The sequence below is a fragment of the Aeribacillus sp. FSL K6-2848 genome, assembly GCF_038004325.1.
Taxonomy (GTDB): Bacteria; Bacillota; Bacilli; order Bacillales; family Aeribacillaceae; genus Aeribacillus; species Aeribacillus composti.
Genome location: NZ_JBBOQQ010000001.1, coordinates 1461201 through 1518871 on the forward strand (window position 1 = coordinate 1461201; position 57671 = coordinate 1518871).

Annotated in this window: 48 protein-coding genes, 4 pseudogenes and 1 riboswitch (1 of these 53 only partly in view); of the genes and pseudogenes, 33 read left to right on the forward strand and 19 right to left on the reverse strand. The window is 39.0% G+C overall.

All coding sequences use genetic code 11. The features are described 5' to 3' along the window. Positions 1-970: 970 nt before the first annotated feature. The 3 genes from NSS70_RS07245 to NSS70_RS07255 are packed head-to-tail and all read left to right on the forward strand — an operon-like array spanning position 971 to position 1941. Positions 971-1138, forward strand: coding sequence for a hypothetical protein (locus tag NSS70_RS07245; RefSeq protein WP_340881156.1), 168 nt, complete (start codon positions 971-973; stop codon positions 1136-1138). Next, on the forward strand, positions 1123-1551 hold the full coding sequence (locus tag NSS70_RS07250) for an SRPBCC domain-containing protein (RefSeq protein WP_340881158.1): 429 nt from the start codon (positions 1123-1125) through the stop codon (positions 1549-1551). Before NSS70_RS07245 ends, NSS70_RS07250 begins: the two co-directional genes overlap by 16 nt. Before the next feature lie 9 nt (positions 1552-1560). Then, positions 1561-1941, forward strand: a complete 381-nt coding sequence (locus tag NSS70_RS07255) for a VOC family protein (RefSeq protein ID WP_340881161.1) — start codon at positions 1561-1563, stop codon at positions 1939-1941. A gap of 64 nt (positions 1942-2005) precedes the next feature. On the opposite strand, the gene NSS70_RS07260 is transcribed toward NSS70_RS07255, so the two are convergent. Then, the gene (locus tag NSS70_RS07260; RefSeq protein WP_340881163.1) at positions 2006-3049 is read right to left on the reverse strand and encodes an LLM class flavin-dependent oxidoreductase; all 1044 of its coding nucleotides are present in this window, start codon (positions 3047-3049) and stop codon (positions 2006-2008) included. Between the two features lie 578 nt (positions 3050-3627). On the opposite strand from NSS70_RS07260, the gene NSS70_RS07265 reads away from it, so the two are divergent. Then, positions 3628-3822, forward strand: coding sequence for a hypothetical protein (locus NSS70_RS07265; RefSeq protein ID WP_340881165.1), 195 nt, complete (start codon positions 3628-3630; stop codon positions 3820-3822). An 85-nt stretch (positions 3823-3907) separates the two neighbouring features. Here NSS70_RS07265 and NSS70_RS20820 read toward each other — a convergent pair. Further along, positions 3908-4024 (reverse strand): annotated as a pseudogene (locus NSS70_RS20820) (ATP-binding cassette domain-containing protein); the annotation flags it as partial. An 850-nt stretch (positions 4025-4874) separates the two neighbouring features. Then, a riboswitch (cyclic di-GMP riboswitch) is annotated at positions 4875-4964 on the forward strand. A gap of 512 nt (positions 4965-5476) precedes the next feature. On the opposite strand from NSS70_RS20820, the gene NSS70_RS07270 reads away from it, so the two are divergent. From NSS70_RS07270 to NSS70_RS07290, 5 genes are all read left to right on the forward strand, one after another. Further along, a complete protein-coding gene (locus tag NSS70_RS07270; protein ID WP_340881168.1) occupies positions 5477-6748 on the forward strand; it encodes a methyl-accepting chemotaxis protein in 1272 nt (423 codons plus the stop codon). A 426-nt stretch (positions 6749-7174) separates the two neighbouring features. Further along, entirely contained in the window at positions 7175-7465 is a 291-nt protein-coding gene (locus NSS70_RS07275) for a hypothetical protein (protein WP_063386407.1), read from the forward strand. Between the two features lie 66 nt (positions 7466-7531). Further along, entirely contained in the window at positions 7532-7840 is a 309-nt protein-coding gene (locus tag NSS70_RS07280) for a hypothetical protein (RefSeq protein ID WP_063386406.1), read from the forward strand. 616 nt (positions 7841-8456) lie between these two features. Next, the gene (locus tag NSS70_RS07285) at positions 8457-10034 is read left to right on the forward strand and encodes a type I restriction-modification system subunit M (protein ID WP_130156735.1); all 1578 of its coding nucleotides are present in this window, start codon (positions 8457-8459) and stop codon (positions 10032-10034) included. Between the two features lie 244 nt (positions 10035-10278). After that, positions 10279-11043: a hypothetical protein gene (locus NSS70_RS07290; protein WP_339199374.1), complete on the forward strand. Its 765-nt coding sequence runs from the start codon at positions 10279-10281 to the stop codon at positions 11041-11043. A gap of 132 nt (positions 11044-11175) precedes the next feature. On the opposite strand, the gene NSS70_RS07295 is transcribed toward NSS70_RS07290, so the two are convergent. Together NSS70_RS07295 and NSS70_RS07300 are read right to left on the reverse strand one after the other, a co-directional pair. After that, entirely contained in the window at positions 11176-11469 is a 294-nt protein-coding gene (locus NSS70_RS07295; RefSeq protein ID WP_063386402.1) for a YxcD family protein, read from the reverse strand. Continuing rightward, entirely contained in the window at positions 11457-11891 is a 435-nt protein-coding gene (locus NSS70_RS07300; protein ID WP_063386401.1) for a hypothetical protein, read from the reverse strand. Before NSS70_RS07300 ends, NSS70_RS07295 begins: the two co-directional genes overlap by 13 nt. A 349-nt stretch (positions 11892-12240) precedes the next feature. On the opposite strand from NSS70_RS07300, the gene cydD reads away from it, so the two are divergent. Then, on the forward strand, positions 12241-13974 hold the full coding sequence (gene cydD, locus NSS70_RS07305; protein WP_340881171.1) for a thiol reductant ABC exporter subunit CydD: 1734 nt from the start codon (positions 12241-12243) through the stop codon (positions 13972-13974). Further along, entirely contained in the window at positions 13971-15692 is a 1722-nt protein-coding gene (gene cydC, locus NSS70_RS07310) for a thiol reductant ABC exporter subunit CydC (protein WP_340881173.1), read from the forward strand. Before cydD ends, cydC begins: the two co-directional genes overlap by 4 nt. 64 nt (positions 15693-15756) lie before the next feature. On the opposite strand, the gene cydS is transcribed toward cydC, so the two are convergent. The 4 genes from cydS to NSS70_RS07325 form a co-directional block, all read right to left on the reverse strand. Continuing rightward, positions 15757-15864: a cytochrome bd oxidase small subunit CydS gene (gene cydS, locus NSS70_RS20825; protein WP_412675449.1), complete on the reverse strand. Its 108-nt coding sequence runs from the start codon at positions 15862-15864 to the stop codon at positions 15757-15759. Between the two features lie 13 nt (positions 15865-15877). Next, positions 15878-16897, reverse strand: coding sequence for a cytochrome d ubiquinol oxidase subunit II (locus NSS70_RS07315; RefSeq protein ID WP_063386398.1), 1020 nt, complete (start codon positions 16895-16897; stop codon positions 15878-15880). After that, positions 16894-18201, reverse strand: a complete 1308-nt coding sequence (locus NSS70_RS07320; RefSeq protein ID WP_430732317.1) for a cytochrome ubiquinol oxidase subunit I — start codon at positions 18199-18201, stop codon at positions 16894-16896. Before NSS70_RS07320 ends, NSS70_RS07315 begins: the two co-directional genes overlap by 4 nt. 404 nt (positions 18202-18605) lie before the next feature. Then, positions 18606-18800, reverse strand: a complete 195-nt coding sequence (locus NSS70_RS07325; RefSeq protein WP_340881177.1) for a hypothetical protein — start codon at positions 18798-18800, stop codon at positions 18606-18608. A gap of 901 nt (positions 18801-19701) precedes the next feature. On the opposite strand from NSS70_RS07325, the pseudogene NSS70_RS07330 reads away from it, so the two are divergent. The 10 genes and pseudogenes from NSS70_RS07330 to NSS70_RS07375 form a co-directional block, all read left to right on the forward strand. Then, a pseudogene (locus tag NSS70_RS07330) lies at positions 19702-19890 on the forward strand (DUF3219 family protein); the annotation flags it as partial. A gap of 57 nt (positions 19891-19947) precedes the next feature. Beyond that, positions 19948-20928, forward strand: a complete 981-nt coding sequence (locus NSS70_RS07335; RefSeq protein WP_340881179.1) for an ABC transporter ATP-binding protein — start codon at positions 19948-19950, stop codon at positions 20926-20928. Next, the gene (locus NSS70_RS07340) at positions 20918-21694 is read left to right on the forward strand and encodes an ABC transporter permease (protein ID WP_340881180.1); all 777 of its coding nucleotides are present in this window, start codon (positions 20918-20920) and stop codon (positions 21692-21694) included. The genes NSS70_RS07335 and NSS70_RS07340 overlap by 11 nt, the downstream gene beginning before the upstream one ends. A 1-nt stretch (position 21695) precedes the next feature. Beyond that, positions 21696-22484: an ABC transporter permease gene (locus NSS70_RS07345; protein ID WP_063386393.1), complete on the forward strand. Its 789-nt coding sequence runs from the start codon at positions 21696-21698 to the stop codon at positions 22482-22484. A gap of 402 nt (positions 22485-22886) precedes the next feature. Continuing rightward, positions 22887-23675 carry a formate dehydrogenase accessory sulfurtransferase FdhD gene (gene fdhD, locus NSS70_RS07350; RefSeq protein ID WP_339194869.1) on the forward strand — a complete coding sequence of 263 codons (789 nt, stop codon included), beginning with the start codon at positions 22887-22889 and terminating at the stop codon, positions 23673-23675. Between the two features lie 12 nt (positions 23676-23687). Continuing rightward, positions 23688-26633 carry a formate dehydrogenase subunit alpha gene (fdhF, locus tag NSS70_RS07355; protein ID WP_094245451.1) on the forward strand — a complete coding sequence of 982 codons (2946 nt, stop codon included), beginning with the start codon at positions 23688-23690 and terminating at the stop codon, positions 26631-26633. After that, positions 26626-27096, forward strand: a complete 471-nt coding sequence (locus tag NSS70_RS07360; RefSeq protein WP_063386390.1) for a DUF1641 domain-containing protein — start codon at positions 26626-26628, stop codon at positions 27094-27096. The genes fdhF and NSS70_RS07360 overlap by 8 nt, the downstream gene beginning before the upstream one ends. Before the next feature lie 304 nt (positions 27097-27400). Next, positions 27401-29275, forward strand: a complete 1875-nt coding sequence (gene htpG, locus NSS70_RS07365) for a molecular chaperone HtpG (RefSeq protein WP_339194874.1) — start codon at positions 27401-27403, stop codon at positions 29273-29275. A gap of 399 nt (positions 29276-29674) precedes the next feature. Continuing rightward, positions 29675-30490, forward strand: coding sequence for a metallophosphoesterase (locus NSS70_RS07370; RefSeq protein WP_340881182.1), 816 nt, complete (start codon positions 29675-29677; stop codon positions 30488-30490). 759 nt (positions 30491-31249) lie between these two features. Next, positions 31250-31744, forward strand: coding sequence for a hypothetical protein (locus tag NSS70_RS07375; protein ID WP_063386387.1), 495 nt, complete (start codon positions 31250-31252; stop codon positions 31742-31744). A gap of 130 nt (positions 31745-31874) precedes the next feature. Here the strand turns inward: NSS70_RS07375 and NSS70_RS07380 are convergent, their stop codons facing one another. Then, positions 31875-33095, reverse strand: coding sequence for an MFS transporter (locus NSS70_RS07380; RefSeq protein ID WP_340881185.1), 1221 nt, complete (start codon positions 33093-33095; stop codon positions 31875-31877). A gap of 337 nt (positions 33096-33432) precedes the next feature. Between NSS70_RS07380 and NSS70_RS07385 the strand changes: the two genes are divergently transcribed. The 3 genes from NSS70_RS07385 to NSS70_RS07395 all read left to right on the forward strand — a co-directional run bounded on the left by NSS70_RS07385 (position 33433) and on the right by NSS70_RS07395 (position 37739). Next, a complete protein-coding gene (locus NSS70_RS07385; protein WP_340789351.1) occupies positions 33433-34794 on the forward strand; it encodes an IS4 family transposase in 1362 nt (453 codons plus the stop codon). A gap of 934 nt (positions 34795-35728) precedes the next feature. After that, on the forward strand, positions 35729-36844 hold the full coding sequence (locus NSS70_RS07390; RefSeq protein ID WP_066251654.1) for a cupin domain-containing protein: 1116 nt from the start codon (positions 35729-35731) through the stop codon (positions 36842-36844). A 46-nt stretch (positions 36845-36890) separates the two neighbouring features. Beyond that, on the forward strand, positions 36891-37739 hold the full coding sequence (locus NSS70_RS07395) for a fumarylacetoacetate hydrolase family protein (protein ID WP_066251651.1): 849 nt from the start codon (positions 36891-36893) through the stop codon (positions 37737-37739). Positions 37740-37844: 105 nt separating this feature from the next. Here the strand turns inward: NSS70_RS07395 and NSS70_RS07400 are convergent, their stop codons facing one another. Next, positions 37845-39089, reverse strand: coding sequence for an IS110 family transposase (locus NSS70_RS07400; protein WP_340733413.1), 1245 nt, complete (start codon positions 39087-39089; stop codon positions 37845-37847). Positions 39090-39393: 304 nt separating this feature from the next. On the opposite strand from NSS70_RS07400, the gene NSS70_RS07405 reads away from it, so the two are divergent. Both NSS70_RS07405 and NSS70_RS07410 read left to right on the forward strand, forming a co-directional pair. Then, positions 39394-39795, forward strand: a complete 402-nt coding sequence (locus tag NSS70_RS07405; protein WP_340881187.1) for an acyl-CoA thioesterase — start codon at positions 39394-39396, stop codon at positions 39793-39795. A gap of 102 nt (positions 39796-39897) precedes the next feature. Next, positions 39898-41487 (forward strand): class I adenylate-forming enzyme family protein, encoded by a 1590-nt coding sequence (locus NSS70_RS07410; protein WP_340881189.1) that lies wholly within the window; start codon positions 39898-39900, stop codon positions 41485-41487. 577 nt (positions 41488-42064) lie between these two features. Here the strand turns inward: NSS70_RS07410 and NSS70_RS07415 are convergent. Further along, a pseudogene (locus NSS70_RS07415) lies at positions 42065-42406 on the reverse strand (ATP-binding cassette domain-containing protein); the annotation flags it as partial. Between the two features lie 102 nt (positions 42407-42508). On the opposite strand from NSS70_RS07415, the gene NSS70_RS07420 reads away from it, so the two are divergent. Continuing rightward, positions 42509-42655 carry a hypothetical protein gene (locus NSS70_RS07420; protein ID WP_157727926.1) on the forward strand — a complete coding sequence of 49 codons (147 nt, stop codon included), beginning with the start codon at positions 42509-42511 and terminating at the stop codon, positions 42653-42655. 8 nt (positions 42656-42663) lie between these two features. Here NSS70_RS07420 and NSS70_RS07425 read toward each other — a convergent pair whose 3' ends face one another. The 7 genes and pseudogenes from NSS70_RS07425 to NSS70_RS07455 all read right to left on the reverse strand — a co-directional run bounded on the left by NSS70_RS07425 (position 42664) and on the right by NSS70_RS07455 (position 48911). Next, the gene (locus tag NSS70_RS07425; protein WP_340881191.1) at positions 42664-44448 is read right to left on the reverse strand and encodes an IS1182 family transposase; all 1785 of its coding nucleotides are present in this window, start codon (positions 44446-44448) and stop codon (positions 42664-42666) included. A gap of 141 nt (positions 44449-44589) precedes the next feature. Further along, on the reverse strand, positions 44590-45081 hold the full coding sequence (locus NSS70_RS07430) for a DUF7878 domain-containing protein (RefSeq protein ID WP_094245458.1): 492 nt from the start codon (positions 45079-45081) through the stop codon (positions 44590-44592). After that, the gene (locus tag NSS70_RS07435) at positions 45057-45962 is read right to left on the reverse strand and encodes an SAR2788 family putative toxin (RefSeq protein WP_340881193.1); all 906 of its coding nucleotides are present in this window, start codon (positions 45960-45962) and stop codon (positions 45057-45059) included. The genes NSS70_RS07430 and NSS70_RS07435 overlap by 25 nt, the downstream gene beginning before the upstream one ends. Further along, on the reverse strand, positions 45943-46899 hold the full coding sequence (locus NSS70_RS07440) for a S8 family peptidase (RefSeq protein WP_340881195.1): 957 nt from the start codon (positions 46897-46899) through the stop codon (positions 45943-45945). The genes NSS70_RS07435 and NSS70_RS07440 overlap by 20 nt, the downstream gene beginning before the upstream one ends. A gap of 444 nt (positions 46900-47343) precedes the next feature. After that, a pseudogene (locus tag NSS70_RS07445) lies at positions 47344-48240 on the reverse strand (IS256 family transposase); the annotation flags it as partial. After that, positions 48218-48460, reverse strand: a complete 243-nt coding sequence (locus NSS70_RS07450; RefSeq protein ID WP_340881196.1) for a hypothetical protein — start codon at positions 48458-48460, stop codon at positions 48218-48220. The pseudogene NSS70_RS07445 and the gene NSS70_RS07450, both read right to left, overlap by 23 nt. Then, a complete protein-coding gene (locus NSS70_RS07455; RefSeq protein WP_340882485.1) occupies positions 48450-48911 on the reverse strand; it encodes an ABC transporter ATP-binding protein in 462 nt (153 codons plus the stop codon). The genes NSS70_RS07450 and NSS70_RS07455 overlap by 11 nt, the downstream gene beginning before the upstream one ends. Before the next feature lie 630 nt (positions 48912-49541). Between NSS70_RS07455 and NSS70_RS07460 the strand changes: the two genes are divergently transcribed. Together NSS70_RS07460 and NSS70_RS07465 are read left to right on the forward strand one after the other, a co-directional pair. Next, positions 49542-49703, forward strand: a complete 162-nt coding sequence (locus tag NSS70_RS07460; protein ID WP_161939838.1) for a hypothetical protein — start codon at positions 49542-49544, stop codon at positions 49701-49703. Between the two features lie 269 nt (positions 49704-49972). Beyond that, entirely contained in the window at positions 49973-50671 is a 699-nt protein-coding gene (locus NSS70_RS07465; protein ID WP_311067105.1) for a helix-turn-helix domain-containing protein, read from the forward strand. A gap of 1217 nt (positions 50672-51888) precedes the next feature. Here NSS70_RS07465 and NSS70_RS07470 read toward each other — a convergent pair. Then, positions 51889-52653, reverse strand: a complete 765-nt coding sequence (locus NSS70_RS07470) for an IclR family transcriptional regulator (RefSeq protein WP_340881198.1) — start codon at positions 52651-52653, stop codon at positions 51889-51891. A gap of 601 nt (positions 52654-53254) precedes the next feature. Here NSS70_RS07470 and NSS70_RS07475 point away from each other — a divergent pair. The 4 genes from NSS70_RS07475 to NSS70_RS07485 all read left to right on the forward strand — a co-directional run. Beyond that, a complete protein-coding gene (locus NSS70_RS07475; RefSeq protein ID WP_063389432.1) occupies positions 53255-54547 on the forward strand; it encodes a homocysteine synthase in 1293 nt (430 codons plus the stop codon). 1840 nt (positions 54548-56387) lie between these two features. After that, positions 56388-56552, forward strand: a complete 165-nt coding sequence (locus tag NSS70_RS20830) for a PaaD-like zinc ribbon domain-containing protein (protein ID WP_420534690.1) — start codon at positions 56388-56390, stop codon at positions 56550-56552. A 5-nt stretch (positions 56553-56557) separates the two neighbouring features. After that, a complete protein-coding gene (locus NSS70_RS07480) occupies positions 56558-57415 on the forward strand; it encodes a 3-hydroxyacyl-CoA dehydrogenase NAD-binding domain-containing protein (RefSeq protein WP_130156789.1) in 858 nt (285 codons plus the stop codon). Continuing rightward, positions 57405-57671, forward strand: partial view of a 3-hydroxyacyl-CoA dehydrogenase family protein gene (locus NSS70_RS07485; protein WP_066251107.1) — the 5' portion only. The gene runs 459 nt beyond the window's last position; only the first 267 of its 726 coding nucleotides appear in the window; it begins with the start codon at positions 57405-57407; its stop codon lies off the right edge, out of view. Before NSS70_RS07480 ends, NSS70_RS07485 begins: the two co-directional genes overlap by 11 nt.

Sequence of the window (57671 nt, forward strand, 5' to 3'; positions counted from 1 at the left end):
CCTAAACTAGATAAACCTATGATGCTTCGTGTTTTTTTTATATATGATAGAGATTTTTTGTCCTCTTAAACAGTTTTTGTTACATTCACATAAGGACAGGGGATCTGGGGTAAGTTCTCAAATTGAGAAAAAAATACTCCAAAACAACGGTTTGATATTCTGAATTTTCTGTTAAAATGTAGGTGAGCAATTCATAAAATTTTTTGAAGGAGAGACTCAACATCAGATTGCCGATCCATATTGAAATCGGTGGAGGTATTGAAACGGGGAGCTTTACTGAAAATATAGCTGAAAGCGACAAATCGATGGAAGTCTTTCAAAATCGTAAGTTATAGATCTTCTAGATAAACCTGATCCGGTTTTACGAAGTTTACAGGGGAGCCGATTGCCACTTGCCTTTTTTGTGGTGAGTTACATGTCTATTTCGATAATCCTGATTCGGTTTATTTTACGAAGTTAGTTGGAGTGAGGATTTCCATTGGTTCTCTATGTCGTATGCTATAAGTCTATTTCGATGATTCTGATTTGTTTTTACGAAGTTTGCAGGGGCAAGGATTTCTATCGGTTCTCTTTGTCATGAGTTATAAGTCTATCTCGATAATCCTGATTCTGTATATTTTGTGAAGTTTGAAGGGGCTACGATTCCTACTTGGACTCTTTGTCCCTTGAGGTTACATAAATCTTAATCCGGCGGGTCGAACCGGTGATGGCAGAAATGCAGAGCATCCGTTCGTTCATTTTGTCTGATGGAAAGAAAAAGGTTTGGTCAATTCAATAGAGTGATTATCCTCAAATAATGACGAAAAAGCTGGCTGCATCCAATACAAATGAACGGCCTCATCCAACTGCCTTTTTTGCATAGTTGCGAAGTACAACCTGTCGTGCAGTATCCATGCCGATCAGGATGCCGTCAAAAAGATTTTGATTCTATCGTGTTTCTTTTTTCACTGAAAAGAGGGGAGGAATGAAAATGCCAGGGGCCGTTTTGCGACAGGCTGTTCAGGATGCGACGGGAATTACCTGGGAAGAATGGGTTACCACCTTGAAACAGGCTGTGGATTCTTCTTGGTCTCACGAACATATGAAGGAGCACATATGTGAACAATTTCAGGTGTCGGATGAATGGGGGGAAGGCTGACCATCATGTATGGACAGCTGCTCGGCAGGATTCCTGTTGGTGTCACCAAAGATGCGGGCGTTCAAATCGGCGTCCGAAAAACGATAAAGGTGGAGCAGGAAAAGGTTTGGGACTATTTGACTTCGCCGCAATGCTTGCCCTTATGGATCGGGGACGTCTCCGAGTTTCGACTGCAAAAGGGTTACGAATTTAAATCTAAGGAAGGTATCTGCGGGAAACTTACGGTAGTTTTGCCATTTCGAAAGCTCCGCATGAAATGGAAACTTCCGGAATGGGAAAAGCCTTCCCGGCTTCAATTGTATTTGCTGCCCACGGATTCAGGCAAAACGACGATCGCCATCCATCAGGAAATGCTGGATGATGTCTATGTAAGAGAATTGATGAGACGCTTCTGGGCAGACAAGCTGAAGTGAAGGGGCGCAATGAATAGATACAGTCATATCGATTTAAGAGTAAATTCATGGGAGAAAGTGCGCACGTTTTATGAGAATCTTCTTCCTGCATTGGGTTTTACCCGCACTTTCCATTCGGAAAAATGGAAAGTGTTTGCAGCGGAGGGAGAGCTTCCGAGCGTTCCTTATTTCGCTATCACGGAAGATCCCAATCATAAGCCAAACGAGAATTTGATCGGGTTTTGGGCGCATGACCGGGAGGAGGTGGACCGGATTGCAGAGTTTGTTGTTCGATATGGGGGCACCACCGACAGCGGTCCCTGGCAGTTCCCGATCAGTCCGACTTATTATGCGGTTTATTTTCAGGATCCTTGCGGAAACAAGTATGAAATGGTCCACCGATTAAATTGATTCAGCACCCGTGTTTCCCAGCCGAAACCTTTTCTTGCTGCTAGCTTCTTTTAGCGGATATCGGTTACGGTTTCCGATTTGTGCGGGCAATTTCCCGCTTGACGGCCGGTGCCACTTTAGTACCCAGCAGTTCGATGGCACGCAACACTTTTTTGTGCGGCAGCGTGCCGACGGTCAATTGCAAAAGGAAGCGATCGTGGCCGAAAATTTCATGCTGGAACAAGGTTTTTTCGATCACTTGCTCAGGGCTGCCGACAAAATTGGCGCCCCGTAAGGAAAGAGAGAACTCGAACTGCTCCCGGGTCAATGGCGGCCAACCGCGTTCCCGTCCCAGCCGATCCATCATCGTTTTAAACGCTGGAAATGCAATGTCAGCTGCTTCCTGCGACGAATCGGCGAGAAAACCATGTGAATTGATACTGAGGTGTGGCGTTTCGTGCCCCGCCTTTTGCGCTGCCTCCCGGTGTAATTGAGCAAAGGGCGCGAACCGTTCGGGCAGACCACCGATGATGCCCAGTGCCATCGGAAGACCGAGCATGCCTGCACGGACGGCCGACTCCGGGGTTCCTCCAACGGCTATCCAAACCGGAAGCGGATTTTGCAGGGGCCGCGGATAGATCCCTAGATTGTCCAGCGACGGACGATGCTTTCCCGCCCATGTGACCCGTTCGGATTCTCGCAGCTTGAGCAGCAGATCAAGCTTTTCTTCAAAAAGCTCGTCATAATCTTTCAGGTCGTAGCCAAAAAGGGGAAAGGATTCGATAAACGAACCGCGGCCGACCATGATTTCAGCGCGGCCTTGAGTGAGCAGGTCCAAGGTGGCAAATTGTTGAAACACCCTCACCGGATCGTCAGAGCTTAAGACGTTTACTGCACTGGTCAACCGAATGCGTTTGGTGCGGGTCCCGGCAGCGGCCAGCACTACCGCTGGAGCCGATACGGTGTAGTCGGGACGATGATGTTCGCCAATGCCGAACACATCCAGTCCGACTTGATCGGCTAGTTCAATTTCCTCCATCAAGTTTTGCAGCCGTTCCCCCGGGCTGATCAATTGACCGGTTTCCGGATCAACCGTCCGTTCTCCAAATGTGTAAATGCCGATTTCCATCCGTTGGCCCCTCCTTTGATTACTGTTCGTTCATACCGATGTTAGATTTATCTTACCTTATTTATTCGAAGCTAGGCAATAAAAAGGGCTTAAGGCAGCAATCGCCTTTCCTCAAGGGTGTTTTGCTATGGATGGGAAGTTCGTTTCGGACAATTTTATCGTAAGAAAAATTTAGCTGACAGGGAAGACGAGATGCCCCAAGATTTTTCCTTAATTCGCTTATGGAGAGGGAATGCTGGTGTGTTTTGTCGCTGTCCCAACGTTTTTGATTCATTAGCGGAGCGGGAAAACCGCACGGTGCTTTTCATATCCGTTGTTCGCTTCCAGACTGGGAATAACGCCTGTCTATTATCCAAAAGCATTTTTCTCCCGGAAACGGGCATTTTGCGGAACCCAAAAATCATGACGTATCTTCATAGAGGCTTCTTTAGAATGCTGAGAGCGGAGGGATTCTTTCTTCCATCTATTTAAAATAAATCTTGACGTTTGCCGGATATCCAACATATGCCCATACCAAAGCCGTGGCGAATGCATAAAAAATATTGAGATGTAAATTGTTACAACGGGAGGTATGGAAAATGTACCCGGAACGTCAATTTTTCGGAAGGAGACCCTTTTTCTTCGGAGGGCGGAACCGCTTTTTCTTCGGTGCGCCGTTTTTTGGCGGCTTGCTCGGCGGCTTTTTAGGTAGTGCACTGGTAGGACCGCGGCCATATCCGTTTTATCCGCCGTATTACGGAGGATTTTATGGCGGTTATCCGTACTATTGGTAAACGAAAATTTTTTCGACGAGCTGTCTTAAACGGTCATTTTAGAATGACTTTAAGGCGGCTTTTTTTATCCGCAGATTGCAAGATGTAATTCGGGATCAAAGGCAGATGTCGATTCATCATATAACATCGCTTTTGGTTCCATAGCAAGCTCTTGTGCAATTGCCACGCGCTGTTGTTGTCCTCCGGAAAGTTGACTTGGGTAATAGTTCATTTTTTCAGCTAAAATCAACTTTCTTTAAAATAATTCTCCGCAGTTTTACGAGCGGCTTCCTAGGAATTGTTGGGGGCTTTATCTGTACCAGCCATTTCATTTTCCAGTGCCGTCACCATTGGAAATAAGTTAAAGCATCGAAGAGCCATTCTTATTTCTTTTCAAAGAGCAGCTACATACTTTTCATTAAAAAAATAATGTCCAACTATTTTAACTGTTCCTGATGTAGAAAGACATCTTATTCTATTGGGATATGCCCTGTATAGATTAAAATTCATAACTGTACCAAGCTTAAGGTTAAGGCAAAAATTTATGTTCCATTTTTCTCTGCCTTTCTTTTCTTAAACAGAGTATATTTTTCTATTTTAAGTGGTACAAAAATAAGTCCATAATCAGAGGTCATTCCCCGTCTGTATGTAAATCATCAATATTCTGGAAAAGCTTTACCCGATAAGCCACAAAAATAAAGCGGACGGAAGAAAAAGAACAAGTTTTCTTCGTCCGCTTTTTGTATAGTTTTTTATTAAAAGTGGTTGGCTTTGTGTCATAGCTTCTGTCATGTAGAGAATAAATTGAAAAATTTACTGCCTTCCATAGGTCTTTTATCTTCACCAATAAAGAAATCAAGAAACTGACTATTATATGTTGGCTTGTTACTAATCAATTGATCCTAAATTTCTTGTGATTAACAGGCTAATTGTCATACATTCGATTAAAACTTTTTACCTATCGATTTTAAAAATAGTTCATTTTAACTATACCATTTTCACTATAAAATTTGTTATACAATTAAGTAAGAGGTATTATTTGATAAATTCCTACAAATTTCTACAAAAATATAATTTTGTTTCGGCAAACTACTCGAAAGGGTAGGACGCAAAGCTAAAGGGGCTAAATCTATTTTGATTAGACATGCCAGCCAGCTGCCCTTCCTATAAAGAATGGTTTTGATTCTTTTTAAGAAGGTTATTAGCGGATGTATTGTCTATTCAACTGCCCTCTTTAGAATTTTTAAGGGCAGTTTTTTTATTTTTTCATAGGAAAGGAGGCTTGGTGATGGAGTAAAATAAAAATACATATTTTTTGGCAAAGTTCATTCTATTGGCCCATTGCAAAAACATCTCAGTCGTTCTAAACCCTCTGTGTCAAAAGGGAGTATGAATTTCCCAGGGAATATTCCTGAAATTGATTTGCTTCAACGTCTTCCCGGAATTTCATCTACTGATCAAACAGATTAGTGGTAGTAATAGTTAAGGAAGTAGATGTAGGAAATATTTCATGCATTAAAAGAAGTAATCGACATCAACGAAGAGCAACTCCAACCCTACACCTACTATTCCCCAAAACTATAAAAAATTTTTTTAATCACAAAATTATCCAATTGATTCAATTTTGTTTGAAATTGGTAAAAATTACTAAAATAAAACGGTGTAAGGAGCAATAATGAAAAGTCTGCGATTAAAGATTATTAGTGGATTTGTCGTTGTTATTTTATTATTTACTACCGCAGCAATTTTTGGTTTAAATCAACTTGGGCATTTCACTGCAGATGGAACAGGAACAGGAAATACATTTGTGCTAACTGTTATTATTATTTCTGTTCTTGTCAGCTTGACGATTGCGATTGTTCTTTCAAATCGGATTGTAAAACCAATTTTCCAAGTAGTAGATCGTATGAAAATGGTGGCAGAAGGAGATTTGTCTGCAAAACTGCTTGAAACAAAATCGAAAGATGAGATTGGTCAATTAGTTCAATCAATGAATGAAATGATTTTAAACTTGAGAAATGTTGTTGGGGAAGTAAGAAACACTGCAGAACAAGTAGCTGCATCTTCTGAAGAATTAACAGCAAGTGCCGATCAGACAACAGTTGCAACAGAACAAGTTGCTTCTGTCATTCAACAAGTAGCAAGCGGAGCTGAAACACAGACGAATGGAATAGAACGAAATGCTGCTTCTTTAGAAGAAATTGCACAAGGGGTTATCCGTGTTGCAGATAGTTCTAATCAGGTTGCAGAGCTTGCAAAACAAACTTCTCAGCAAGCTGAAGATGGTGAAAGTTCCGTTGTACGTACAGTTGACCAGATGAATTCAATCTATAAATTGGTTAAAGAGACTGATAGCATGGTAAAGTCTTTATATGAACGTTCAAAAGAAATTAGTAAAATTCTTGATGTAATTAGTGGAATTGCCGATCAAACGAATCTTCTCTCTTTAAATGCGGCAATTGAAGCAGCAAGAGCGGGAGAGCATGGAAATGGTTTTGCAGTCGTAGCCGATGAAGTGCGGAAACTAGCTGAACAATCTCAGGCATCAGCAAAGCAAATAGCAGATTTAATCTTAAAAATCCAAAGCGATACAGAAAACTCTGTTAAAGCTATGACAGAAGTAACACATAACGTCGAAAATGGTCTTGAGATCACGAAAGAAACATCTGAAAAATTTGTTCAAATCGTCCAAAATATGAAGGATATTGCACCGCAAATTGAGGATATTTCTTCAATAGCTCAACAAGTCTCAGCGGAAGTAGAAGAAATAACATCTACAGCGGATGAACTTACAACAATAGCAAAAGAAAACGCAGCAACATCCGAACAAGTAGCAGCGTCTACAGAGGAACAACTAGCTTCGATGGAGGAAATAACCTCTTCAGCAAAAATGCTTGCAACAATGGCAGAAGGAATGCAAGAATTAGTTCATAAATTCAAGCTATAAAATGGGGAATACAGCCCCATTTTATAGAACATAAGCATTCCGGATGCTGCCGTCTGTTGTTATACCGTAGTTTATAGAATATAAACCTTCGAGATGATTCAAATAAATCTGAGAATGAATATAAAACAAATATTTAGGCAATGAAAGAATCGTTGCCTCAGCTGATTTTATGGACTTCAGAATTTTGAACTTCAGCTTTTGAATGCTCATTTATGATGTTGTGAAATCTTTTCCGTATCGCCCAGCACCTTGCCTCCAAAAATTCCATTCGTGCCGTTCTGCATGAGTGATTCGTTTATTTCGACCTTTCTAACTTTCCCGCCGCATCTTTTTGAAAAAAATCCATGTTTTCACTAGAATATTTGACCAGTAAATTATTTCATTATGAATACTATATTGACAAAAGCAAGAAAGGTGGTGAAACGAATGAGTGTATGGTATCCAGACAAAGAAGAGAATAGACGCTCCGATTCAGAAAAACGTGCGAACGCAAAGGCAAAAGCTGATGTAGATTTTAAAAGTGACGTTGATGTGGATACGGACAACGAATTAGAGAATAAATTAAAAAATATTGATCGTAACACAAATATTGCAAAAGTAAATAATAGCGGCAACTCAAAAGTGGAAATTGATATTCATGTTGATTCCGATTCAGATGCAAAAGTTCGGTCGAAAGCAGAATCTGATCAAGATCAAAACCAAGAGCAAAGAGATTAATTGAGCATAATTAAATGTGGGTGAGATGTCTTTTTTGTCCCACCTATAATATAGGGTGAGAATGTTATGGAACATTTAGATAAAGGAGAGTTCTCTTGGTTACGGAATGCTTCTACTCAAAGCCCTCAATCAAATAAATCTTCCATTGATTCGAGCGGTAATTCAGATGTAAATGTTGATGTAAATATTCAAGTTGATACGATACCCATTGCATTTGCCGTTCTTTACTATTTATTGGCTACTAAGCAATTATCGCACGAAGAGTTTGAGTTTGCTTTACGTAAATTATTGGAGACAACAAACAAGTATAAAAAGCTGAACCGTGACGGTTCTTCAAGAGTCAATTTGTTACATCCTAATGTATGGGGAAGGTAAAATAATAAAGGAGATTTTACTTTCCTTCATTTTTTTAAAGGGAAACATGACAGGTAACCTAGTTTTTTAAGTTTTATCGTTTGGGATTTATTTTAGCATTTGATCATTTCTGAAACTGTTATGATGATAGGGACGGTACGTTTTAAAAAAATGTGAAAATGCAAAAAATTGTAAGACTGTAAAGCATCTTCCTTTATTTGAATTCAGCCCGGGTTACGATCTAGTTATAAAATGGTGAGCACGTAAATGATCGAGAAGATTGGAAAAGAAAGCTGCTGTATGGATGCAGTGAAAGTTTAAAGATTTTGTAAATTAAATTTTTTTATCCCTTCAGCAAAAAGCACTGGCACGTTTTTCTTGATTAAAGCAGCATATGTAGAAAGGGTATTATTTTTTCAACCAAATTCAGAATTGATGAAGAACATAAATGCCCAAAAGTTTGCAGGAAGAGGATATCAATCGACAGTTCATATTGTGAAAATTCGAAAATTTATTTTGTTTCTTATTGCGGCCAAAGCATGGGCCGCTCTTTTGTTTTGAAAAAGAGGAAGACAGATTATGCTAAAATATTTTTAAAATACAATGAATCGACAGCAAGATTTAGAGGGGGAAAACCATGGCGGTTAAAGCAGAGATTGATTTCCAAAAAGAATTATTTGAAGCAGCTAATAAAATGCGCGGAAGCGTGGCTCCAGCTGACTATAAACATTATGTACTGCCGCTTATTTTTTTGCGCTATCTTTCGAATAAATATGAACAGAGCTGCAATGAGTTGGAGCAAATTTTTGCGGAAAATGAAGAAATGCAGCAAGGTTTCGTTTCAGATTCTCATCAATATAGAGATAAAAATGTGTTTGTCGTCCCGAAGGAAGCAAGCTGGCACTATATAATGAAAAATGCTAAACAGCCGAATATTAAAGAAATTCTCGATAATGCGATGAAGCGAATCGAGGAAGAAAACCCAGAATTGACAGGGGTGCTGCCGCAAATTTATCAAGGCTTGAACTTACCGGTAGAAAATGTTGCTGGATTAATTGAAATTTTTTCACGTGATGTGTTTAGTGGCAGCTCGGAAGACAGCATAGATATACTCGGTCGTACTTATGAGTATTTTATTAGTTCATTTGCTTCGTCAGAAGGGAACAGAGGCGGCGAGTTTTTTACCCCATCCTGTATTGTGGAATTGCTGGTGGAGATGCTTGAACCAAAAAGAGGTATCGTGTTTGATCCAGCGTGTGGAAGCGGTGGAATGTTTATTCAAAGCGGGAGGTATGCGCCGAATAAAAAGTCTCTTTTATTTTACGGACAGGAAAATGTCGTCACGACAGTACGTCTTGGAAAAATGAACGTATTGCTTCATGGCATCAATGCGGAAATACGGCTGGGAGATTCGCTGTTGAACGATCAATTTCCTGAATTAAAGGCTGATTATGTGATTGCCAACCCGCCGTTTAATCAAAAAGATTGGGGGGCGGACAGAATATCGAAAAGCGATCCGCGCTTGATCGGGCCTGTTACAAACAGCAATGCAAACTATATGTGGATGCAGCATTTCTTATACCATTTAAATGATGCAGGATCAGCAGGGTTTGTGATGGCAAATGGCGCAATGACAACTAATGTTAAGGAAGAAAAGGAAGTGCGGAAAATATTGGTGGATGAAGGGTACATCGATTGCGTTGTCCAATTGCCGGAAAAACTGTTTTTCACAACAGGCATACCGTGCTGTTTGTTCTTTTTAAGCAAAAATCGCGATGGAAAAAACGGTTACCGTGCTCGAAGAAACAAAATTTTGTTTATCGATGCCCGAAAAATGGGAAAGCCCGTCAGCCGCAAGCAAAAAGCATTGTCTAAAGAAGAAATTGATAAAATCGCATCAGTTTATCGAGCATTTAAATATGAACATGCAAAAAGCTGCGAAAATATTGAAGGTTTCTGTAAAATTGCAAAACTTGAAGAAGTACAACAAAACGACTACAAACTGACACCAAGCATGTACGTCGGAACAGAGGCAGAAGAAGAAGAAGAAGACATTCCTTTTGAGCAAAAAATAGCCGAACTAACGAAACGGTTGCTCGAACAATTTGAAGAATCGAACAAACTACAAGAAAAAATCAAACAAAACCTGGAGGAGCTGATGTATCGGAATGGGGAAAAGTCAAACTTAGTATTCAAAAGGGAAAAAAATGAATGATCTGAGAAAATGTGAAATTTTTTTATCGGTGCTTTCGAAAATTTCCTAATAAAGATTAATCGAGGAAAAAAGGTGGTATTAAGACCTTTCTGTCAGAGAAAAGTGTATTATAATCATTATAAAAGCAGAAGTTAATATGAAACTTTTTCTTCACAAAACCAAACATTTGTTCTATTATTTTATGTAGAAACGTTTAGAGGATAGATATTTGTTATTATAAAATGAATCATGATGGAGGTTTAATATGATGGAAGAAGCGTTAAAATTAATATTATCAGAGCTAAAAGAAATGAAAGAAGGACAATCCCGTTTAGCAGTCGAACAACAAGGTGTAAAGGAACAGCTGAAAGAGCTAAAAGAAGGTCAGTCTCGTTTAGCAGTTGAGCAAAAAGGTATGAAGGAGGAGCTGAAAGAGCTAAAAGAAGGTCAGTCTCGTTTAGCAGTTGAGCAAAAAGGTATGAAGGAAGAGCTGAAAGAGCTAAAGGAAGGTCAGTCTCGTTTAGCAGTTGAGCAAAAAGATATGAAGAAGGAGCTGAAAGAGCTAAAAGAAGGTCAGTCTCGTTTAGCAGTTGAGCAAAAAGATATGAAGAAGGAGCTGAAAGAGCTAAAGGAAGGTCAGTCTCGTTTAGCAGTTGAGCAAAAAGGTATGAAGGAAGAGCTGAAAGAGCTAAAGGAAGGTCAGTCTCGTTTAGCAGTTGAGCAAAAAGATATGAAGGAAGAGCTGAAAGAACTAAAAGAAGGACAACACCGTTTGGCAGTCGAACAACAAGGTGTAAAAGAAGAGTTGAAAGAGCTAAAAGTAGGGATGAAAGAACTAAAAGAAGGACAATCCCGATTAGAAGTAAAAATGGAAAATATCGAACGAAAAATTACAGGAATCCCTAAAACTTATGAGAATTTAGAACAATTTGTAGCACGTCAGCAGCGTGTGATTGAGGAATTGTCAGCACGTTCAGTTGAATACGGGGTAGAGATTAAAGAGATTCATCGCATTTTAAAAAATCAATAAAATAGAGTTTTTTTAGATTCAGAGTGGATTTTAATTGGAAATATGAAAAAGCGCCGAAACATTTTTCATAATGTTCCAGCGCAATCCATAGTCAGCCGAATTTGTGCTGATTATTTTTTAAGGATTGTTCGTTTATCTTCCTTTGACGATGGCAATAATTCCTTCTTCATCATCCAACACAAGTTCAATCCCAGCGTACGGGTCTTCATTTAAAAATTCATCGAGCCAAAGACGCAGAGCTTCGATGATGTTTGCGGTAATAAGTACTTGCTTTCGGTCGTTTACATACGCTTCGGCAGAAAAGCCGTAATCGTCGTCATACATCAGCTCCACTACAACTTCTTCCGGCTTTATTTGTTTTTTTCGGGAAATGTACACGCAGATGGCGTTAATAATATCTTGCTCCGGAATAATCAGCTTTTCCATGGATTTGCAGCCTCTTTTTCTTTTTTATGTTTGATCAGGACGAAAATTTTGCGAATGATCGAGATGAGAATAACGATTGCCAGCAAATTAATGAATAAACCTAAAATTGAACCGAATATACCCATGTTTGCTAGCAGTCCGCCAAATAATAATCCGGCAAGCCCTCCTAACATTAGGCCTTTGAAAAATCCTCCTGATGAGAGTGTGCCTTTGGAGCCGGCAGATTGATTTTTTGGAGTGTTTGCCTTTTTATCTTGGAAATTCGAACTGTTCGTTGTAGTATTTTTATTCAAATTGAAGCTTTTTTTCCCTGATTTGTATGACTTCGCCTCTACTATCGTTGGATGATCTTGAAAAACAACATTTCCAACAGGTGAAAAAATAAGCGCGAAAGTAAACAAAGCTGCTAATAATTTTTTCAATTTCGACTTCCCCCTGTATGAAAGTATTCGTATTTTTTTTGAACTTAGCTTCAATGTTATATACGATAGAAAATCAAATTAGTTTCACGATTTGATATCTTTCTATAATAAACGAATAAAAATTTTTCTTTCATCTAAGCATGTTATTCAACAATTACAAAGTTGTAAACAAGGAATAGAAGACTTTTAAAAAATGGTGAGGCCGTTGTTTTACTTGAATATATTTTATCATGTATACTTGTTTGAAAGTATTTGCGAACTGTAAAACGTTTGGACTGCCATGTTAAAAGAGTTTTTTCAAGTTTCATCAAACTTATCTATGGACGTGTTTTTTTGGAGGCATGAAAGGATGGTTCAGCTAAAAAAATTGGCTTTTAAGCAGAAAACAAAATTGATGTTGCTAATCGTGCTTGCTTTAATCTCTGGTGCTGCCATTATTGGACAAGCTTATTTTTTTGCGGCGATTGTCGATCGCGTTTTTTTACAGAAACAGTCTTTTGCTGATGTTTTCCAGTTGCTTTTAGGTTTGTTCATTGTTCTTTTGGCCAGAACTGCATCCCATTATTTCAGCGGTTTAACAGGAATTAAAATAGCGTCCAAAGTGAAAAAAGATCTTCGCCAATCTTTATTAAATAAATTTTCAAGCAACCCGCTGCAAGTATCGCTGCAAGGGAAAACAGGACAAAAAGCAAGTGTATTGCTGGATGCGGTAGATGAAATCGACAGCTACTTTAGCATTTATATTCCAAAGGCAGTTCAAACGTCGATCATACCTCTTCTCATTCTTTTCGTTGTGTTTGCTAGCCATCCATTTACTGGATTAATCATGGTGATCACAGCGCCATTTATACCGATATTCATGATCATCATTGGCTACAAAACGAAAAAGAAATCGGAGGAGCAAATGGAGAAAATGACCGCTTTATCGGGACATTTTCTTGACACTTTGCAAGGGCTGACAACCCTTAAGCTGTTCAACCGTGCGAAACAGCAGAAAGAAGCGATCAGAAAAAGCAGCCATGGCTTTCGTGATGCGACGATGGAAGTATTGAAAATTGCTTTTACCTCTTCTTTTATGCTGGAGTTCATTTCCATGCTTAGTATGGGATTGATTGCCCTTGATGTGGCGATTCGCTTAATTATTTTTCAAAACATTTCTTTTTTTACCGCGTTTTTTATGCTGATTCTAGCTCCTGAGTTTTATAATGCACTGAAAGATTTAGGAAGCGCCTTTCATGCAGGCAGAGGAAGTATGGGGGCGGCAAGAAAGATTGAAGAGGAGCTAAACGCAATCGGAAAGCCAGTAAAATGGGGGAAGGCAGTTTTGCCAAAAGGTGAAGGACCGCCGATCATTCGTATAGAAGAAGCGGGATTTCGTTACGAGGGAGATAGGTTTGCCTTAAAAAATATAAATGCTGAAATCCGCCCGTTTGAGCAAGTGGCAATTGTCGGAAAGAGCGGCGCTGGGAAATCGACTTTATTACATGTGATTGCAGGTCTTGTTCCGCTTACTGAAGGGGAAATTTATGTGAACGGAATTCGGCGGTCTGATTTGAACGAAAAGAGCTGGTTCAATGAAATCAGCTATATTTCGCAAAATCCGTATCTTTTTTCTGGAACGATTGCGGAAAATATCGCTTTGGGAGGAAAACTCGATGCAACGAAAGAGGAAATCGAACAAGCAGCCGAAAAGGCAGGAATTTTAAAGCTTGTCCAATCGCTTGAAAATGGTTTTGATACACCTATTGGAGAAGGAGGAAGGGGAATTTCCGGAGGAGAAAAACAACGAATTGCACTGGCACGAGCGTTTTTGAAAAAAACATCCATTATATTGTTTGATGAGCCGACGACTGGACTGGATCTTCAAACAGAACAAATTTTGCGGGATTCCATAAAGGAATTAGCTCAATCTTCCACCGTCATTACCGTCGCTCATCGGCTTCATACTATTATAAATGCGGATAAAATTCTTTTTTTGGAAAATGGAGAACTCATCGCATCCGGAACACATAAAGAATTGCTGGAATCAGTTGAAGCGTACAGGAAAATGACAACGCTCCAACAGGGAGGCATGGCAAAATGAAAGATTTGCTTTTTATTACAAAGCTGACATTAACAGAAAAGAAAGATCTTTTTTTGTCCATTCTCTTCGGATTTATAACAGGAATCGCGACAGTGAGTTTGTTTGCTTCAAGCGGCTATTTGATTTCTAAAGCAGCTCTTGCACCGCCAATTTACACGCTGACTGTTTTCATAGCGTGTATAAAACTGCTAGGGTTTATCAGTGCAGGCAGCCGTTACGGGGAGCGTTATTTTTCTCATCGCGCCACATTCAATATATTAAGCCGGTTGCGAGTTTCTTTTTTTGAAAAGCTGGAGCCATTGGTGCCCGCGATTTTTCTTAAATATCGGAGCGGCGATCTCCTCTCCAGAATTGTCGGCGATGTGGAAACGCTGCAAAACTTCTTTTTGCGTGTTTTTTATCCGCCGATCGTATCCATTCTCATATTTTTATGGACCATTTTTTTCACTTCGTTCTTTTCCTTTTATATTGCCTTGGTGTTATGTATCGGTTTGATTTTCACCACTGTCCTAATTCCGGCTTACTTTGCTTTCAGACTAAAAAAAGTAGAGCGTCATGTTCGGCAAAGCCGCGGGAATTTATCGACAGAAGTGACGGAGTTTTTTTATGGATTTCGAGATTTAAAAATTTATCAACAGCTTGAGCATAAACAAGAGAAGCTTATCCAACGCTCCGATGCTTATTTGAAAGAACAGGAACGTGAAGCAATCCATAACCTCTTCAGTCAATCTGTCAATACGTTTGTATCTTTAATTATCTCTTGGGTTATTCTTTTGCTTGGTGTCTATTTCGTTGCAGGCGGTCAATTAGATGGTATTTTTCTTGCCATGCTTGTAATGATTTCATTAACTGTTTTTGAACATGCGGCACCGATGGCTGCTTTTCCAAGTTATTTAGAGGACAGCCGCCAAGCTGCTGCAAGACTATCAGACGCAATACGGCAAGACCCTTCTGTAAAAACGTCTGATGAGAAAGAAATGAAGGAGCTTCCCGGTCAACAAGCTCCATCAATTGTCATGGAGAATGTCACCTTTCAATTATTTAGTGAAATTTTAAAAAATGTTTCAATTACATTTCCGGCAGGATCGAAAACAGCCATTGTCGGACCTAGTGGTTCGGGCAAATCGACCTTGCTAGCTCTGTTATTAAAAATTTATCAGAACCATCAAGGAGTGATTCGGATCAACGGCATCTCGATCGATCAATTAGATGAAGAAAGCCTTTGGAAAAATGCGAACGTTATTTTGCAGGACAACCACTTTTTCTACGGTACCGTTCGCGATAACCTAATGATTGCTAGAGATACAGTGCTTGACGAAGACTTGGAAGATGTGCTGAAAAAGGTGAAGCTTGACTATCTTTCTTTGGCCGATCCGTTGTTAGAAAGAGGAGGAAATTTATCGGGCGGGGAAAAGCAAAGACTGGCGATCGCCAGGGTATTGTTGAAAAAAGCTCCGCTATGGATACTTGATGAACCGACATCATTTTTGGATGCTTTAACGGAACAGTCTATTTATCATCATCTGTTTGAAGCTGCTAAAAATGATACCGTCATCCTTGTCAGTCATCGTCTGACCGGACTGGAAAACATGGATCAAATTATCGTTATGGATGAAGGAGCTGTTGTAGAAGCGGGAACCTACAAAGAATTGATGAACAAAAAAGGATACTTTTATCAAATGAAGCAAATTGAACAAAGTGTCTTTACAGCAAATTAAAGAAAGCCGACATGGAGCAAACTGTCGGCTTTTTTTCGATTGATTTCTAAGCTTGCTTCAATTTTTATCCTCTTTTGGATACGGGCTCATCTTTCACTGCTGTCCAAAATGATAAAGCTGCAGCAGCGAATAGCACGAGAAAGGGGGCAAACGTAATTAAAAAAGTCTTCATCGTTCCACACTCCTTATTTTGCGTTTTGCCCTTTCACATAATCTTTATCGAACAGAAACAGTTTTATTAGTAAATAAAGGGAAGGGAGCAAAAGGGCTAATCCTAAAATAAAAACGATGATCAGGGAAATGGCCATAGCTTCGTTTGTAAAACTGTCATAAATGGACAAATATGGATAAAGCAAGTACGGATAATGGGAGATTCCATATCCAAAGAAAGCTAACAGAAATTGACCTACTAACAATCCGAATGCCAATCCATAATTTTTTCTTTTCCAAATGAGCCAGACAGTCCCGACATATAAAAGAAACGATAAAGCGAACATCCACCATAAATTAAGGATGCGTTCAAAATGCTCTTGGTTGTGATAGCTCAGTTCATAAATGATGCCGCAAGCTGTTATGATTAAAGGAAATGCCCAGAAAAGAGCATATTTTCTCATTAAATTCGTTGCGTCTGTATCACCAGTTTGATTCGCGTACCATGTAAGAAAAACAGCTGAAATATAAAGGACGGCCGTAATACTTAAAACGACGATGCTCCAAGATAATGGGCTTTTAAATAATGCAACGTAGTTTAAAACTGGATGCTCATCCACCATCGAGACAAATCCGCCTTCAGAAATGGCTAAGACGACAGATAATGATGCAGGGATCAATAATCCAGACAATCCATACATAAAGGCATACCCTTTATGCCCTTTTGATGAATACGTTTCAAATGCGTAATAAGACCCGCGAATGGCAAGCAAAATAATCGCAATGCTTCCCGGAACAAGGAGAGTTGTCCCATAATAAAATGCGGTTTTTGGGAAAAAACCGACAATCCCAACAAAGAAGAAAACGAAAAATACATTGGTTACCTCCCAAACGGGAGACAGGTAGCGTTGAATAATTTTGGACAATATATGCTGCTTGCCGCTCAAAATGCTGTAAGCATTAAAGAATCCAGCGCCGTAATCAATGGATCCAACAATCACATAGCCGAACAAAAAGATCCAAAGGACGGATATCCCAATAATCTCCAAGCTCATGACTGCTCACCGCCTAATCGATTTTCAAGCTCTCTTTCCACCGGATTATTTTTAAACAACCGGCGAAGAATCACAATCGTGCCAATTCCTAAAATCAAATACAAAATGGCAAAAAGAATGAGCATAAGACCTACATGGCCGCTCGAAGTTGCTGCTTCACCCGTTGTCATAATTCCGCGAAGGATCCAAGGCTGACGGCCAAATTCAGTCAACCACCAGCCAGCCTCAATCGCGATAAAAGATAGAGGCCCTCCGAGCACAATGAGCATGCGGAACCATTTTTGGTTGATGAAAGCCCATCCGCGCTTCACCCCAACCCAATAGATAAGTGCTAATAAAATCATGAAAACGCCAATGGCTACCATAATATCAAAAAAATAATGAATATAAAGCGGAGGAGATTCAAAATTTGAAAATTGGTCTAGTCCGATAACTTCTGCATTTGGATCTCCATGCGCCAAAATACTGAGCAAATATGGGAATTTAAGTGCATATTTAATGTTTTGTTCGTCATCTAAAATACCAAACATGACTAGAGGAGCATTTCCTTCTGTTTCAAAATGCCATTCCGCTGCCGCCAATTTCTCTGGCTGGTACTCAGCTAAATATTTGCCGGAAAAATCTCCGATAACAGCTGTTGCAATGGAGAAAATCAGTCCTATTTTCATAGTTAAAAACAAGGCTTTTTTATGATAAACATGGTTGGAGCCTTTTAATAATTGGAATGCTGCAATAGATGCCAGCGTAAAGGCGGCTGTCATAAAGGCGGTTGCGACTACGTGTGCGACTTTTGTCGGCATGGCCGGGTTAAAAATCGCACCCAGCGGATTGACATTGATGAGTTCACCATTTACAATGTCAAACCCTTGTGGCGCATTCATAAAAGAGTTGACGATGGTAATAAAAAAGGCAGAAAAGGCGGCGCCAAGGGAGACAGGAATCAGAAAGAGCAGGTGCTTCCGCTGATTTTTAAATCGTTCCCAAGTGTACATATAAATTCCGAGAAAGATTGCTTCAAAGAAAAAAGCAAATACTTCCATAAAAAGCGGCAATGCGATCACATTTCCGGCAAGTTCCATAAAATTCGGCCAGAGCAATGACAGCTGGAGTCCAATCGCAGTTCCTGTTACAACGCCGACAGCTACGGTGATGACATACCCCCGCGCCCAACGTCTAGCCATTAAAAGATAATGTTCGTCATTTTTTTTGATCCCAACCCACTGGGCAATCATGATCATCAACGGAACGCCTACCCCAATGGTTGCGTAAATAGCGTGAAAAGAAAGTGTAAGGATAGTCAGCATTCGACTGCTGAATACGGGGTCTTCAAATAACAATTTTATTTCCTCCTTTTGAACGGGATAAATCTTTGAAACCGGTCATGAGTATATGATCAGGATGATCCAATACAATTTGAATTTCATTTTACTTTATAAAAATGTGCTCTTTGTCAATTCTCTTTGACAAATGTATATATAGAGAATGAAAAATATGTGAACATTGGCTCTTTTCGCTTAGTTTATGCCATATTATAGCATTTTAGGCAGCCTGTACCATTTGCAAAATCTGAAAAAATCAGCATTGCTCAACATATGTTTGTACAAATATTTAAAGAATATACATGATTTTCAAATCATATCGGATTATCTGCCGGGTTAAGAAAATATAGGGTTAAGTCCTGTGAAAAAAAATCCATGTTTTCCCTAGCTTAAAAAGCCTGAAAGCAGCCAATAAGATTCTGTTTATGTTTGGCTGCGAAATTGGCAGAACGTTTGAATCCGTAATCGAACGAATTGTTGCTGCCGCCTCTAAATGTATATTTTTTTAGCAAACAAAAATACGGCTGCAGTTCATCTTGACTATATAAAATCAAAAATGTTACATAGTCCGTTCTAAATCGCACGGTTTTTTAGCTCCAGTTCATCCAGGCTAAATAGAGTCAAAAAAATGACAGCTTCGAATTTTTTGTTGTATATTCATAAGCATGCTAGTTTGTGGGCAGGAAGCATTCGTGCTATGATTTTTTGTAAACAGCTGCCAAGGAGGGATGGATCGTATGGTGAAGAAAGTAATATTGAATGGTGTAGAGATATAAGTTGAGGAGTATGAAGAGGAAGTGGCTCATCAACCAAACGGTGAGCCATTACATAAAATTCGTTTTGCTTGTGCGCCCGGCATGGGTGTAATCTATAGGGTGAAAGTCCCGAGCTGCGAAGGCAGAAGTAGCAGTTAGCTTAACGCAAGGGTGTCCGTGGTGACGCGGAATCTGAAGGAAGCGAGCGGCAAACTTCCGGTCTGAGGAACACGAACTTCATATGAGGCTAGGTATCACTGGGTGAGTTTGCAAGACAAAACAAAGCCCTTTCTGCCGAAGGTGATACAGAGTAAATGAAGCAGATGGATGGAAGGAAAGATTACACTCTTACCCGGGGAGGTCTGGCTGGCACGCCAAGTAACCTTGGTAACCTATCTAGTGATAGATAGCTGAACAGTCAGAAGTCAGCAGAGGTCATAGTATTAGTTGGTCTAGAACAACTAAGAAGGACCGAACAATTAAGAGAGAATAGCCCTTGGCATTCAGTGAGTCATGATGAACACAGAAAACGTAGTACCTCACTTGAGGGAGGAAGCGGTGAATCCCGTGGGAGATCTCTTGGAGGGTGGAGTGACCACTGGCATAAAGAGAACAGCTATTCACGGAAGTTATAAAGACTTGCGTCAATTATCTTAATTGAACCGCCGTATACGGAACCGTACGTACGGTGGTGTGAGAGGACGGGAGTTAATCGCTCCCTCCTACTCGATTTAAGGTGAGAAGCGATGAATATCATGATATTACGACGCTGCTGTATCAGCAAACGTTTGATGTGTCAGTTCCTGAAAGAGACCTGAACTTTAGGGGGACGATACAAAATTATTCCACTTCTGTGACGAATTTGTACAAAAAAAATCAGGTTGGTGATTTTCGATTAGAATTAATTGAGACGATTTAACAATGATTGTTTCAATGGCGTAATCCCATGGTGTTCGAAGAAACAGAGGGAGGCACTATGTCAATTCAAGTAGAGCATTTGTACAAGCAATTTCGAGTTCACGTTCGGCAAGCAGGGTGGACGGGGGCTGTACGCAGTTTGTTTAAGAGGGAAATTCGTACTGTGGAAGCGGTGCGAGACATTTCATTTACCATTCCTTCGGGAGAAATTGTCGCATTTTTAGGGCCGAACGGAGCGGGGAAAACAACGACAATTAAAATGCTGGCCGGTTTGCTTTATCCAAGCTCCGGGAGCATTCAAGTTGCCGGATATGTACCGTTTGAACAAAAAGCGGAATTTAAGAAGATCATGAGTTTAGTCATGGGACAGAAAAGCCAGCTCATATGGGATATTCCGCCAATGGAAACGTTTCTCGTCAATAAAGCGATATACGAAATAGAAGACCGTGCGTTTCGGCAAACGTTGGATGAGCTTGTCGAGCTGCTGGAGTTAGAAGAGCTCTTGACGAAACCAACGCGGAGTTTGTCTCTCGGACAGCGGATGAAATGCGAATTGGCAGCCGCGCTTTTGCATCGGCCGAAGGTTTTATTTTTGGATGAACCGACGATCGGCTTGGATGTCCATACGCAGGAAAAAGTCCGCCGCTTTATAGGACAATATAACCGCGAGCACCGAACGACAGTATTGTTGACATCGCATTACATGGGCGATGTGACAGCGCTGTGCGATCGGGTGCTCATTATTAATCATGGGAAGCTGTTGTATGATGGTGAATTGGACATGTTGACGGAAAAATTGACGCCGTATAAATTGCTAGAGGTTCAGCTTTCGTCCATTCCCGATATTTCATGGGATGCATACGGCGAATTAGTCGATGCAAAAGAGGGTAAAGTAACGCTTCGTGTGCCGAGGGAACGCATTAATGAGGTATCCTCCCGATTTTTGCAGCAGTTTGATGTTCGCGATTTAAATATAGAAGATCCGCCGATGGAAGAAGTGATAACGCTCGCGTTTCAGGAGGATGCACATGTTTCGTAAATACTCTGTTCTCCTTCGCATGAAATATGTGGAGATGTTTGCCTACCGGCTGGCGACGATCGTGTGGATGACAGGAGCCATGGTTCAGCCGCTGATCACGATGATGGTCTGGATGAATATTGATCCTGATCAGGAGAATGAGTTTATTTTTTACTTTGCGGCATTGATTTTTGTTGAACGCATGACAAGCGCTTGGGACGTTTGGGAATTGGAGCGGGAAATAAGGGAGGGAACCTTTTCTTATCAAATTGTCCGTCCGTTTCACCCGATACATTGGGCCATTGCTGAAAATATTGTGTATAAAGCGTTATTTTTAGTCATTTTAATTCCGGCATGGGGCCTCTTGGCGGTCTTTATTCCGGCGCTGCGGCTGGATCAAATAGGTGCGGCGCAGTGGCTGTTATTCTTTTGTGCGCTTTTATTGGCAGCGGTCATTCGTTTTTTATTCAGCTACACATTTGGTCTGTTAGGTTTTTGGGTGACAAAAGTGACGGCTTTGTATGGCATGTTTGAAGCGGTGTCTCTCTTTTTGTCGGGCCGCATTGCACCGATGTCGCTCCTGCCGCCGTTTTTGAAAACGATCAGCTTTTATTTGCCTTTTCGATATATGGTCGGGTTTCCAATCGAAATTTTGACCGGAAGCGTCCAAGGGATGGATATTGTGTACGGATTTGGATTGGCTGCAGTTTGGTGCATGTTTTTTATGCTTGCAGTATTGTTGCTTTGGAAGGCTGGTCTAAGGAAAAACCAAGCTGTGGGGGGATAATGTGAAAAGACATTGGCGCATTTTTTGTGAATTTTTTCGGACTTGTTTAGTGGAGGAGCTCGAATATCGCAGCGAATTTTTAGGGAATTTCCTGTCGAGTTTGTTTGGCATTGGGATGGCTATTTTGACAATTCAAGTATTTTTTTATCAAACAGATAACCTCGGCGGTTGGAAATATGCGGATGTTCTGCTGCTTCTTGGTATATTCAATACGCTGCAAGGATTGATTGATTTTGCCCTGCGGCCCAACATGTCCCGTCTGCTGCAGCATATTCGCATGGGGACGTTTGATTATGTATTGACAAAGCCGGTCGACAGCATGTTTTATGTCAGCTTCCGCCATTTAGTGTTTTGGCGCTTAATTGATGTGCTTCTTGGCATCGGCTTGATAATCTATGCGTTAATACAAAAACATTATATGCCGACAATAATGGATGCAGTGATGTTTTTCATTAGTATCGGATCTTCGCTTGTCCTGATTTACGCGCTGTGGATGATGCTGATGACCACCTCCTTTTGGGTTATTCGTATCGATGATCTATCGTTTGTTTTTAATTCATTTTTTGAAACAACACGGTTTCCAATCGGAATGTATAGAGGCTGGCTTCGCATCGTGCTCACATACATTTTGCCAGCTGCCTTTATTACAAGCACGCCGGCGTTGTCTTTGCTTGGAAAATGGAACGGGATGACAACAATCCTATCCGTTGTACTTGCCGGGCTGTTCTTATGGATATCGCGCCGGTTCTGGCGGTATGCGCTTCGATCGTACACAAGTGCAAGCAGTTAAATATTCCGTGCATTAAAAAATGGCAGCAGAGAATGTGAAAAATTTGCTAATAATTTCAAACGGTAGATGTTGGTTAAGGAATGACCGAATAGCTTATTAGATGGATAGATGAAAAAGCAGAGGGGTTACAGTTTTTCAGTTGCTTTTCCCCAGCTGTTTGGCACGATAAAAGACAATGATCAATGGATGATTTTTTCGAACAAGCAGTCTGCCAAAATCAGTCGATGTCGCTTGAAAGATATATATTTCTCCCCTCATTTTTCCCAGCCTGACCTCGCTTAGGTTTTCCAGTGAAACAGTTTCCTTGTATGGACAAATAGAGAAAAAAAGAAGAAAAGGATTTTTTCTGCTTCTGTCGAATATTTTATTTTAGAGGTGTGATTAAAAAGGAAGGTTCCCATTATGGAAAAAGAAATTATTTGTAAAAGAGAAATAATCAAAATTGATCATCAAAACAAGAAAGTGGTGATAGATGAAATTGCGATAGAGTATCCGTTAACAATTTTTGTGGACAATGAGGAATTCGCCACATTAGTATGCTCGCCGTCCCATGTAGAGGAGCTTGTATTGGGCTTTTTAGCTTCAGAAGGGATAATCCGCATAAAAGCAGATGTGAAAGCGCTTCAAATTGATGAGGATAAGGGGTTTGCCTATGTTCATTTGCATCAGCCGATAGGGGATAAGAAAGAGTTTGTTTCCAAACGCTTTATCGGCTCCTGCTGCGGAAAAAGCCGACAGTTTTATTTTTATAATGATGTGAAAACAGCGAAAACAATTTTGAGCAGCATGACGATTTCTGCCGCACAATGCTTTCAGTTAATGGAAATGTTACATGAAGCTTCATCGGCTTTTAAGCGTACTGGAGGCATTCATCATGCGGCATTATGTTCAAAAGAGGGATTGATTAAGACATTTTCTGACATTGGACGACATAATGCTTTAGATAAATTATATGGCTTCTGTCTAAACGAAAGCATTTCTTTAAATGATAAAATAATCGCTTTCAGCGGGCGGATTTCCTCAGAGGTGGTGCTGAAGGTTTCGAAAATTGGATGCGGTATACTTCTATCAAAATCGGCTCCAACAAATTTGGCACTTCAATTGGCAGAAGATTTAAACATTACAACTGTTGGGTTTATACGGGAAAATAAAATGAACATTTATACACATAGCAACAGAATAACAAAATAACAGGGGGAACGTATCGTGGGAAATGTAACGATTACGGTCAACGGGGGAGAAATAACCGCAAGGGAAAATCAATATCTTCTGCAGGCTTTGCTCGAACATGAAATGGATGTACCGCACGTTTGTTATCATGAAAGCTTGGGCGCAATTCAAACATGTGATACTTGTATGGTGGAAGTGAACGGGGAGCTTGTACGAGCCTGCAGCTACAAAGTCCAAGAAGGACTCGTTGTTGAAACAGAGACTTCTAAAGTAAAAGAATCTCAAAAATTAGCGATGGATCAAATTTTAAAAAATCATGAATTATATTGCACAGTTTGCGATAAAAACAATGGAGATTGTACAATTCATAATACGGTTAAAGCTTTAGGCATTGAACATCAAAGCATTCCGTTCCAACCAAAACCGTATGAAGTGGATTATTCAGGATCATTTTATCGATATGACCCAAATCAATGCATATTATGCGGACGCTGTGTAGAGGTGTGCCAAGATGTTCAAGTAAATGAAACATTGACGATTGATTGGAGCAGAGAGCAGCCTCGTGTGATCTGGGACAACGATGTGCCGATTGATCAGTCCAGCTGCGTAAATTGCGGCCAATGTGTAACTGTATGTCCGTGCAATGCCTTAATGGAAAAATCAATGTTAGGGGAAGCCGGCTTTTTAACAAATGTAGAACCTGGTACATTACGATCGATGATTAATTTGACGAAGGAAGTGGAAACAGGATACGGTTCGCTAATGGCCATCTCAGATACAGAAGCTGAGCTGCGCAAGGAAAGGATCAAGAAAACGAAAACAGTTTGCACATACTGTGGAGTTGGCTGTTCATTTTATATATGGACAAAAGACAGAAAAGTTTTAAAAGTTGAACCAACACCGGAATCGCCGGCAAACGGAATTTCCACTTGTGTAAAAGGGAAGTTCGGCTGGGATTATGTCAATAGTGAAGAACGGCTGACAAAACCGCTGATCCGGGAAGGCGACCATTTTAAAGAAGTTGAATGGGATGAGGCGATTCGATATGTTGCAAAACGGTTTAAAGAAATAAAAGATGCACATGGCCCTGATGCTTTAGGATTTATAGCTTCTTCCAAAGCAACGAATGAAGAATCGTATTTACTGCAAAAATTTGCCCGTCAAGTGATAGGAACGAATAATGTTGATAATTGCTCAAGATATTGTCAATCTCCAGCAACGGTTGGACTATTTCGTACTGTCGGCTATGGCGGTGATTCAGGATCTTTTTCTGACATAGCTTCCTCTGATCTTGTCATCATTATTGGCGCCAATACAGGGGAATCGCATCCGGTTTTGGCATCAAAAATCAAACGAGCGCAAAAACTTTATGGACAAAAGCTGCTCGTGTTTGACTTAAGAAAGCATGAAATGGCGGAGCGGGCCGATATGTTTATCAGGCCAAAGCCGGGAACGGATCTTGTTTGGCTGTCAGCTGTAACGAAATACATCATTGACCAAAATTGGCATGATGAAGAGTTTATCAAAGAACGAGTGAACGGCTTTGAACAATATAAAAGTAGCTTAGAGCCGTTTACGTTGGAATATGCGGAAGAAGTGACGGGAATTTCCAAGGACACGCTGATCAAGGTTGCTGAAACGATTCATCAATCTAAAACAATGGTCATTTGCTGGGCGATGGGAGTCACTCAACAGCAGCGCGGAAGTGATACGAGTACTGCCATTTCCAATTTGTTATTAGTGACAGGCAATTACGGCAAACCGGGCACTGGAGCCTATCCGCTGCGCGGCCATAACAATGTTCAAGGGTGCAGCGACTTTGGAAGCATGCCGAACTTTTTCCCGGGATATGAAAAGGTAGCGGATGAAAAAGTCCGCAGCCGTTATGAAAAAGCTTGGGGCGTGACATTGCCTAAAAATCCGGGAAAAGACAATCATCAAATGGTTAAAGCGATTCATGAAGGCGCTCTGAAGGCATTATATGTGACTGGCGAAGATATGGGGATTGTCGATGCCAATATCAATCAAGTCGGCGCCGCTTTTGAAAAGCTGGAATTTTTCGTTGTGCAGGACTTATTTTTAACAAAAACGGCCCAATATGCAGATGTTGTGCTGCCGGCCAGTCCAAGCTTAGAAAAAGAAGGAACTTTTACCAATACAGAACGCCGGATTCAGCGATTGTATGAAGCATTGCCGCCTCTTGGAGATTCGAAGCCTGATTGGCAAATTTATTGTATGCTGGCGAAAGCGCTGGGCTTCAATTGGGATTATCAGCACCCTGGAGAAATTATGGAAGAAGCGGCGTCGCTCGCACCGCTTTTTGCCGGTGTTTCCTATGACCGTTTAGAAGGATTTTCAAGCTTGCAATGGCCTGTTGAGAAAGATGGAACCGACTCGCCGCTTCTTTATGAAGATCAATTCCCGTTTGCCGATGGAAAGGCACAGCTTTATCCGCTTCAAGTCGATTATTTATATGATGTAGATGAAGAGTATGATCTTCACGTGAACAACGGGCGCTTGCTAGAACATTTCCATGAAGGGAACATGACGTATAAATCACAAGGAATCAGCCGGAAAACCCCGAACGCTTTTATAGAAATTTCGAAAGAATTGGCTGAAGAACGCCGTATTCAAGAAGGAGCCATTGTCAAGCTTATTTCCAAATACGGCTCTGTAAAAGGCCCTGTTCACATAACGGATCGCGTGCAAAAGCATGAAATCTTTATCCCATTGAATGATACGGGCGAATTGGCTATTAATCGTTTAACAGGCAATCATGCTGACCGCGATACGAACACACCGGCATATAAAGAAATTGCCGTAAAAATGGTCGTATTGAAGGAAAAAGGAGACTCCCCAATTCGTCCAAACAACCATCGAAACGGAAAAAGAAATCCGCAAATTGGGGTCAAAGTAGAGAAGAAATGGGAGCGCAGCGACTACACGTTTCCCGGAAGCAAGGTGAAAATACATGGCTAAACCAATTACAACCATCAAAAAAATCGAAGTGTCACAAGAAGAAAAAAGAAAGCAAAATTTATTAGAAATCGAGCAAGCGTTAGCAGACAATAAAGAGGCAGTTTTAGAAGGCATAGCATGTTTACGGAAGCTTCACGATGCAGGTGTTCTGGAAATCGCCAATGCCCTTTTAGCGCGGAAAGATCAAGTACTAGAAAACGTGGTTAAGGAAGTCAGCAGAAAACCGAACATTGATGTTTTAAAAAATATCGTCAATCTGTTGATGCTGCTGGGAACAATCGATCTCGAAAAGCTGCAGGTAATGACGACAAGAATGAATGCTGGAATACAAGAAGCTGCGGCAAGCGTCAATAAAGAAGAAACAACTTCTTTTTTCCAATTGCTATCGGCTTTAAAAGATCCTGACATCAACCGATCGATTACTATGCTTCTTCATTTTTTAAGAGGAATGGGGAAATCTTAAAGGATTGGCAATAAAAGTGAAGCTTGAAAGTTGCGAGGGAATGCTTTTGTGCTGAAAAACATCCTGATTGGTAAAGAAATTTGCAACCATTATGTGGAAAGACAAAGCCCTTCTCATTCGAAAACGACTGTTGCCTATCGTTCGTAAAGAAAAACTCAAGAAAAGTGCAAAGCGGTCAATCATTCGGAGTTGACATAAAATTAAATATTTGTTATTAAAAAAATGATGATTAGCACTCGATTGATTAGAGTGCTAATTTTTATCTTAATTTTGCACATACGCTTTTTAGAAAGGAGAGGCGGTCATGGAAAAAAAAGAGTTTCAAGCCGAGTCGAAAAGGTTATTAGAAATGATGATCAACTCCATTTATACAAAAAAGGAAGTTTTTTTGAGAGAGTTAATTTCAAATGCAAGCGATGCGATTGATAAAATTTATTACAAAGCACTGACTGATGATTCGTTAACCTTTCAAAAGGATCAATACTACATAAAAGTTATTCCAAATAAAGAAAAGCGGACGCTCACAATCGTTGATACAGGCATAGGCATGACAAAAGAGGAATTGGAAGAAAATCTTGGTACGATTGCAAAGAGCGGGTCGCTCGCCTTTAAAAAAGAAAACGAATTAAAAGACGGCTATGACATTATTGGACAGTTCGGCGTTGGCTTTTATGCCGCCTTTATGGTAGCGGATGTTGTCACTGTCATCAGTAAAGCGCTGGGCAGCGATCAAGCATATAAATGGGAATCAAAAGGCGCTGATGGTTTTACAATCGAACCATATGAGAAGAAAGAGGTCGGAACGGAGATCATACTAAAAATCAAAGAGAATACTGAAGATGACAACTATGACGAATTTCTTGACGAATATCGGTTAAAACAAATCATTAAAAAATATTCCGACTTCATCCGCTATCCGATCAAAATGGATGTCAAAGTACAAAAACCGAAAAATGAGAACGAGAACGAATTTGAAGAGGTTGTTGAAGAACAAACAATCAACAGCATGGTTCCGATTTGGCGGAAAAATAAAAGTGAACTGACAGATGAAGATTATGAAAACTTTTATGCCGAAAAGCATTATGGCTTTGATAAACCGTTAAAACATATTCATATTAGCGTAGATGGTACGGTTCGCTATCAGGCGATTTTATATATTCCGGAAAAAACGCCATTTAATTACTATACAGCAGAATATGAAAAAGGGCTTGAACTGTATTCCAACGGCGTGTTAATTATGAACAAGTGCCCGGATTTACTGCCTGACTACTTCAGCTTCGTTAAAGGAATGGTTGATTCTGAGGACCTATCGTTAAATATTTCAAGAGAGATGCTCCAGCATGACAAGCAATTGAAAATCATTGCGAAAAACATTCAAAACAAAATTAAACGCGAACTAGAAAACCTATTAAAAAATGAAAGAGAAAAATATGAAAAGTTTTATGAAGCATTTGGCAGACAATTAAAGTATGGCGTTTACAGCGATTTCGGCGCAAATAAAGAAACATTGCAAGACTTGCTTATGTTCTACTCTTCAAAGGAGAAAAAACTTGTCACCCTGCAAGAATATGTATCAAGAATGCCTGAGGAGCAAAAATATATTTATTATGCAACGGGCGATTCGTATGAACGAATTGAAAAGCTTCCGCAAACCGAGCTGGTTGCAGATAAAGGCTATGAAATTTTGTATTTGACAGAGGATATCGATGAATTTGCGATCAAAATGTTAATGACATATAAAGAGAAAGAATTTAAATCAGTCTCCAGCGGCGACTTAGGAATTAGCGAAGAAGAAAACAAAAAAGAAACTGAAAAAGAACATAAAGAGCTGTTCGAACAAATGAAAAGCATTTTGGGTGATAAAGTAAAGGATGTGCGAGCATCAAAACGGTTAAAAACACATCCTGTTTGTTTATCAACAGACGGCGAAATCACGATTGAAATGGAAAAAGTGTTAAATGCTATGCCGAACAGCCAAAACATTAAAGCGGAGAAAGTGCTTGAAATTAATACAGATCACGAAGTCTTTCAAACGCTAAAAGCAGCGTATGAAAACGATCAAGAGAAGCTGAAGCTGTTCACAAACATTTTGTATAATCAGGCTTTGCTAATTGAAGGCCTGCCAGTCCAAGATCCTGTTGAGTTTACAAATGACATTTGTAAAATTATGGTTTCTTAAAAATCCAGTACACATCTAGCGATTTGTCAAAGCTTGAACTATTTGCAGAGTTCAGCGCCACAACCGGAAAAACTTAGCTGGCTGAAAGGTGCACGATTTATAGATAAAGAAGCACAAAGAACCGATTGACTGATGCAAAAGAGCAGCAAGGCATGCAGCGGATGGATTTCGCAGATATGAAAAAGTTTTCATGAAAATGAATGCTTGTTTTAGCTTTTAACGTATGGACATGCGCAAAATAATTAAGAAAGGCAAACCTGTCTTTCCGGCAGAGGCGGAAGGCAGGTTTGTTAATAGTTTGAGCTCTTTTGCAGCTAAGAGTTTTTTTCAAATTCCTTTAACTCCCACTAGGATCGTTTGAGAAGGTTCGTTATACTTGGGGGAGAGAGGAGTTTGGTTATGCTATTTTTTGTTATATTATTTTTTCTTGGACTTTTCATATTCTTTTTAATAAAAGGAAATAAAAATACAAAGGATGTAGCTGTTAAGAAAATCACAGTTCGCTGCCCCGATAGGAAAGCTTCTGCAAAGAATATAAAAATACTCCATCTATCTGATTTACACCTAGAAAACTTATCGATCAGCCCAAAGGAATTAGATGAGCTGATTTCAGCAGAACCAATTGATCTTATTGCACTGACAGGTGATTTTCTCGACCGGAAGAGAAGCATCCCAAAACTTTCCGCATACTTGGAAGTATTGAGAAAAACAAATCCAACGTACGGCACGTATGCTGTGTTCGGCAATCACGATTATGTTTTAAAGGAAGAAGACTTTGAAACTTTGAAAAAAATGCTGCAGCATTACGGGATAAAAACACTACAAAATGAGCACGTGACCATTCAGCTTGAAGAAGAATGCTTGAATATTATTGGAATTGATGATTACACGACAAACCGCAGTTATGTTCAAAAAGCTTTTCACGGAGTAGAAGAAGGAATGCGATTAGTGCTGACCCATGATCCAAGCGTTATTCTTGAAATGGAAAACATTTCGTTTGATTACTTGCTGTCCGGTCATTTCCACGGCGGACAAATCAATTTGCCAAAGCCGTACCATCTTTTTTTCAAAGGCAAGCTTCCAAGAATGAACATTATTAAAGGTCTCCATTACCATAACGAGCGGCCGTTTTATATTAGCGAAGGCCTAGGACAAACAGGAGTGAACATCCGAATTGGCAGCCGCCCTGAGATTACGTTTCATCAATTTTCATAGTATTTTTAACATATCTCTAAAATTGTATGTTAAGATTGTGAAGTTTTCCCTACAATGTTGAAGATGATTCAATAGCTAAAGCAGGATGAACTCCTGCTTTTTTCTTTTTGCAAAAAAGAGTTTTTTTCTTGTATCTTTAATAAAGTCAGCTTTCCGTTTATTTGTTATTTATAAAAGGTTAATCACAGAATCTACTAAGATCCACATTTGCTAATAACTAAAGTTAAATTTACGCTTTTCCTCTAATAGAAATGCATGAATCGATGAAAAAATATAAAGCAATCACACCTTTTGCTCCCATTGTAAAATTGAATAAACAATACTTGCTGCTTTTCCATTGTTCAGCGTGTTGATCAATCGGAATTTTCAACGATCTTGAGTTCACAAAAAATTTTTTGTGAGCGCTTATTAGTTTTTTAACTTCATCCTTTCATTCGTTTCTCCGGTTTTTTTGTCGATGACTTTATTTCTGAACGCCTATAAACATGGTATACTCTTCCTATAAGGAGGCGGAGAAAAGATTTTTTTCACGATTGGGGTATTTAATGGAGAAAAAGCAAAAACTATTTCTAATCGCAAGCTTTAGCAGGAGCTTTAAAGGGAGAAAGTAAAGATTTCAAAAATATTTGCGGCTGCAACGTTCTTATTGCCGTTTCCCTTTGAATTGGCTGGTGATTAAATTTGTCGCCTTCTTTTTACATAGCGACGCAGTCATTGAAGCGATGACAGAAGAAATGATTTAGGAACGGAGGTTTTTTAATGCTGCCAAAAACGATCGGACAATTGGATCAAATTCGGGAAGAATGCCGTAAATTAGTGAATAGACGTTCATCTGTTTCTGCTATTGCTGCAGCTGTTCCAATTCCGGGTATTGATGTGACGGTGGATGCTGCACTTGTGAAAGATCTGCTAAATGAAATTAATCAAAAGTTTGGTTTATCAAAAGAGCAAGTTGATCAATTGGATGCGAAAACAAAAGAGCTCATTATCGTACTGGCAACTTCATTAGGAAATGAACTCATCGGAAGAACAATTGGCAAAAAATTGGTGCTGAGCTTGGTGAAAAAAGCTGCAACCCGGATGGCGGCAAAACAGACGAGCAAACTTATTCCTCTCATTGGAATAGGGGTTTCGGCCGGGATTAGCTTTGCAACGATGAAATATTTAGGAAATAAACATATTGATGATTGCTATAAATTAGTTAAACAATATATCGAACAGGAGGCGTCATCAGAAAATTTTGCTGCAAAATAGTGAGTCTGGTTAGCTGCAATATTTCTAACAATAACCCCCAAAAAGCACTGATGATGATTAATTCAACTAGATAAAATCTCAGAGTAAATAGGATTAAAGCAATGATAAAGCCCCCATTGCTTAAAGGGGGCTATTGTTGAAGAGAAGATTTTCGATCGTGCTCCAAACTTTTCGGCTTTCTGGCAAAACGAGACTGTACAAAGAGGCAGTATAAAATTAAACCTACCAACACATAAAGCGAAGTGTAAAAATATAAAGATTCAAATCCAGTAAAGACAACAACTGCTCCAGTTAAAAACGATCCGAGGCCAATGCCGATGTCAAAGATCGATAAAAAGGTGCTGAGAGATGCCGCTCTTCTCGCTGGGGGAACAATTTGTATAGCCATTGTTTGGAAGCTTGGAAACAAAGTTCCCCATCCAAGACCGATAAATACTGCACTTAACAAATAGATGAAGGATGTATTTGCCATGCTCAATATAAATAATCCGAAGGCAAATGAAACGATACATGGGATAACAATGACATTTGCGCCGTATCGGTCAAACCACCTTCCGGTAAACGGCCGGGAAATGAGCAAAACGATTGCATACACGACGAAGAATAAATTCGAACCGGCGCCAAGATTCATTTTTTCCGCAAAAACGGAGACGAACGATAATACAGTCGAATAAGCAAAAGCTAAAAAGGCAGCAATCAACGCAATGCGGAATGTTGATACCTCTACAAGTTTTTCAAAGCTGAAATTCACTTTGAAAAGTTCTCTTTTATTTAGTTTCGGCTTCATTTCATGCAGGTTAACTATTCCCCCGGTCAAAAGCGCCCCAACGGAACAAATAAGGGCAATGACGAGCATGACAAAAGAACCCCAATGATCTAACGAGGTAAGCCCTAAAAACGGTCCAATCACCATGGCGACATTGGAAGATAAAATAAAATATCCCATTCCTTCTCCTTTTTTCGATTCCGGAACGATATCTGCCACAATCGCACCTGTTGCGGTTGTCGCAATCCCAAAACCAATTCCATGAAGAAAACGAATGATCAATAATAAGACAATCGAGCTCACAAACAAATAAGAAATAGATGCGATCAAGAAAATGACCAAGGAAATAATCAACATTTTTTGTTTTCCAAGTTTCTCCATAAATTGGTCGACGAACGGGCGAGTCACGATTGCAGCAAATAAATAAACCATTGCTATTAAGCCAGCCTCAGCTTCGCTGCTTTTTAAATCTTGAATGACAAAGATCGGCAAGGTGACCAGCAAATAATAATAGTTCATAAAAAGAAAAAAATTACAAATTGAAATACTAAAAAAATTTTTCGTCCATAATTTTGCTTCTTCCATATTTGTCCCTTCTTTGAAAAAAATCATTTTTTCAGACTTTTTAAACAACAAACTAATTGTACACCTTTTTTTAAAAAAATAAAAGAATCGTGCAAATGGTATGAAGAAAGCGGTGAAACGAAGGCTATCCATTGTTTTTCACCGCTTTCTATTAAAATATTCACTATTTAAATAACTCAGCTTTCGCAGTCCAAAATCTTGTTTAAATGCTTGATGTAAATGGTTTTGGGAAGTACAAAATTATCATTTGACATTTTTTAAAACATAAAGAAAGACACCTATTCTTTTGGTAAAATATTGGTGACGAAACCAAATCCAAAAGAAAGGTGTCACCACTATGATAACGAATAAAGACTACTTTGCGCAATTACCAAAAGAAATTAAACAAGGATTTTCCGAATTAAATATTGGATATCATTTAAGAAAAGCGAATATTACGAAACTTTCCGGGTATTCTTGTCTTACTGTTTTCAAACTGATTTTTCTTTTAGTCTTCCAATATAAGAACTGGTTTCGTGCTTTTATGAGTAAACGATCTCAGGATCTGCCCGGAAAGGATACAGTCTATCGCTTTTTAAATACACCAACCTATCATTGGAGAAAGTTTCTGCTTTCATTAAGCAGTGAAATGATCCGTCTGCTTCAACCATTAACTTCAAAAGATCGTGTCACAGCTTTTGTGATTGATGATTCTGTCTTTTCAAGAAACCGTAGTAAGTCGGTTGAACTGTTGGCTAAGGTTTTTGATCACTCTACCCATCAGTACTTGAAAGGGTTTCAAATGCTTACCCTTGGCTGGACCGATAGTTTTACTTTTATTCCCGTTGATTTTGCTCTTCTAAGTTCACCGAAAAAGGAAAATCGCCTGCAAGAAATCAATACCAATATTGATAAACGAACATCTGGCTATAAGCGTCGCCAGGAAGCTCTGAAATCAAAACCGGACGTGGCTTCAGCTTTACTTGATCACGCGCTTGAAAAAGGGATTGTAGCTGACTATGTTCTCATGGATTCCTGGTTTACACAAGCGCCTTTAATTGAGAAGATTACGAACAAAGGGTTATTTGTCATTGGCTTGGTGAAGCAATTAAAGCAGCGATACGTTTACAATGGTGAACGTTTCACACTGAATCAACTTTACAAATTGGCAAAACCTCACATGGGTAAAAAAGACATTCTCGGATCCGTTTATGCTACTTTAGACAATGGAATTCCAGTAAAAATTCTATTTGTACGAAACCGTAATAAACGGAGCGAATGGCTTGCCATTCTCAGCACAGATACAACATTAGAAAATGAAGAGATCATTCGTATTTACGGCATGCGTTGGGACATTGAAGTCTTCTTCAAATGCAATAAATCCCTTTTAAATTTAGAGAAAGAATTCCAGGGACGTTCCTACGACATGTTAATTAGCCATACAACCATTGTTTTTACACGATATATTCTCATTGCTTGGCAAATGCGAAAAGAGGAGGATCCTAAGACGATTGGCAACCTTTTTTACATCCTTTGCGAAGATGTAAAAGACATAGATTTTATTACTGCCCTTCAATCACTTATTGACCTTTTCCAAACTTTGGCGGAAGCCGAGGTTTCTTTGAACATGGACATCTTTAAAAATCAAATGAATAAATGGTTGGCCACTATACCTAATTATATCAAGCAATGCTTAAATATTTCTGTGTGCGAAAGTTGAGTAAATAATAAATTTTATTAACATGTGTTCATTTTGATTCTAGTATTCAAAATGGAACATATTCTATTTCAAAACAAAATATTCGATATTTTGGGATTTAATATTTCCCAGAATGAAGGAATCGATTTCCATGCCATTGGAAATCTTTCAATGAAACAGGAGCTAGGAAAATAAGTTTTCGAAATCAGCGGGTGATTGTGAGCGGAAAAGAGAGGAAAAACAAATAAGTTTTAAAAAAACGGCAGAAGATGCGTTATCCGATTACGGAAGTTGACCTAACATAGAGAAAAACCGTGGAATTGTTACAATTTATCTTCATTAAGTGGAAAGTACGTGAATAGTTTAAAAAAGTTAATAAAAAATACATTGTCCGGCAGTAAAGCATTGCGTCCTCCTTTTATTGGTTCATATTTCACGAGGTCGATCAATTGGTAATTCAGGTTATATACAATGATCCAAAATATTTTTTGCACGAAGTATTGAGAAATATTCAACAGTTATGAAACTATGATGCTGCTGCTATGCCAGTTGATCCTACGCTGTAGGCGGAAAGTTCGGTGTAACCATTCAATGGAGAAGAAAAAACTGGAGTATCAGAATTTTAGCGAAGATTATAATCAAAACAAATGAGGCTTGCATGAAAGTTTAATAGAACGAAACTTTCTGTAAGCTTTTTTTTTAGCGCGAAAAGACAAATATTAAGCAGATGAATTGAAATGAGGAAAGAATGCACAGGCACTGCTGAGTGAGGTATCCGCCCGGTTTTTAGAAAATAAATTCTGACTATTGACAATATTAATTTTCTTTTTTAATATCGAATTAAGTAATTAAGTTCCCTATATCAGGAACAAATAAAAATTTTTTTTTAGGATTGATGGAAACGCATACATGATCATTAGTTTTGGATCAATTTTATTTTTCGGGAGGGTTTCCTATGAGCAAAAAAGAAGTCATCACGGACACAGAATTAAAAGAATATTACGATGGGATGAAAAATAGTTATTTAGGTCCGCTATGGTATGATTTAGGACACATGGTGACAAAAGAGCCTGTTCATGATGTGGAGCCATATTTATGGAAGTGGAAAACGATCCGCGATTATGTTATGAAGGCGGGAGAAATTTTAGAACCTGGAAAAGATGCTGAGCGGCGCGTTGTTTATTTGCAAAATCCTAATCTATTAAAACATGGATTAGTCGGATATGGGACACATACGTTGTATGCCGGAATCCAGCTATTGCTGCCGGGGGAATTTGCTCCTTCGCACCACCATTCTCAAGGAGCGATCCGTTTTATTATTGAAGGTTCTGGAGCTTATACAGCTGTGAATGGGGAAAAAGTGTACATGGAACGGGGAGATATGATTCTTACTCCTGCATGGACATGGCATGAACATAAACATGAAGGAACTGAACCGATGATTTGGCTGGACGGTTTGGATGTAGGACTTGTGAAAAATTTGGCTGCTTCTTTCTTCGAACCTTATGAAAATGGATTTTACCCTGAACAGCCGCCTGAAAATTATTCAACTGAAAAATTTGCAAAAGGTGCGTTCGTTCCGAAAGGCAAAAAAGAAAAGCCTGGGTATCCTTCTCCTATTATTGGCTACAAATGGGAGCGCGCCAAATATGTTTTAGAGCAAATGAGTAAATCGCCAAAGGAAAACGAAGATCCGTATGATGGTTATGCGATTGAATACATCAATCCGACAACAGGAGGATCGGCAGATGAAAGAATCGGTTCGATGATGCAAAGATTGCTGCCGAACCAGCATACGAAAGCGCATCGCCATGTGCACAGCGCCATTTACCATGTTCTTGAAGGAAAAGGATACACAGTCATTAACGGACAAAAATTTGAATGGGAAAGAGGAGACTTCTTCATTCTGCCGCCGTGGAGCTGGCATGAGCATGTCAATGAAGGATCGGAGGACGCCTATTTGTTCTCATTCAATGATAAGCCGGTTATGGACATTCTTGGATTAGAATATGAAGAGGCCCATCCGGAAGGGCATCAAAAAATTGAAAAAGTATTTACTCCAGGCCCGTAAATAGATTAAAAATTGTGCAGAAGCGATTTAAGTGAGGAGTGTGCCTATGAAAATTGCCATTTTTAATGATAATCGATTAGGAATCGTAACAGGCCAAAAAGTTTCAGATGTAACAACTACCGCTGACTGGGATCAAACAAAGCCGCATGAATCATTAGTAAGGCTGATGGAAAATTTTGATTCATTGAAAGATACACTGGAAAAGGCAGCTCAAGAAGGAAAACAGTACGATCTTGAAGAAGTAGTTTTTAGAGCGCCTGTCCCTTCACCAAGCAAAATATGGGCTGCTCCTGTTAACTATAAAAAGCACCAAGAGGAGATGAACAAACAATTTAACAACGCTCCGAGAACGATTGAAGAACTTGCGCTGTTCTTAAAAGCTCCGTCATCTGTTTCAGGTCCGTCCGATCCGATTTTGCTTCCATTTAAAGACAGAAGAACAGATCATGAAGCAGAACTCGGATATGTCATCGGCAAAAAAGCGAAAAATGTTAAATATGAAGATGCAAAAGATTATATTTTCGGCTATTTCGCCTTATTGGACATTTCCATCCGGGGAAATGAAGAGAGAACATGGAGAAAATCTTTTGATACATTCACACCGATCGGTCCATGGATCGTGACGGCTGATGAGATTGAAAATCCAAATGATCTTTCATTGAAGCTCTGGGTCAATGAAGAATTGCGCCAGGACGGAAGCACGAAGCATTTAATTTATGATTGCTACAAATGTTTGGAAGTCGCATCGACTTATTCGACATTAAACCCTGGGGATATTATCGCAACCGGAACTCCTGAAGGTGTCGGACCGATCCGTGATGGAGATGTCGTCCGCATTCAAGTTGGAAGTGTGGGGGAATTTTCCGTAAACGTAAAATTTGCAGATGAGAATTAGAAGGTGGAAGTCTGAAATATCTCTTACGGGCGACCACTGAAATAGAGGGCATAGTAAAATAAGCCATCGATCGATGACCTTGATGGAAATATTTGGATATAAAGGTTAGGTTGCAACAGTAATTATACGAAACCCTTGGGATTTAGCTAATAAAAGAGCTTGTTCTACCGTGATTTCACGGTTTACTGGAAGAACATCAGCTTTTTTATATAAATTCGGATTATATGGTTCTTTCTTTTTGAGAATGTTGTAGATAGCTGTTAAAAGCATACGTGCAATGGCAATAATTGCTCGTTTGTGACCCCTGCGCTTTTTGAGTTTCAAATAGCGGTTTCGAATTTCGGGATGTTTTTCACTTTTGACTACAGCGGTGGCACACTGTACCAAAAGAGGCTTGATGTAGCAGCCTGCTCTCGAAATTCTTACTGACTTTTTCTTGCCGGCACTCTCGTTATTTGTGGGTGTAAGTCCTGCCCAGGAACATAAATGCTTAGCTGTCGGAAACACGTTCATATTGACACCTATTTCTGAAACCACGGCAATGGCGGAAAAGATGTTCTTAAAGGACGGAACAGTTAAGATCAAGTTCATTTCCTCTGTGTAGGACGCGGCAAGGGAAAGAATTATTTTTTCAAGGTCAGCTTTACGAGATTGAAGGTCTTCATAGTGCTGTTTCATCACCTTTAATTTTTCAGCCTGCTCCGGTGTAATAAATCCGTCAATGGCTAACTCCAATTCAGGCAGTTTACTCTTCATGGAGCCGTGGATTAAAGGTTCAATATCAAAAGAAGTGTCTAAAGGGTTCTTAAGGAGCTTTTCAATGATGTTCATAGAGCTTTTGCCGAAGGTATCTGAAACAACATTTCCAAGCTGGATGTTAGACACGGTTAAACTGTTTTGAAGACGGTTCTTCTCACTTGACATAAAATTAGTCAGTTTAAAACGATAGCGCATAAGGTCACGCAGCTGTCTAATCTCAAGTGGTGGCATAAAGCTTCCAGCCACAAGGTCATGCTTAAATAAATCAGCAATCCATTTGGCGTCTTTTTTATCTGTTTTCTTGCCACGGATCGCCTTGACGTACTTAGGGTGTGCAAGAGTGATGTTGCAGGAAGCTTCAAGTACATTAAACACAGGAATCCAGTATTTCCCGGTAGATTCCATACAGACATCCTTACAGTTATTTTCACAAAGCCATTGTGACAGCTCATTCAATCCTTTTGTATAGGTAGAAAAGCGATGGCGTTTGTAAGTTGTAACTCCTTTGATTGTTGAGGCAATACAGGCAACAACAAAGGTTTTGTGGACATCGATTCCACAACAGATAGGGTATACAATTTTTAAGGCCATAGGGAATGATCCTTTCAGAGAATTATAGGGATAGACAGCATTGACTGATTGCCCAGCAATAAACGAGTAGTTGTTTATACAAAGATAAGTCTGCGTGCTCGAAGTCACACTTATTTGTGCTTGGAAAGGCAATCTACACATATAAACATGCGGTCACCCTGCAACCAGAGTGGCCCACTCACCTCCGCGTGATTTGTAGTTGACTGTTATCCCTATGACTTTAGAATAATAAAAATAACGCCGGTGGCACAATTGTTTCATTACGTTTTGTGCCTTGAGCGAAGCGAAAGGAATGGATATAAACATGAAAAATATTTATACGTTTAGAGTAGTGTGGGGAGATACAGACGCTGCTGGCATCGTGTTTTACCCGAATTTTTACCGATGGATGGATCAAGCCTCGCATGAATTGCTGCGCTCCGCAGGCTTTCCTGTGGCGAAGCTGCAATCGGATGAAAAGATCATTACACCGCTTTTGGAAGCATTTTGCCGGTTTAAATCACCTCTTCTTTATGATGATGAGGTAGCTGTCCATTCTGAAGTAGTAGAAGTTAACAACAAAGTTTTCAAAATCAAGCATACGTTTAAAAAAGGGGATCAAGTTGTAGCAGAAGGCCATGAAGTGAGAGCATGGACATCTGTCGCAGAAGATCGGCCAAAAGCAGTGCCTGTTCCTGAACATGTCAAAAACATCCTTTTGTCTTAATTTTAAGCTGAAGGCAAAGGTTGTTTTTGACAAACTCAATCGGAAAACCGCCATGTATGTAAGAAGGCGGTTTTCCGTCTACTTTTGATGGGAGGGATTTGAATGGCAGCAAACCGGATGACTGAAAATGTGCTGATTCATGAATTGATTGAAGAATCGGCAAAAAAATTTAAAGACCGTGTTGCTTTTGCAGAAGGGGACAATTTCTATACTTTTGAAGATTTGAATCAATTGTCATTAAGATTGGCGAGGCATTTTATACAGCTAGGTTTGAAGAAAGGCGATGCCATCTCTGCACAGCTGCCCAATTGCTGGGAATTTGTTGTCGTACATCTTGCTGCATCGAGAATTGGGTTAGTGTTTAATCCGCTTAGTCCAAACTACCGGAAAAAAGAGCTGCAATATATGCTTTCACATTGTGAAGCGAAAGCGTTTGTCACAATTGACAATTGGAAGGGATTCAATCATGAACAACTTGCTCATGAATTGAAGGCTCAGCTTCCTCATTTACAGCATGTTTTGGTGGCAGGGGAAAAGAAGAATGACCGCAGCATAAGTATCACAGCTTTGCTTGTATCAGAACCTGATTCCGTTTCTGATCAAGACATACATGAAAACTTACCGGCTTTTGATGATCCGTGCATCATATTATTTACATCAGGTACAGAGTCCAATCCTAAAGGAGTTCTTCATACATTCCGGACATTTGTTCCGTGCCATCTGCTAAATGGCAAGGAGTATCAAATAACGGACAATGATACCATTTTATGTTTAACTCCATTATGCCACATGTTTTCACTGCCGATGATTATCATTAGCCTTCGATATGGAGCGAAGCATTTACTTTATCGAGAATATAAATCAAATGAAATTATCGACTTATTGAAAAAAAAACAAGTATCTTTTTTGACTGCTGCACCCGCACATTTAATTGACTTATTAAGACAGTGCGAACAGCAAAATGTAAGCGGTTTAAATCCTCAGCTTATTTTAACTGGGGGAACAAAAATACCGGCGAAAATGGTTCAAGATCTTAGGGCTACATTAAACTGCGACGTAGCTGCTCAGTGGGGCATGAGCGAAATTTGTGCAGGAACCTTTACTCGTCCGGGCGATGAAGCTTCGTTAACATGGGAAACAGTTGGCAGACCGGCTCCGGTCGGGGAAGTCATCATTGTAGATGAGCGGCACAAACCGCTTCCGACGGGCGAAATAGGAGAAATCGCTTTTAAAGGAGAAAGCTTATTTATTGAATATTATAAAAATCCGCAAGTAACCGCCCAGTCGTTTACGGAAGACGGCTATTTTTTAACAGGGGATCAAGGCTGGCTTGATGAAAAAGGATACCTTCATTTCGTCGGACGGACGAAAGATACGATTAACCGCGGCGGATTAAAATATCATGCTTCAGAAATTGAAGAAGCATTGCAAATGCATCCGAAAATCAAACAAGTGGCAATCGTCAGTGTTCCGGATCCTCGTCTAGGCGAACGGGGCTGCGCCTTCGTCTCTTTGCGAGAAAATGAAACGATTGATCTGGAGGAAATTAAAGAATATTTGCAGGAAAAAGGATTTGCAAAGTATAAGTTTCCAGAATATTTAGTGATTAAAGATGAACTGCCGACCACTCCGTCCGGAAAAATTTCAAAAGGGCTTGTCAGAGCAGAAGCAGCATCCTTATCTGAAAATTAAGCATGTATCAAGGCAGACAACGAACAAAGGTTGTCTGCCTGTTTTAAACGACATGCTTTGGTCAAACGTGACCAGAACTCACAAAAGATCAATAAAAAAGTCTGAGAAACCTTTTTTAAAAAGCTGCCCCAATGTTTGCACCAGCAGATCTTATTTTCTGAACAAAAACGCATAAGGGCTACTTTTAATGGGTGCTAGTTCATGTTTTGTGTGCTAGTTCTCTTTTTCATTTTAAAAGTTTAAACCCCATTCTTTTTTTGCCACGGATTTTATTTCGTTAATAGCATTTTGCTTTTTTTGAAGAATATGTTTATATTTTTCATCATCTTTTACAATAAGACCATATAAAGAGGGGTCAAAACAATTAAATCCACTTTATCTTTGCTATTACTTATTGATAAATTGGTATATGTCTGGAAAAGGGGAGCTTCATATACTGTAAGAACCATATCTGATTCGTTTTTCGCATAATCACCTAATGGGTTTTGTTCGAATCCTTTCGCATATGTTTTCACCAATTGGCCATTGGCATAAGTGTGGATGCCGATATATAAAGAAAATTTGACAACAATTTTTTTTATAATTCAATGATAACATCTCCCATCTTTTTTAATTCCTCATCATGTGTAACCAATATAATGGTCTTTCCTAATCTATTAAGTTCTTTTACATGTTCCATCACTAGATTGGCGTTATATTTATCCAAGCTTCCTGTCGGTTCATCTGCCAATATAATACTGCATTTTTTCATAAACAGACGCGCAATGGCTACTCTTTGCTGTTCTCCACCGGACAAAGTATATATTTTTCTTTTTTCGTAACCATTCAATCCAACTTTCTCTAATACTGCTGAGACAGTGGTATTGTTTCTATATTTCTTGTCGATCATCAGAATGTTTTCTTCAACAGATAAAGTTTGGGCGAGGGAAGTGGATGACTTCTTTGGTTACAAAGAAAAAGACGGGCGGTATATTAAACGGTTTGCATTGAAACATTTTTCGGTAGAAGGAGAGGAAAACATATGACAGAAGATAATAAAGAAAGATGTAAAGCTTGTGATGGAACAGGAATATTAGGATTTCAATTAGAAACTTGCTGGTTCTGTTGCGGGGCAGGATTAATTAGCAAAAGAAATGAAGTTAAAAAACCAAACCGAAAAATTCATTAATTTTAATATTAATATTTTCTTGAAAAGAGCAAGGGCTTGTCTAAAAAGTCCATAAAAACAGAGCGAATGGAGAAAACAATGAGTTTTTCCATTCGCTCTGTTTCCTTATTTTTGAAATTGGTTTGGGAATTTGCGGCCCATTTCAGTATGTTGTGGGCCATTGCCACAATCCCGAATTCTGTTCGGACTTTATGAAGCCCCCGTAACAGAAATCGAGTGAAACGCAAATTGCCCTTGATGTTACCGAACACACTTTCGACATCCACTTTACGCTTCGCATAAAGAGCTGCCTTTTGTTCGTCACCAAGAGCTGCTTTGGCTTTCGCTTTCATTTCTTCATAAATCGTGTTCCAATATACTCGACGATTTCCTTTGGCTTTCGTACACCCATTCTTCAACGGGCAATCCGTACAATCTTCACACTCGTACACTTTCAAATCTTGTATGTATCCAGATGCATTTTTTCTTTTTTGATAATACTTGAATACGACTTTCCGATTGTTCGGACAGATAAAGCAATCGTCTTCTTCGATGTATTTCCAGTTTTGTACTTTTGATAAATCCTTTTTAAACTTTTTACTTTGTTCCTTCAAATAGGTTTGGTATGGGGCTAATAATTCAAAACGAGGTTCTTTTTCTTCGCCAATCGCATATAAATAGTTTTCTTCACTCGCATATCCTGCATCGGCAATGACATACTTGAGTTTCTTTTCCTTCGGCATCGATTCCAATAACTTTTCCATAAATGGTTGGAAACAGCGAGTATCTCCTGGATTTTGATAAATTTCAAATCCCACGATAAATTGATGTTGTGTGGCGAGTTGAACATTATAACCCGCCTTGAGTTGGCCGTTTTTCATATGGTCCTCTTTCATTCGCATAAAAGTGGCCTCATGGTCGGTTTTCGAGTAGCTATTTCGTTCACCTAGAATCTGTTTTTGTACTTTGTATTTTCGTAATCGTGGAAGATAATCCGTTTGAATCGTTTTCAGTTGTTTGGTGAGTTGGGATTTTTTAGAGCGAAGTTCTTTTTTTCTTTCTTTGTCTTCTTCCTGTTTATAATCTTTTTCCAAAGCTTCTATTCTCTCAGAAAGTTGTGCCGATGATTTTTCTAATTCTTCTTCTAATTGTTCTTCTTTTAATTCCTCCAAGGCGATTTGGTGCGCTTCTTGTAGAAACGATTGAATTTTGGCTCGTAGTTTCTGATCATATTTTTCTACGGATTTTCGCCATACAAACGTATATTTGTTGGCATTCGCTTCTATTTTCGTACCATCCACAAAAATATGGTCGAGGTCGATAAGTCCTTGTTCTACTAGTTGAAGGACAAATTGTTCAAATACAGAATCCATCATGTTTGACATACGAACACTACGAAAATCATTTATTGTGCGATGGTCAGGGGTTTGCAATCCCGCCAACCACATCATCGGAAGATTTTCTTTCACCATTTGCGCTATTTTCCGACTTGAATAAACATTTTGAGTGTACGCATATAAAATCACTTTCAATAACATTTTAGGGTGATAGGGTGCACGACCCCCACCAACATAATGAGTATACAACACTTCATCCGGAATCGATTCCACCATTTCATCCACTAAACGGGCGACATGATTTTCAGGAATATACATTTCGATATCTAAAATGCTCATGACTTGACGATTGCAATAAGGTTGGAAAACTAGTTTTTTGCGTTTCTTATTCTTTTGAACCTCTATTTTTTGAATACCCTCTAGAGTCATTTCTAATTGCGTGTTATAATTTTCTTGAATAGTCATTTGATTATTCATAAGAAATCGTCCTTTCTGTAGAATGTTTTTTGGTCAATTTCATTCTATAAAAAAGGACGATTTTTTTGTACCCTAAAAACAGAAAAAAGGGCTGAGCCCAAGGTCGATTCAATCGACTTTTCGGACAGCCCCTTTTATTTGCTAATAATCATCCGAATAAGGACCTTTCATCAAAGGGATATGTTTTATGAATTTTTTCAATTCGATTCCAAAGTAATTTTCTATATCTCGTTTTAGATTTTGCTCTAATTGAATAAATTCCCTTACGATATAGTCTAAATCAAAAACATTGTACAAATTTTGCTCTGCCCAAATAGATTTCACTCTTGCTTTATTTGAAAATGGAATTAAAGACAGAATAGCACCATCTTCATAATCGTCATATTCAATCGTATAATAATGGAATTCTGGAATATGTTCATCTGTGACTCTGTTTTTCCATTCGTATAATGCTTTATAGAATTCTAAAATAGCAAGTTCTGTTTCAAAGTATAACTCATTATTGATTTTTATTGTAAGTGTAGCTTCTACCGCTAATATGGTAGGAACATCACGTTTATCTTTATTTGAAATAATTCCATTATCAACTACAAAATTGTATTCAAAAGTTATTTTACTGGAAATGCTGTCCATATCTTACCATCATATCCTATCACTATTCTTATTTTTGTTTCACCTTTAGTTCCAATCTTTTTCCCTAAGTTGACTTCGAATCTAAATGATAACTTTTCACTATCATTTATTTTAAAATCAGAAACTTTGGCTTTTTGTAATGCTTCTTTAATCCATCCTCTAGCGGTGGATTGGCTATCTGTGTTAAATTTTTGATAACCTCTTTTATCACTCTTTAAGTGTTTACTCTTCACTGTTAATTTAGCAACATTTTTAATTGCGTTACTCAATGCGTATTTTCCGAAAGCACTAATTAATGCTTTCTTTCCATATTTCTTAATTGCCCATTTTGCCCCATTTTTTAATATTAGACTAAGAACTGGAATAACTGAAGCCTGTGCATCAATGGTGTTAATTTCATAAAGCTCACCAGAGTTTCTATCAATTAAGTATGCTATGAAATCTTCACCTTCGATTTCTGTAAAAAACATATCGTATGTTGTTTTTGTCTTTTCTCCAGTTTCGGATATTTGTTCTTCGGTAGCATACATTTCACCAGTATCAATATTAATATAAAGTTCGGATTCAAATGACAAATCTCCTGTTTCTAACTCAGAGTTTACAGTCATCTCTTTTTCAGAGAATTCTTCAACTACCATTTTAAAGGAATCATTGTTAACTCCCAATTCATCTGCGGTTACTTCATATACTGTTGTATCATCAGTACTTGAAACTTCCTCAACTTTTTCATTAAAATTCACATCAATTTGTTGTGCATTTTCTAAAATTTCCTCTAGATTTGAGGGAACTTCTGTTTCTTCTGCAAATGCAGATGGAGCAAATCCAGCAATACTACTGAACAAAAGTGTAACAACTAATAGTTTAATCAAATTCTTTTTCATTTAAAATCTCCTCTACCTTTTCTTTTCGTAACGTTAGAAAACCTTCTCCAAAATGTTCTTTTTCTCCTAGTTTCACAACATAATTAGAGAGTTTTTCTTTAATGGTATTAGCATTATAATTTGAATCACTTTCATTTAAAATTGCAGCAATAACACCAGTAGCGTAAGCTGTAGCGAATGATGTACCAGAAAATGTTGAGTAGGATCCTTTGTTATCTGTAGAAATAATTTCAACACCTGGGGCGGAATAATCTACTTTGCCTACTCCGGATAAAGGATCGAGTTTAAAATTTTCATCAAATGAAGAAATGGATAGAACATCATTATATTGAGCTGGATAATCAATTGTTAAACCAAGAGTATTTCCTGCAGCCGCAGTGATGATAATTCCCTGTTCAATAGCTTTATTTATGACAGATTTAAGTTCCACTTTGTCGCTTGAAAAACCAAAACTAATATTAATAATGTCAACTTCTTGTTCTATACTCCATTCAATACCTTTAACCACATCTTCAACTTTTCCTCGTCCTTTTTCATCAAGTACCTTTACGTCGTAAAGTATAACGTTATCTAAAATGCCAGTAACTTCAATTCCTTTCGCAGCAATAATTCCAGCTACTGCAGTGCCATGCCCAAATTCATCTTTAATGTTATCACCAGGAGTAATTGCGTTATATTCTTTGAAAGACAAGCCTTCAAATTCTTTGTGCGTCTTATTAATACCACTATCTAAGATTGCAATTTTTATAGGATCAGCATCCATCGTTGAATTCGATCCAACAAGATTAATAGCCCAATTGTCAATCTTCTGTTTTTTTATAGTTGTTACTTCATTGCCAACAATGTCAATGCTGTTATTTCTAACTACGATAATAGTCAGTATGATAATAAAAAGTACTAGAAAGAGGAGTAATAGGTTCTTAATGTTTTTAATCATTTCTTTCAATACCTTCTAATATTCGACTTAATAATCTTGTAAGAGTTACTGAAAAATATTTAGAAAATCTATCCCCCCTTAATTTTTAATGAAAAAAACAGGGACAATATCATCAATTTATATAATACAAAATATTAGAAATTTTGGCAATAAATATTAAATATGAATATTTCGTGTATATATGGAAAAATGTTCATTTTTGGACGAAACAGTTAAATAAAATATTGTGAGATTAAAAAATAAACTATCTGTTATATTCTTGTTTTTTACATTGACTATAGTAAGGGTACCGTCAAGAATTTTGTGTAATGTAAGATAGATAGGGTATCTCTGAAATGGATTTAGAATAGAGTGGGGCTATTTCCTCCACACAGGAGACTGAATATTCAGTCTCCTGTGTGGAAAGGGTGAATCCCCTTATTTTTGTTTATTTACAATATATGGTTAATTGTAACGTTCTTCAAACATTCGCTGGAGGGCTTCCTGTGCTTCGGCAAATCCTCTTAACTTTCGTCCTGCCCATTTCTCATTAAAGCCTTGGATGGTCAAATACACGACTTTTTCAGCGGCTTCTAAACTACTCAGGCTGTTCATCGGCTTTAGACGTTTCCGAATCTCCTTGATTGTTCGTTCGATGGCATTCGTCGTATAAATCACACTTCGAATACTGCTTGGATAATCCATAAAGGTAAGGAGGACATCCAACTCATTGGCCCACGCTTGAACTTCTCTCGGATACTTGCTGGATCATTTCGACTCAAACTGTTGAAACATCTGTAACGCAATTTCCTTATTCGGTGCGCGATAAATCAGTTTGAGATCCTCTGCCACTTCAAATTGATCTTTTTTCCGAACACGATTTAAGGTATTACGGACTTTGTGAACGACACAGCGCTGTACATCGGCTTTCGGATAAACAGCTTTAAAGGCCTCCTCCAGGCCCGGAAGGCCATCGAATACGCCCTGAAGCACTTCTTGTACCCCCCTTTTGTAGAGCTGTTGAAGAATCTCTTGCCATCCGTAGGCACTTTCTTGTCCACCTACGAAGAAATCGAGAATTTCACGATACCCTTCTTCGTTTACACCTAACACCACATAAATAACCTCTTTCTCCACGGTATCGCGACGAAGTTTCACGTACAAGCCATCCAAATATAAGACCGAATATCGCTTGGGTAGGGGACGTGTATGCCATTTTACAATGTCTTCCTTTACCACATCCGTGATATGACTAATCGTTGTTGGGGAGTAGGCATTTCCTAGAATTCGTTCAATAAACTTGCTAATTTCACGCGTACTCATGCCACTTTGATACATGTTAATGATCGCTTCCTCGAGCCAGCACTGATAAATTGGTATATGTCTGGAAAAGGGGAGCTTCATATACTGTAAGAACCATATCTGATTCGTTTTTCGAATAATCACCTAATGGGTTTTTTTCGAATCCTTTCGCATATGTTTTCACCAATTGGCCATTGGCATAAGTGTGGATGCCAAAATATAAAGCAAATATGCCAACAATTCCAATCATTATTTTTAAAAAAACTTTTTTATAATTCAATGATAACATCTCCCATCTTTTTTAATTCCTCATCATGTGTAACCAATATAATGGTCTTTCCTAATCTATTAAGTTCTTTTACATGTTCCATCACTAGATTGGCGTTATATTTATCCAAGCTTCCTGTCGGTTCATCTGCCAATATAATACTGCATTTTTTCATAAACAGACGCGCAATGGCTACTCTTTGCTGTTCTCCACCGGACAAAGTATATATTTTTCTTTTTTCGTAACCATTCAATCCAACTTTTTCTAATGCTGCTGAAACAGTGGTATTGTTTCTATATTTCTTGTCGATCATCAGAATGTTTTCTTCAACAGTCTTATTTTCTACTAATGCAAAGTTTTGAAAAAGAAATCCGAGCTTCTCTCTATATGCCTTAAGAATATCATCGTTTTTCGAAAGATCTAGGCCGTCGATAAATACTTTCCCTGCATCTACCTTTTCAATTCCTTTCTATGATCATTCTGTTTCCCTATGCCGAATTTTGGTAGAATGAAAGGGAGTCATAACTATATTGAGGATTAGAATTCGTTATGAGATGTTGATTCAAAAATCTATTGCTGATTAACTATGTCCTGGTGCTATCTCCGAAAGATTTTCATGTATAACGAGGACGGAGAAACGCAGCAGGAGCTTTTATCATCCTTAAAGCTTCACATCGACCAGATTGTTCAGGAGATTAAGCCTGCTCATCATGTTGTAAAACCAAACTGTGGATAAATAAAAGAACCAAGTTCTTCAATTCATGCCAGTACTAGCTCTATTTAGAGACTATCTATATTTCGGAGAATTTAATGCAGATGGTATTAAAAAACAGTGAAGCATTTCCATTTGTATATCTTCAACTGATTGATGTAGTTGGGAACAAGTTGTTTTCTCGATGCTTCAAATTGGCAATTTTTAAAGGACAGATGATTCAACAGTTTATGTATGAATTTGAAAGCTCAAAGAACTATTTTAGATAGCAAAACTCTGCTTGATGCTTCGAATGGGTATAGCCTTTGATTGAGCTCGTCTATTTCTTTCATTGTTAAGATCAATAATCAGAAGGCTTTCCGGGCATATAGAACATTTGATATGCTGCATTTTTCAGTCAGCACGCTGTACCTGTTTCATCCAAAGCATCTGCACCGGAACAACAGCTTGCTCATTCCAATCATTGGATTGCATGATATTGTTGCTGCAATGATTCAACTGCTAGTTCAGTTTCAAGGCTGCAAAAGCGGTTGTGATGATTAATATAGAGCGCGCTGATTATTCAAACGGATATATAGTCCATCGGTAACCTTCATGAAATGACCTATGACGGTTCTTTTGGACCAATGGACTAGGAAACTTACGCAGATTGTCGAACTTTCACATCTATTTACACTTTATTTTTGTTTGACAAGGTAATCGGTTACCACTTTTGATTACATTATATATTCCTATAAGACGAAAATCAACAAAATTTTCCTTTAGGACTAAAAATGTTTCTTTTAGGAAGATTATAGAGAGGTTGACAGAAAATGAGCGATTTCAAAAAGGAATTGGGCAGTCGGGTAAGACGAATTCGTAAAGAAAAAGGTTTGACACTTGAGGAAATGGCAAAAGCTACTGGTATTACGAATAGCGCACTAAGCAAAATTGAAAGAGGAGCAGTTTCAGTTTCTGCTGAGAATCTATCATTAATAAGCAGAGTTTTAGGAGTGAGTAATGATTACTTGCTATACGGCGAGGCTTATTTGACTAGTGTTCCGATTTCTGAAACTAATGATAAATTTACGTCAGATTCTTGTTTACAAGAAATGACTGACCGTGCTTCAGTTGAAGACGATAAAATTAAAAAATCTCCATTGTTTAAAAGATTTCAGGATTTGACCATAAAATGTTTGATAGGCGAAAACAGTTCGGTCAGCTTAGATCCTGAAGCACTAATGAATCTATTTAAAGCCTCAGCTGCTCTTTTTGCCGATCCATCTATAAAAGTTAGTGAAAACGAAATGATCGATCAACAAAATGACAAAAACGAACTTTCACCAGAAGAGCAGGAACTAATCGAAATCCTCCGTCAATTGGATGACGGCGACAAATTTGAAATTATGACTATTGCCAGAATGAAAAGAGACATCACTAAAAGGTATGGCAAACGAAAAAAGGGGATGTCATCTACATCGATTTCCGAAGGGGCTGCCGCATCTGAAAAACGTTATGATAAGTTTGCTTAATTTTATATTCCAAAATGGTAAGTATGTTACCATTTTTAAAAATTGAGCAGGTCTCGTATTTTCCCCTAACAGGTAGACAGTTAAATGTAATGATTTTATGCTCCTAACCGTCTACATGGGAGGGGATTTTTTTAAAGCAAAGAAAGGATAAACGTTTCAATTTTTATCAAAGCATTTATTTTATAATGAAGGTTTGGATTTATTTAGGCATTTTGTAACTGAAAGACAATATTATACAAAACCGACAATTTAAATATGTAAGTGAATTTCGAAACGGATTGACCTTATTCTAAGCGGAAATTGTTGTCAATACGAACCTTTCACGAAAGTGTAATCGAGTACACTAAAACCATTCAACTAAAGAAGAACTATTAAGGGCTTCCTGGCTAGTGTACTATTCGTTTTGGCTGGTATTTTCATTACGACACGAGAGAGACATGAGACATGGGGCTGTCCAGAAAATCAAATCCCATTAAAAACAAAAATCATAAACATCGATATATCAACGTTTCTAAAACATTAAAGGGGCGTCAATAAGCCGTAAAAACGACTTATTAGACACCCCCATTTTATGAGACCTTCAGAACTAGCTGCAATTTGCGCTTTTTCAACAAGTGCATCCAAATGACGGATTATTTTGTCGTATATTGCTTGGATAATAAATTCGCAAATTGTTACATGATCCGATATACATCCCCAGTTCGCCTCAGTCATGGACATGACTAGAAAAAAAACCGCAGTAAGAACAGCGTTCTTCTGTAGTATTTTCTCAACATGTAACAAATTGCAATCTTCAAGAAACACTTGTTTAACAACTTCAAATTCTGGCAAATCTAGTGATACGGAAAAGAACCTCCTGTTATGTTAAGTTACGCTAACATTACTGCCAGGAATTCGTGAGTATTTTCCTTATTTTTGGGTTAAATCACAAAATGTGGTAAAGAATCTCAATTATTATTGGGAGAATAGTACCGACAAGATGATAGCAAAATTTTCTGTTATCAATAAAAGAGGGTTTTGTATGTACACAAAAGAACCGGGCGTTGATTTTTTAACGCTCGGTTTTTCATATAAGGATAAAAATAACATCTGACCTTATAAATGACAAGAAGGCGAACACCGTCTTTTTTACTGAAACATATGAAATAGTAAAAATCAATTCCTGTTTTTAAAATTCCATCTCACTTCTACTTTAAAAGGGTGCAGAAAGCTCCTTTTTATTCTTCTTTCCATCCGAAAACGGCGGAAATTTCTTTTCCTTTTATAAGCAAATATTCGCTTAGCTCATGTTCGATAGTGTCTGGAATCGATTTTTCAAAGCCGACAACAATAATAGACCCTAAAATTTCCCGCTCAAAATTAAAAATCGGAATGGCGGCAGAAGCGATGCTTGGCGCTAAAGCTTCCTGCGCAAACGATATTTTTTGATCGGCAATAAGCTGAAACTCTGTCATTAGCTCGTCTTTCGCCTGTTTGCTTAGCTTTGACAACTCCGATTCCTTCCAAGCGTTTACTCTTGGATCGTTTTTAAATGCCGCAAAAAGTTTTCCGGCTGCCGAGGAGATCGGAAGGATTGTTCCGACCTGTCCGCCTAAGTTAAGCCCTAAATGACTATGGATCATTTTGACGATCATTGGGCCGTTTGTTGTCCATACGGCAAGGAGAGTCGTTTCTTTCGATTTGGCATTAATTTCATGCAAAAATGGCGTGATTTTGCCAATGAGGTCCTCTTGATTGACAGCTGCCATTCCATATTGAATGAGTGTGCTCCCTAAAGAGTATAAGCCGCTTCCTTTATCCCGATGAAGGACACCGAGATTCGTAAGGGTATTTAAATATTTATATAAATTGCTTTTTGCTATATTAGTATAATGATGAATGTCGTTAAATTTCATCGGACTGCCGTTTTTGGCAATCAGGTCAATAATTGAGAATCCTACAAGCAAAGACTGAATTTGTGCATGTTTTTTATTTTCTGTCATTGCTAAAACCATCCTTCGACTGATAGGCATACTTCATCTTATTTTACCACTTCAACAAAATTTTTTCTATATTTTCAAAAAACTACTAAGACTTTGTCAATGAAAATATAAACTAGCAATAGATGAAGTGTGAAAGGATAAAAAATTTGTCCGGGATGCGAGAAAAATCCTCTCAAAAAAGTCTGAAGAGAAAAATGAAGTTCCTCGCCATTTGCTTAATGATGGCAAACTGTTTTTTTATTGCATCAATTTAAGAAATTTCATTTTCGGACTGCTCTCAGTATATTCTTTATTCCTTTTACTCATCCTGCATTCCCTTTAAAAAAGAATAAGTAGATTGGAAAATTATTATCAAATGAAAATACGAGGAAAGGTTACTTATAAAGCATTCCATTACATGAAATGATATCCAAAAAGTTTATCTTCCAATTGAGATTTTATGCTATACTGAAGAAGTCTAAAAAATTTTTGAAAGTTTTGATAAGTAATTGACATCCGGCTGAACAAGCAGTACATTTTATTTATATATAATTAAACCTATTATTTTAGTAGGTTTAATTTTGCGAATATATAAGTTTAGAATTGAAGGGAGAAATAAACTATGTCAAACGAAAGAAAACTTCAGCCCGAAACGCTAGCTGTGCATGCAGGACAAGTGCCTGATCCGACGACTTTGTCGAGAGCTGTTCCGATCTACCAAACGACTTCGTATGTATTTGAAGACAGTCAGCATGGGGCAGATTTATTCAGTTTAAAGAAAGAAGGAAATATTTACACAAGGATCATGAATCCAACGACTGATGTATTTGAAAAGCGTGTAGCTGCGCTTGAAGGCGGAATTGGGGCGCTGGCGCTTTCATCTGGACAAGCCGCTGTTTTTTATTCGATTTTGAATATTGCTGGAAGCGGCGATGAAATTGTTTCTTCATTTAGCTTATATGGCGGAACCTATAATTTGTTCACACATACTTTGCCGAAGTTTGGCATCACGGTAAAATTTGCCGATACGACGGATCCGCAAAATCTTGAAGCAGCGATTACTGAAAAAACAAAAGCAATATTTGCCGAGACGATCGGAAACCCAAGAGGGGATGTGCTTGATATTGAAGCGGTGGCAGCAATCGCTCATAAACATTCAATTCCGCTTATCGTTGACAATACAATTCCAAGCCCTTACTTGCTCCGTCCGATTGAATTCGGCGCAGATATAGTTGTTCATTCGGCTACGAAATTTATTGGAGGACACGGAAATTCAATCGGAGGCGTCATTGTCGACAGCGGCAAGTTTGATTGGAAAGGAAGCGGCAAATTCCCTGAGTTCACCGAGCCGGACCCAAGCTATCATGGTCTCGTTTATGCTGATGACATTGGTGAAGCTGCTTATATTACGAAAGCGCGCATTCAGCTGTTGAGAGACCTTGGAGCTTCACTTTCTCCATTCAATTCATTTTTATTCTTGCAAGGGCTTGAAACGCTTCATTTGCGAATGCAGCGCCACAGTGAAAATGCGCTTGCAGTTGCGAATTATTTACTTGAGCATGAAGCGGTCGAATCTGTCAGCTATCCAGGCTTGAAAAATCACCCTTCATTCGAACTTGCACAAAAATATTTGCCGAAAGGTCAGGGAGCCATTCTGACATTCGAAATTAAAGGCGGCGTTGATGCAGGAAGAAAACTGATCGATTCGGTTCAATTATTTTCAAACCTTGCCAACATCGGCGATTCGAAATCGTTGATTATTCATCCTGCCAGCACGACTCATCAGCAATTAACGAGCGAAGAGCAGCTGGCAACAGGTGTTACACCTGGTCTTGTCCGGTTATCAGTCGGTACGGAATCGGTTGATGACATTATTTACGATCTGGAACAAGCGATTCGAGCAAGCCAAGCTTAAGATCGTATCGCCAGATAAAAATTTTGCAGGGATTGCGGCATAAGCCCACTTCACACTGAAAAGCAGCAGGCAGCCTTCAGCTGCTTTCATATAGAAAGAAGTAGAGGAAAACGACTGTTTTTCTCTACTTTTATTGTGCGCCCGGCATGGGTGTAATCTATAGGGTGAAAGTCCCGAGCTGCGAAGGCAGAAGTAGCAGTTAGCTTAACGCAAGGGTGTCCGTGGTGACGCGGAATCTGAAGGAAGCGAGCGGCAAACTTCCGGTCTGAGGAACACGAACTTCATATGAGGCTAGGTATCACTGGGTGAGTTTGCAAGACAAAACAAAGCCCTTTCTGCCGAAGGTGATACAGAGTAAATGAAGCAGATGGATGGAAGGAAAGATTACACTCTTACCCGGGGAGGTCTGGCTGGCACGCCAAGTAACCTTGGTAACCTATCTAGTGATAGATAGCTGAACAGTCAGAAGTCAGCAGAGGTCATAGTATTAGTTGGTCTAGAACAACTAAGAAGGACCGAACAATTAAGAGAGAATAGCCCTTGGCATTCAGTGAGTCATGATGAACACAGAAAACGTAGTACCTCACTTGAGGGAGGAAGCGGTGAATCCCGTGGGAGATCTCTTGGAGGGTGGAGTGACCACTGGCATAAAGAGAACAGCTATTCACGGAAGTTATAAAGACTTGCGTCAATTATCTTAATTGAACCGCCGTATACGGAACCGTACGTACGGTGGTGTGAGAGGACGGGAGTTAATCGCTCCCTCCTACTCGATTGTGCGCCCGGCATGTATATGAACTATAGGGTGTAAGTCCCGAACCCCGAAGACAGAAGTAGAGGTTAGCCAAGAGCAAGGGTGTCCGTGGTGACGCGGAATCTGAAGGAAGCTGGAGGCAAAACACCGGTCCGAGGAACACGAACCTCATATAAGGCTAGGTATGATTGAGTGAGTTTGCAAAACAAAACAAAGCTCTTTCTGTCGAAGGTCATATCGAGTAAATGAGGCGGATAGATGGTGTGAAAGTGCATGTACTTACCCGGGGAGGTCTGGTGGATATGTGAAGTACGCTTCATAACCTACTTAGTGATAAGTAGCTGAACCGTCAGAAGTCAGCAGAGGTCATAGTATTAGTTGGTCTAGAACAACTAAGAAGGACCGAACAATTAAGAGAGAATAGCCCTTGGCATTCAGTGAGTCATGATGAACACAGAAAACGTAGTACCTCACTTGAGGGAGGAAGCGGTGAATCCCGTGGGAGACCTCTTGGAGGGTGGAGTGACCACTGGCATAAAGAGAACAGCTATTCACGGAAGTTATGAAAACTTGCGTCAATTATCTTAATTGAACCGCCGTATACGGAACCGTACGTACGGTGGTGTGAGAGGACGGGAGTTAATCGCTCCCTCCTACTCGATTATGGACTTATGGACATCCTCTGCATATTACCGTTTCCCAAAACCAGCGCTCATAGCAGTATGAAACTAGGAAGAAAACTGCCGCGGTTTAGCTGTCGTCAAAACCACCCTCGCTGTAAAATTCTCTCGTTTCATTTATAGGTAAAAATGATACATATGTTGATTTTAGGGGGCTGTCTAATAAGTCGATTTTCCGGCCTTATAGACGCCCCCTTTAATGTTTTAGAAACGTTGATATATCGATGTTTATGATTTTTTGTTTTTAATGGGGATTTGATTTTCTGGACACCACCGTTTTAATTTTAATTTCCAGAAAATAAATAACATTTTAATTTTTTTCGTTGACAGAACCTGTTGTTTTTATTAATATTTTGTTAAATAAACGATAGTAAAAAAAACGTAATATAACAGAGAGGTGACACCGGTGTCCGACAAATATGTGGTGCATTGTTCCTTTTGCGATTCTACAAATGTTAAGAAAATAGCTGTTTTCGGCACTGCTCAGCTCGTTTCTCAATATTACTGCAACCAATGTAAAAGCGTTTTTGAATTTATAAGATGGCAAAATGATTTGAACAAAGGGGTGTAGTCTGTTTGACGATCCAAACGGTTGGAGTTGTAGGAAGCGGAACGATGGGCTCTGGCATTGCCCAAACGTGTGTGCAGCATGGATTTCGTGTATTGCTTTATGATTTAAATGATGCGATCGTTCAGAAAGCATTTACTCAAATTAAAAAACGCCTTAACAGATTAGTAGAAAAGGGAAAAATGGAGGAACAAACGTTTCAAGATTCAATATCACGAATTGAGACTTGCACCGATTTATCACTGATGAAAGCGTGTGATCTTGTGATTGAAGCAGTTCCGGAAAAAATCAATATTAAAAAAGACATTTTCCAAGCGCTGGATGAACATTGTCCAGAACAAACCATTTTAACCACCAACACATCATCGTTTTCTGTCACTGAAATTGCAAGCGTTACCAAAACAGGGGAAAGAGTGGCAGGTCTTCATTTTTTTAATCCGGTTCCGCTAATGCCTTTAGTAGAAGTCGTAAGAGGGGTGAAAACATCTGAGGACACGTTGAAAAAGCTTGCACAATTTGTCTCTTCTCTTCATAAAGATCCGGTTGTTTGCGAAGACACACCGGGATTTATTGTAAACAGAATTGCCCGTCCTTTTTACAATGAAGCATTGAAAATTGCAGGTGAACGTTTGGCGAAGCCCGAACAGATTGACAGGATCATGAAAAAGGCTGGACGTTTTAAAATGGGTCCTTTTGAACTGCAAGATTTAATTGGTATTGATGTGAATTTTTCCACAACGGAAACCGTCTACAATAGTTTTTTCGGAGAGGAAAGATTTCGTCCGCATTATTTGCAGCAGCGCATGGTTCAGTCAGGTAAGCTTGGCAGAAAGGCCGGTGAAGGATATTATCGCTATGAAAACTAAATCATTCACTGTAAAAGTAGCTGGAGAAGGCTCTTTAGCCGATTCGATCATAGCGCAATTGCGCGAAACAGGCCATCAGCTCGAAGATCAATCGGCTGTTCATTCAAATTTTGATATTGTGATCGAAACGACAAATCTCGACATCGACCAAAAGAAAAAACTGTTGGTCGAAATCGAAAAAACATTGCCAAAGGAAACGGTCATTTTGTCTACATGTCTTGGTGTAACAGCAACAGAAACCGCTTCTTGGCTCCAA

Excerpts from the sequence above, each read along its gene's own strand:
- NSS70_RS07340 (WP_340881180.1), top strand. The coding sequence starts at position 20,918 with ATGTTTCGTAAATACTCTGTTCTCCTTCGCATGAAATATGTGGAGATG.
- NSS70_RS07390 (WP_066251654.1), top strand. The coding sequence starts at position 35,729 with ATGAGCAAAAAAGAAGTCATCACGGACACAGAATTAAAAGAATATTAC.
- NSS70_RS07280 (WP_063386406.1), top strand. The coding sequence starts at position 7,532 with ATGGAACATTTAGATAAAGGAGAGTTCTCTTGGTTACGGAATGCTTCT.
- NSS70_RS07270 (WP_340881168.1), top strand. The coding sequence starts at position 5,477 with ATGAAAAGTCTGCGATTAAAGATTATTAGTGGATTTGTCGTTGTTATT.
- NSS70_RS07400 (WP_340733413.1), bottom strand. The coding sequence starts at position 39,089 with ATGGCCTTAAAAATTGTATACCCTATCTGTTGTGGAATCGATGTCCAC.
- NSS70_RS07360 (WP_063386390.1), top strand. The coding sequence starts at position 26,626 with ATGGCTAAACCAATTACAACCATCAAAAAAATCGAAGTGTCACAAGAA.
- NSS70_RS07320 (WP_430732317.1), bottom strand. The coding sequence starts at position 18,201 with ATGCTGACTATCCTTACACTTTCTTTTCACGCTATTTACGCAACCATT.
- NSS70_RS07385 (WP_340789351.1), top strand. The coding sequence starts at position 33,433 with ATGATAACGAATAAAGACTACTTTGCGCAATTACCAAAAGAAATTAAA.
- NSS70_RS07405 (WP_340881187.1), top strand. The coding sequence starts at position 39,394 with ATGAAAAATATTTATACGTTTAGAGTAGTGTGGGGAGATACAGACGCT.
- NSS70_RS07335 (WP_340881179.1), top strand. The coding sequence starts at position 19,948 with ATGTCAATTCAAGTAGAGCATTTGTACAAGCAATTTCGAGTTCACGTT.
- NSS70_RS07260 (WP_340881163.1), bottom strand. The coding sequence starts at position 3,049 with ATGGAAATCGGCATTTACACATTTGGAGAACGGACGGTTGATCCGGAA.
- NSS70_RS07255 (WP_340881161.1), top strand. The coding sequence starts at position 1,561 with ATGAATAGATACAGTCATATCGATTTAAGAGTAAATTCATGGGAGAAA.
- cydS (WP_412675449.1), bottom strand. The coding sequence starts at position 15,864 with ATGAAGACTTTTTTAATTACGTTTGCCCCCTTTCTCGTGCTATTCGCT.
- NSS70_RS07470 (WP_340881198.1), bottom strand. The coding sequence starts at position 52,653 with ATGACAGAAAATAAAAAACATGCACAAATTCAGTCTTTGCTTGTAGGA.
- NSS70_RS07245 (WP_340881156.1), top strand. The coding sequence starts at position 971 with ATGCCAGGGGCCGTTTTGCGACAGGCTGTTCAGGATGCGACGGGAATT.
- NSS70_RS07295 (WP_063386402.1), bottom strand. The coding sequence starts at position 11,469 with ATGGAAAAGCTGATTATTCCGGAGCAAGATATTATTAACGCCATCTGC.
- NSS70_RS07410 (WP_340881189.1), top strand. The coding sequence starts at position 39,898 with ATGGCAGCAAACCGGATGACTGAAAATGTGCTGATTCATGAATTGATT.
- NSS70_RS07465 (WP_311067105.1), top strand. The coding sequence starts at position 49,973 with ATGAGCGATTTCAAAAAGGAATTGGGCAGTCGGGTAAGACGAATTCGT.
- fdhD (WP_339194869.1), top strand. The coding sequence starts at position 22,887 with ATGGAAAAAGAAATTATTTGTAAAAGAGAAATAATCAAAATTGATCAT.
- NSS70_RS07460 (WP_161939838.1), top strand. The coding sequence starts at position 49,542 with ATGCTGCATTTTTCAGTCAGCACGCTGTACCTGTTTCATCCAAAGCAT.
- NSS70_RS07265 (WP_340881165.1), top strand. The coding sequence starts at position 3,628 with ATGTACCCGGAACGTCAATTTTTCGGAAGGAGACCCTTTTTCTTCGGA.
- NSS70_RS07435 (WP_340881193.1), bottom strand. The coding sequence starts at position 45,962 with ATGAAAAAGAATTTGATTAAACTATTAGTTGTTACACTTTTGTTCAGT.
- NSS70_RS07250 (WP_340881158.1), top strand. The coding sequence starts at position 1,123 with ATGGGGGGAAGGCTGACCATCATGTATGGACAGCTGCTCGGCAGGATT.
- NSS70_RS07395 (WP_066251651.1), top strand. The coding sequence starts at position 36,891 with ATGAAAATTGCCATTTTTAATGATAATCGATTAGGAATCGTAACAGGC.
- NSS70_RS07420 (WP_157727926.1), top strand. The coding sequence starts at position 42,509 with ATGACAGAAGATAATAAAGAAAGATGTAAAGCTTGTGATGGAACAGGA.
- htpG (WP_339194874.1), top strand. The coding sequence starts at position 27,401 with ATGGAAAAAAAAGAGTTTCAAGCCGAGTCGAAAAGGTTATTAGAAATG.
- NSS70_RS07440 (WP_340881195.1), bottom strand. The coding sequence starts at position 46,899 with ATGATTAAAAACATTAAGAACCTATTACTCCTCTTTCTAGTACTTTTT.
- NSS70_RS07380 (WP_340881185.1), bottom strand. The coding sequence starts at position 33,095 with ATGGAAGAAGCAAAATTATGGACGAAAAATTTTTTTAGTATTTCAATT.
- NSS70_RS07290 (WP_339199374.1), top strand. The coding sequence starts at position 10,279 with ATGATGGAAGAAGCGTTAAAATTAATATTATCAGAGCTAAAAGAAATG.
- NSS70_RS07475 (WP_063389432.1), top strand. The coding sequence starts at position 53,255 with ATGTCAAACGAAAGAAAACTTCAGCCCGAAACGCTAGCTGTGCATGCA.
- NSS70_RS07275 (WP_063386407.1), top strand. The coding sequence starts at position 7,175 with ATGAGTGTATGGTATCCAGACAAAGAAGAGAATAGACGCTCCGATTCA.
- NSS70_RS07315 (WP_063386398.1), bottom strand. The coding sequence starts at position 16,897 with ATGAGCTTGGAGATTATTGGGATATCCGTCCTTTGGATCTTTTTGTTC.
- NSS70_RS07370 (WP_340881182.1), top strand. The coding sequence starts at position 29,675 with ATGCTATTTTTTGTTATATTATTTTTTCTTGGACTTTTCATATTCTTT.
- NSS70_RS07375 (WP_063386387.1), top strand. The coding sequence starts at position 31,250 with ATGCTGCCAAAAACGATCGGACAATTGGATCAAATTCGGGAAGAATGC.
- NSS70_RS07425 (WP_340881191.1), bottom strand. The coding sequence starts at position 44,448 with ATGAATAATCAAATGACTATTCAAGAAAATTATAACACGCAATTAGAA.
- cydC (WP_340881173.1), top strand. The coding sequence starts at position 13,971 with ATGAAAGATTTGCTTTTTATTACAAAGCTGACATTAACAGAAAAGAAA.
- NSS70_RS07430 (WP_094245458.1), bottom strand. The coding sequence starts at position 45,081 with ATGGACAGCATTTCCAGTAAAATAACTTTTGAATACAATTTTGTAGTT.
- NSS70_RS07285 (WP_130156735.1), top strand. The coding sequence starts at position 8,457 with ATGGCGGTTAAAGCAGAGATTGATTTCCAAAAAGAATTATTTGAAGCA.
- cydD (WP_340881171.1), top strand. The coding sequence starts at position 12,241 with ATGGTTCAGCTAAAAAAATTGGCTTTTAAGCAGAAAACAAAATTGATG.